Raw genomic sequence first — 57,671 nt, 5'->3', positions numbered from 1 at the left:
GCTGGTGGCGGAAGACAACCCCATCAATCAGGCGACCCTACAGCATCAGCTCGAGCAACTGGGCTGCGATGTCACGGTGGCGTCGGATGGCGCAGAGGCACTCATGTATTGGGGCCTGTCGCGTTACGACGTGGTTCTGACCGACGTCAACATGCCTAGAATGAATGGCTACGAGCTTGCGCGCGAATTGCGATCCATGAACGCAGACGTCCCCATCATCGGCGTCACGGCCAACGCCATGCGCGAGGAAGAGGAACGCTGCCTGGATGCAGGCATGACGTCCTGGCTCGTCAAGCCGATCGGTTTGAGCACACTGCGCCATCACCTCGGCGGCAGCTGCCCGCCTTCCCCGGAATTCGGCGAAGCCATGCCTGAGCCAGCAGGCGAACCCGAGCCGGCTCCTGCCGTGCCGGCCAAATATCGCGACCTGTTCGTCAGCACGATGGAGGCTGACGTCGCCGAAATGCAGCGCGCCCTGGTGACTGACGACCATCGTCTGCTTTCCAGAATCCTGCACAGAATGCGCGGCGCCTTGAGCGTCATGCAGATGACCGCGCTGACCCAGCGGCTGGAAGCGCTGGAAGCCATGCTGCGCAACGACGGCTTCGATGCCGCCGCCCAAGCGGAAGGCCAGGAAGTGGTGAAGTTGCTGCGCGACATGCTGGCTAACGTCTAGGTGCGCACCGACCGCCAGCGCGACGACAAGCCACAGGCCGGCCGCAAGTTTCCTTCACCTGACAACCAACGTAGCTTGGGATGAGCTTTGTGTAATGGTAATTATCGAAAGATTTCTATTCATGTGTCTCAGTGTCGGCGTTAGATTCAGCAGTTTCTGCTGTCGCTTACGCGCGCGGGCGCAACACCTGTTCAGCCTCCAACCCCGCCCTCACGCAGCCTTTTGGTAGAATTTGGACATAAAATGGTCAAAAAAGGAAGTAACGAGCATCCTGGCGCCCCAAGCCTGGCAGGGCCCGCCAAGGACCTACTTCCGCTGACCGGATCGGTCGCCGAGCAGCAGGATCCACCAGGCCCGATTGATTGCATACTGGATGACCCATCCATGAGCAAACCTCCGTCTGACCAGGACGTGCGCATCATCGTCGCGGACGACCATCCCGTCATTTCCCTTGCGCTCGCGGATTCGCTCAATGAAATACCGGGATTCAGCGTGGTTGGCATGGCTCGATCCGGTCTTGAACTGGTGACGGCCGTGCAGGAGCATCCCTGCCATCTGATCGTCACCGACTTTTCCATGCGTTCCAAGACCGACGACGAGGATGGCTTGCGCCTCATCCAGCGCTTGCAGCGCATGTTTCCGCAGATTCCGATCGTCGTGTTCACCATGCTGTCGAACAGCGGCATTCTCAGCCAGTTGCGGCAGATCGGCGTCGCCGGGATCGTCAGCAAGGAAGAGCCGATTGATTCCCTGGTTGAAATCTGCGTGCGCGCCCTGACCGAAAAAGGGACCATCCTGTCCGAGAGCATCAGCCAGCGGCTAAGCCACGCCGATGTGACCATGGGCCGAGCCAGCAAGTCGAAGGGCTTGTCTCCGAAAGAGCTGGAAGTGGTGCGGATGTTCGCGCTGGGGTTATCCGTTACTGAAATCGCGCGCCGCCTTCACCGGTCGGTGGCCACCATCGGCACCCAGAAGCAATCGGCCATGCGCAAGCTGAATATCGAAACCAACGCCGAACTGCTCCGGTATGCCGATGAACAGGGGTTTTCGTGACGCGCTTTACCAGCGATAGCTCAGGTTCAGCATGCCGCCGAACCCGCGCTGGCCGCCGCTGCCCGATTGGCCCGACACGTAGCCGGTAAGAGAGGTGGACTTCCCTATCCTGCCCTGCGCGCCGACCTTCAGTTCGGCGCCATTTCGGGGCGGTACTGCGCCGAATGTACCGGCGCCTGTGTTGGCCTGCGGGTTGTCTGTGCCATGCAGCCAGTTGGCCTCGACGAAGGGGCGCACCGGGGCGCCAGCGCGCGCCATGCCGAACGGATAAACGCGCACGCCCGCGCGGGTGTTCACGGCTCCCGTGCTGTCGCCCTTGTAGGTCACGCCTGGCAAGGAGACGTCCTTCGCGTCGTAATGCGTGTAGGCGATTTGGGCCTGGGGCACGACGACCATGGCAGACAATGCCGAATCGGGCGCGAACGGCGCGAAGGCATAGCCGGTTTCGACCGAAACCGTCCAGGTGTTGGACCGATAGCTGGCTGCCCCCAGTTCGCTGCTGATCTGGTTGGAATAGCGGCCGTACTGGAGCCAGGAGTCCGCGTAGGCGCCCATGCGGGTAGCCGAATCGGCATAGGCCGTGGCATAGACGCCCGCCGAATAGCCCCGGACCTTGCCTTGGGCATCCGCCCCGACCGTGTCGTTCGAGCCAGGCAGCATCAGGCGCGATCTGGAATGCGCACGGGCATCCCCGTACCCTGCCATCACGCCCGCGACAAGCTGGCCGTCCTTGCCCAGGGGCGCATGCAGGACGTCGCCGCCAATCTGCACCATGCTGCTGTCGGTGTCGACGTTGACGTCGCCTCGATTCATGCGCAGGCGATCCTGACGCGTGCCGTTTGCGCGGATCCAGACACCGTCGCGCGCCTTGCCATCGGCGTCCACGCCGGACAGCACGGACCCGTCGTCGCGGTCCTTGAGCTGATGCATGAACATCCGGGTGGCTGCCAGCTGGTTGCCCACGTAGGCGCCGCTTTCCGGCGAAACATTGGTGAATTGCGCGCCCGCGGGCGGCGCGGGTTGGGACGGCGTAACCGGCAACACGGGATCCACGGGCGGTTGGAGTGGGTCGGGATCCACGGGCACGGAAGGCGTGGGAGGGGTGCCGGGATCTGGAGCGGGAGTGACGCCAGGAAGCTCGGGAATGATGGGGCTTACGGTGCCGGGCTGGTAAGTGGAGGTCAGGTACCAGTCGGATTCCACGCCCTGGTTTCCGCCCTTGACCAGGCTGTAGTCGTATCCACGGAGCGCAACCGTGCCGGTACTGGCGCGAAAGCCGGTCGACTTGGAGTCCAGATGAAAGGCGTCTGCGGTGGTGGTTCCGCCGTTGATGGCTTGCACGAGCCTGATGCCCTGCTGGGTCTGTCCGCCCGTGCCGTTGGCATTCATGATGCGCAGGCCGGTTGTGCCGGACGTCGTGCCGCCGTCGATGACGAGCTTGTCGGTGGGCGAGGTGTCGTCGCCCAGCTGGGTATTCATGACCAGGGTTCCGCCGCCCGCATAGTTGTTGACCGTGAGGGTCTTGAAGCCGGATTGTGCATTGGGCGCCGCGAAGCGCACGGTTCCCGTGTTGGTGAGGGTGCCGAGCGCCGAATCGGCGCGGACGTTCCATGCGCTGGTATTGTCGACCGACATGCTGTCGATCTGGCCGGTGCGCGCAACCAGCGCGCCCGTCAGCACGCTGGCCTTCTTCAGCGCGATATCGATGGCGCCGCTGTCGGCGACGACGTCGCCCGTCATGAGCGAAGCATCGGCATCCAGGTTGACGCGGCCGGTTTGGATAACCGTGGTGACGCCGCCGCTGGTGACATTGACCGCACGGCTTTGCAGCAGCACGCCCGTGTTGTCGTCGCCGCCCGTGCGGGTGGCGACCGTCGTGTCGCGAAGCGCGAAGTTGTGGTCGCCGCCTGAGGCCAGCAGACCGACGCCATCGGTGGTGTCGATCCGCGAGCCGTTCTTGAGCAGCAGATTGTTGGTGACATCGGCGGCGGTGCCGTAGCTCCAGATTCCGTGGGCACCCGCGCCGCGGACCGCCAGCTGGGTGCTGTCGAGCGTGACCGCGGTGCGGTTGCTCATGGCCAGGCCCGAGGCGCCGGCGCCGCTGGTTGTAACGGCCGTGCCGGTGGCGGTGAGTTCAGAGTCGGTGCCGCTGGCGAACAGGCCGTAGGCCGTGGCGCCTTCGGTGGTCACCGAGGCGTTGGTGAGCCTGACGCTGGCGCCCGAGACCCGGGCCAGCGCGCCCACCGCCCCCGCGCCGGAGGTTTTGACGCGGGTGCCCGTGGCGTCGATCGAGGCTGCGGTGCCATATTCGCGCGAGACATAGAGCCCGTGCGCGTTGTCGCCGAACGTTTCGACCGACCCGCCCTGCAGGGTGACGCGCCCTGCCCGGTTGTCGATGCCGACCATCCAGGAGTCTATGTCCACGTTCCGGGCGACGAGGGTGGTGTCGATGGAAGGAAGCCAGACGCCGGTGCCGCGCGACCCCAGCGCCGAAATGGATACGTTTTCCAGCGTGGCCGACGAGCCTTGCCCGTTGATATTGACGCCGTAGCCGTTGCCGGCGTTGAGCGTTGCGTCGCGGATGGCGGCGGTGCCGCCGCTGGCGCCATATGTGAGCGCGAGCATGACCGCATCGCCCGACGACGTGACGGAACCGCCTTGCATGGACAACGCGGCGCTGCGCACATAAATGCCGGAGCCGGCAGCGGCACTGACGGTGGTGTTCTTGAGATCCAGCGTGGAACCGACGCCATCGGCGGACAGCGCCGTGCCGCTGGCGTTGGCGGCCACGACGTTGGTCAGTTCGGCCCGCGCGCCGTTGTTGGCGTTGACGGCAGCGCTGTTGATGCCGGTGGGCCGGATGTCGAGCGACTGCGCGGTGATGAGGGAGCCGGCGCCGTCGGCGTACAGGCCATGGCTGACGTTGCCGGTGGTGGATACGGCGCCGCCCTGGAGGAAGATCTGCCCGCCTGCCTGCGCGTAGGCGCCATAGGCATACGTGCCCACCGAACTGAGCTGCAGGTTGGCGCCGGAAATGGCGCTGCCCGCGCCGGTCGCGTACAGGGCGTGCCCGCTTTGCTGGGTGCCGATGCTGCTGACGCTGCTGTTGGTGAGTTCGACCGCCCCGCCCTGGCTGGCCATGACGCCGATCGCGCGGGAAGTGCCCACGCCGGCGGCGGTGATGCGGATGCCGTCGCCGGTAAGGCGGTTGCCGGAGGTGGAAACGTTGATGGCGGACCCGGTGCCGGTGTAGGTGACGGTGGATCCGGCTTCAAGTGCGATCTGCGAAGCCCCAAGGGGATCGGACACGTCTACCTGGCCGAGTTCGGCCGCAAGGGAAACAATGGGCAACGTGGCGGGCAGAGCAGCAGCCAACACGCCGATCATGATCGGGGTGAGGGGGAAATGCATGGCGCAATCCTTGATTCGAGCAAAGGTTGGCCATTGCGCATCGCAGTGTTGCGGCAATCAGGGATTGCCTTGCGATATACCAGCTACCCAGCAAGATGAATGAGAGGTGAGACCTCATTCTCTCGAGGGAGCAATTCCCCGAATATCATAGGATTACTAATTTTCGGCCCGGGGCTGCGCGATTTGCGCAGTTCCCAAGCCATGGCCGCCGCGGGCCGGCCGGCAGCCCGTTTGCTACGGTTTTGCGTCCCGAGCCTGGGTGGCATCCGGCGCCCGGAAGGCGCCCTGTGCCTGGCCGACGTCCTGCGTCTGGCCGACGTCCTGCGTCTGGCCGACGGCCTGCGTCTGGCCGACGGCCTGCGTCTGGCCGGAGTTTCGCGCCTGGGCGCTGTCCTGTGCCGCCAGCAGACGCCGCGCGAGGTCGTTGAACTGAATGTCCCGGGCCCTGAGCTGCGCCAGCAGTTCGTCGCACTGCGCGGCCGAGGCGGCCAGCCTTTGGGCAAGGTCGGACTCGCGCAACTGGCCAGCTTGCAGCGCCTGGGCGGCGGCGGCCGAGTCGCTGTCGCGCTGCCGGGCGTCCGACAGCGCCTGTGCGCGCAGGCCCTGCGCATCCTGCTCGGCGGCGCGCTGCTGGGCTTGCGCGGTGGCCAGGTCGCCGCGCAATTGGTCGGCTTGCCGCAGACTGGCTGCCTGGAGTTCGTCCAGCCGCGCCTGCAGGCGCTTGGCCGAGGCGCGTTCGCCGTCCAGTTCATTGAGCCAGCGGCGCTCATGCGCGGCATGGCGGGAGTCCAGCGCGGCCAGCGCCTGGGCATGCCTGTCGCGCGCCTGGTCGGCCTCGGCCAGCAGGGCCTGGCTGGCGGCGCGCGCATCCGACAGGCTGTCCTGTGCGGCGGCCAGGGCCTTGTCGCGTTGCCGCAGTTGGGCTTCTGCGGCCTGGAGCCGCTCTTCGGCAGCGGCAAGTTGAGCCGTGGCGACCTTCAGGCCTTCCTGGAGATCGCGTTCGCGGTTGAGCAACTGCGCCTCGCGCTGCTGCAACTGTTCCGCCTGCGCGGCAAAGCGCTCCCCTTCCCTGGCGAGTTCTTCCCATCGCTGCTGATATGCCTGCGCCTGTTCCGACCGGGCGGCGGCCAGGGCGGATTCCCAGAAGTGCGCGGCGGCCTGCGCGATGGGTTCCGGGATCTCGGGGGGCGCGGAAAAGGCCCCGGGATCCTTGATCCGCGCGCCCAGCGACCGGAACCACGTGTCCAGGTGCGGACTGACGGTATTGGGGGACCCCCGCCCGATCTTCTGGCGCACGCGTTCGATGGTGGGCCGGGCGCCCTCGATCAGCAGCGCGTCGGCGGCGGTCCAGACATCCGTTTCGGTGATTCCTGCTGCCATGGCTGATTTCCTGCAAGGGTCGGGGTTGTTTAGTCACGATAATGGAATCTTATCGTGACTAATATTCGTTGCGTGTTATACATCATACAGTATATGTATTGAATAATATGTAGCGCTGGATTTAAGGGTTTTTGCCTCCACGCCGCCGCTCTTTGGCTTTGATCCGCCCCGGGAAAATCATGAAGCGCCGCGTTTCGCCAGCGCTCGTATACTCGTCATACCGATGAGCGCCGTACGTTGTCGAGCAACCCATGTGGCCGCAACGGCCCCCTCAAGGCCGTGTGACTGGCTATCCATAACCTCCTTGCGAAGGAGAGTGCCGTGGCTCAATCAGACAAGCACGAAGGCAACATCAACCCGCCCGATCCGGTCTCCAATCCGAGCCGCCGCAATCTGTTGCTGGGCGCCGGCACACTGGCGGCGGCGACGGCGCTGGGCGCCACCTCCCTGCCCCATGAGGCGCGCGCGCAGCCCAAACCGGCGGGATCCGCCAAACAGCCCAATATCCTGGTGATCTGGGGCGACGACATCGGCACCTGGAACGTCAGCCACAACAGCCGCGGGATGATGGGTTACTTCACGCCCAACATCGACCGGATCGCGCGCGAAGGGGTGGCGTTCACCGACTACTATGGCCAGCAGAGCTGCACGGCCGGCCGGGCAGCCTTCCTGGGCGGCAACGTGCCGGTCCGCACGGGCATGACGAAGGTCGGCCTGCCGGGCGCGGCGCAGGGATGGCAGAAAAGCGATGTCACCATCGCGACCGTCCTGAAGTCGCTGGGGTACGCGACGGGCCATTTCGGCAAGAATCACCAGGGCGATCGCGATGAGCATCTGCCCACCCTGCACGGTTTCGACGAGTTCATGGGCAATCTCTATCACCTGAATGCCCAGGAAGAGCCGGAAAACGAGGATTACCCGAAGGATCCCGAATTTTTGAAGCGGTTTGGGCCGCGCGGGGTGATCCGCTCATGGGCCAACCCCGACGGCACGCAGCGGATCGAAGACACCGGACCGCTCAATCGCAAGCGGATGGAGACCATCGATAGCGAGACACTGGCGGCCGCCCGGGATTTCATCGAAAGGCAGGTGAAGGCGGGCAAGCCCTTCTTTACGTGGTGGAACTCCACCCGCATGCACTTTCGCACGCACGTCAAGGCGGAGAACCGCGGCAAGTCCGGGCAGGACGAATACTCGGACGGCATGGTGGAACACGATGGGCAGGTGGGCGCGCTGCTGAAGCTGCTGGACGACCTGGGCATCGCCAAAGACACGATCGTGATCTATTCCACCGACAACGGTCCGCACTACAACTCGTGGCCCGATGCAGGCACCACCCCGTTCCGCAGCGAGAAGAACTCAAACTGGGAAGGCGCCTACCGGGTGCCGGCGTTCGTGCGGTGGCCCGACCATTTTCCCGCCAACGTGACGCTCAATGGCCTGTTCGCCCACGAGGACTGGCTGCCCACCCTGGCGTCGGCCGCCGGCGCCGCCGACATCAAACAGCAATTGCTGGACGGGGTGACGCTGAACGGCAGGAAGTACCGCAACTATATCGACGGCTACGATCAGCTTGACTACCTGTCCGGCGGCGCCAAAACATCTCCGCGCAAGGAGTTTTGGTATGTCAACGACGACGGCCAGATCGTCGCCGCCCGGTACGAGGACTGGAAGGTCGTCTTCCTGGAGAACCGGGGCGAGGCCTTCGGGGTGTGGCGCGAGCCCTTCATCGAGCTGCGGGTGCCGCTGCTTTTCAACCTGAGGCGCGATCCGTTCGAGAAGGCGCAGCACAATTCCAATACCTACAACGACTGGTTCCTGGACCGGGTGTTCGTCATCGTGCCGCTGCAGGCCCTGGCCGCGAAGTTCCTGGCCACGATGAAGGAATATCCGCCCAGCCAGACACCGGGTTCGTTCAATCTTTCCAAGATCGAATCGCAGTTGAAGACCCAGGTGGGTGGAAACTAGTCTTCTGCAATAAGAGCCCGGGGCGGCCGGGCCCGATGAAGGAATCAGATGAGCAAGCGTGCAGCTGGCATCATGGACTTGCCCATGGTCTGGATCGAGGGAGGCACCTTCCTCATGGGCTCGGATGAACACTACGCCGAGGAAAAGCCCACGCACCGGGTCAGGGTGGACGGATTCTTCATCGATCCCGCGCCCGTGACCAACGCGCAGTTCCTGGCCTTCGTGCAGGCCACCGGCCACGTGACCGTCGCGGAGCTGGCGCCTGCCGCCGAAGACTATCCGGGGGCCGCGCCGCACATGCTCAAGCCCGGATCGCTGGTTTTTACCCCTCCTTCCCGGCCGGTGCCCCTGGAAGACGCGCGCCAGTGGTGGCGGTTCGAATTCCACGCCGACTGGCGGCACCCCTATGGCCCGAAATCCTCGATACGCGGCCTGGACGAACACCCGGTCGTCCACATCGCGTACGCGGACGCCCTTGCCTATTCCCAATGGGCCGGCAAGGACCTGCCGACGGAAGCCGAATGGGAGTTCGCGGCGCGGAGCGGGCTGGACCAGGCGGAGTTTGCGTGGGGAGACCAGTTGCAGCCGTCCGGCAAACACATGGCCAATCTCTGGCAAGGCGAATTTCCCCACGAGAACCTGGTCACGGACGGTTTTCGCCGGACGTCGCCGGTCGGCGCGTTTCCTGCCAACCGGTATGGGCTCTACGACATGATCGGCAATGTCTGGGAGTGGACTCAGGATTGGTGGTCCGCCAGGCATCCGGACGACGCGCCCAGGCCTTGCTGCATCCCGCGCAACCCGCGCGGCGGCGCCATGGAGCACAGCTACGCGCCGGCCCAGCACGGGGCCACGATCGCCCAGAAGGTGCTCAAGGGCGGCTCGCATCTGTGCGCCCCGAACTATTGCCGGCGCTACCGTCCCGCAGCGCGGCACGCCGAATCCATCGATACGTCGACCAGCCACGTCGGCTTCCGGTGCGTGCGCCGCCCCGACTGAGCGGCCAGGATCAACAGAGGACCGACCATGAGCTGGACCAGAATGACATGCTGAAAATCGTGGCGGCGACGCATTCCGGCATGAGCATCGACGACTTCGACGCCGAGGTGCGGGGCTGGGCCGCCACGGCCCGCCATCCCAAGACGGGCCGCCGTTACACGTCCATGGTGTTTCAGCCGATGCTGGAACTGCTGGCGTACCTGCGCGCCAACGGCTTCCGCACGTACATCGTGTCGGGCGGCGGGATCGACTTCATGCGGCCCTGGACTGAAGCGGTCTACGGCATTGCGCCGGAACAGGTGATCGGCTCGAGCGGCAAGACGCGCTACGTGTCGGACCAGGATGGCGTGCGGCTGGAGAAGCTGCCGGAGGTCGATTTCATCGACGACGGCCCCGGCAAGCCCGTGGGCATCCAGCGCCATATCGGGCGCAGGCCTATCTTCGCGGCGGGCAATTCCGACGGCGACCTGCAGATGCTGGAGTGGACCACGTCCGGCCGGCCCGCCGCCATGGCGATCATCGTGCATCACACGGACGCGGACCGCGAATGGGCCTACGACAGGAAGTCTTCCGTGGGCAAGCTGGACAAGGCGTGGGACATGGCCGCGGCGCGCGGCTGGACCGCGGTTGACATGAAGAACGACTGGGCGGCGATCTACCCCTGAGCCCCACGGCCGCTCTTGCCGCGGGGCGGTGCGCGACAGGTCCGTTCGCGCGGCGCGGGATGGCGCGCCGTTCGCCCTAAAATCGGGCGATGAACGATACCTCCCGCATGCCGTTGACATTGCTCGCTTCGCTACCGCTGCTGGATCCGCGGACGCTGGACTCGCAGGCGGACGCGGCCGTGCGGGGGCTGCTGGGCGAAGGCAGCTCCGCCAACACGGCCGCCAGCTATCGCGCGGCCATCCGTTACTGGACGGCCTGGTTCGAGTTGCGCTACGGACAGGTCTTCACCCTTCCCTTGCCCGAAGCCGCGGTCATCCAGTTCGTGGTGGACCATGCCCAGCGGTCCACCGACCATGGACTGAAGTGGGAGTTGCCGCTGGCGCTGGACCTGGAACTGGTGCGCCTGAAGGCCAAGGGCCGGCTGGGCGCTCCCAGCCTGAATACGCTGCTGCAGCGCCTGTCGGTGCTGTCCAAGGCGCACGAACTGCACGGCCATCCGAATCCCTGCCGCAGCGCCACGGTGCGGGAGCTGCTGTCCAAGACCCGGCGCGCCTATGCCCGTCGCGGCGTCGCGCCCGCCCGAAAGGAAGCCCTGACCCGTGAACCGCTGGAGGCCATGCTGGACACCTGCGATGACACGCTGCGCGGCAAGCGCGACCGCGCCCTGCTCCTGTTCGCCTGGGCCAGCGGCGGGCGACGGCGTTCCGAGGTGGTGCGGGCGACCATGGAGAACACGCGGCGCACGGCCGAGGGCTATCTCTATACGATGGCGCACTCCAAGACCAACCAGGCCGGCGCCGCCCGCGCCGAGGACCAGAAGCCGATCCTGGGCGCGGCCGCGCAGGCGCTGGACGGCTGGCTGGATGCCAGCGGAATCCGCCAGGGACCGATCTTTCGCCGGGTACGGCGCGGAGACGTGGTCGGCGAACCCCTGGCCGCGGCGGCGGTCCGCGATATCGTGCTGGAGCGCTGCGAGCTTGCCGGGCTGGACGGGAAGTTTTCCGCGCACAGCCTGCGTGCGGGCTTTGTGACGGAGGCCGGCCGGCGCAACATTCCGCTGGGCGACACGATGGCCATGACGGGCCACGCCAGCGTCGCCACGGTCATGGGCTATTTCCGCGCGGGCGCCGCCGCGCAGTCCCCCGCCGCCCGCCTGCTGGACGATCCGCCGGATCCAGACCTATAGGAATGCGCCGGATCTGCCGTAATGGCGGCAGCGACATTACAATCACCGCGCCATGCAAATCAACCTTCGCGGGCTCGTGCTTGCGCTTACCGTCTTCAGCGCCATCGCCGCTACCGCAAACGCGCTGTACGCCAGCTATCGCGTGCAACGCGAGCAATTGATCTCGAACACGCTGGAATCGAACCGGGTCTATGCCGTGAAACTGGCGGAAAGCGCGGACAGCTTCCTGAAATCGGCCCAGCAGCAACTGGGCTACAGCGCCCGCCATCTGCCGGAACTGATGGGGTCTCCCGACCGCCTGGCGGCCGAAGTGATGCGGGTGCAGCAGCAGACGGACAGCTTCAATTCCGTGGGGGTCGTGGGCCCGGACGGCACCATCCTGGCCACCACGCAGACCTTTCGCAGTTTCCTTGGCACGCAGGTGGACAGCCCCGGCAGCCGCGCCGCCCTGAAATCCCGACAACCGCTGATCAGCAAACCCTACGTGTCGATCGCGGGCAACCTGCTCATCAACCTGTCGCACCCGATCTTTTCCAACGACGGCGCCTACCAGGGATATGTCGCGGGCACGATCTATCTGCGCAACGACAGCGTGCTGCAGGACCTGCTGGGCAAGCACCATTACCAGGACGGCTCGTACCTGTACGTGGTGGACAGCGACGGCCGGCTGATTTATCACACCGATGCCGCCCGGGTGGGCGAGGTCGTGCTGGCCAATCCCGTGGTGGCGGCGGTGACCAAGGGCCAGGCCGGCGCCCTGCGGGTGGTGAACACCAAGGGCGTGGACATGCTGGCGGGCTATGCGCCAGTGCCGATGAGCGGCTGGGGCGTGATTGCGCAGCGGCCCGCCCAGGTCACGCTGGAACCCATCCATGACCTGATCTGGGCACTGGTGGGCTACGCGGCGCCGCTCGCGCTGGCGTTCCTGCTGGCGATCTGGTGGTGCGCCCGCATGATCTCCCTGCCCTTGTCCCAGCTGGCCACCAACGTGGAGCACCACGACGTGGCGGTCGCCATGCAGCGGGTGCAATCCGTCAAGGCCTGGTATTTCGAGGCGGAGCGGCTCAAGCGCGCCGTGATCTGGAGCTTCACGAGCCTGCAGGAGAAGATCGGCAAGCTCAATCTCGCCAGCATCACGGACCCGCTGACCGGCCTGCGCAACAGGCGCGGCACCCAGGATGCGGTGGACCAGATGCAGGCCTGCAGCACGCCGTTCTCGGTGGTGGCCCTGGATATCGACCATTTCAAGCAGATCAACGACACGTATGGCCACAACGTGGGCGACGAAGTGATCCGGGACATGGCGCGGGTCATGCGCGAGTGTTCGCGCCCGTCGGATGTGCTGTGCCGCAATGGCGGCGAGGAGTTCCTGATCCTGCTGCCCGGGGTGGGCGCGCGCGAAGCCACCAACGTCGCGGAACGGCTGCGCGCGCACATCGCGCAGCGTCCGATGCGCGGGGCAAGCCCTGTCACGGTGTCCGCCGGCGTCGCGCAGTGGCCGTCCAGCGGTCCGGACGTGGATGAGACATTCAAGGCGGCCGATGCGGCGCTGTATGCGGCCAAGCAGCAAGGGCGCAACCGGGTGGTGATGCACGAGGCCTGACCCGCCGGTTCATGTCAGCTGCGCAAGTTTCCGCAGGAAATTGCAATTAACCGCATTGCTGGGACATAGTATTGCCCCAGACGATCTAAATCAGGTGTTTGCTGCCAATTCGGCGTCATTCGTGCTTGCAATTACAGTATCCTGCGCAGCCTAGACGTCGCATGGACCTGCTTGCCGAGTATGTTGCGCCCCGCCTCCGCGCCGAAATCCCTGGAACGCCATTTCATGACGCTTGCCGCGGGGATGCTGTCGATGGTGGCGGTGCTGTCCGGCATTTTGCTGTTCCAGAGCTGGAAATCCCATGGCGCGGCGTCCGAGGCGCGACAGGCTTTCGGAACGGTGCGCGCGACGATCCGGGTCATGGAACTGGCGTCGGCGGAACGCGGTCCCATGAACGCCGCGCTGGGATCGGAGCTGCCCGTGCCCGAGGCCGTCCTGGCGTCGCTGGCCGCGGCCCGTGCCCGTACGGATGCCGCGATTGCCGACCTGCTGGCCCTGTATCCCCGGACGGCGGATCCCGCCCTCGATGCGGAACGCACGGAAATCGAACGCATCCGCCGGGCGCTGTCCGACGCGCGCCAGGTGGTCGACCTGCGCATCTCCACGCCGCGCGAGCGGCTGTCGGGGCAGATGCTGTGGGACGCCGTGACCGGCATGCTGCGGATCATTCCGCAGTGGCAGACCAGCATGGCGGCCAATGCCGGGCTGGTCATGCGCAACGAGGCCAATGCGCCAAGCCTGCTGTCGCTGGCCCTCCTGGCCAGCGAATTGCGCGAGCAGGCAGGCTTGCTGGGCTCCACCTATACCCCGGCGCTGACCCGCCAGCGCAAGCTCACCGCCGAAGAGCAGTTCCGCATCGAGCGCGCGCTTGGACGGATCGAAGAGCTGCGCGCGCTGATCGACGCGCGCATGGCCACCCACCCGGACGTGCGCGCCTCCGACGTGTATGCGCGCATGGAACAGCGCTACTTTGGCGACGGGCTGGACTACCTGGCGCGCGTGCGCGACCAGTCGTCGCGGCAATCGGACGAGGCCTCGGTGTCCACCCGGACGCTGGCCGAAATCTATGTGCCGCTGATGGGGTCGATCACGCAGTTCCGCGACGTGCTGCTGGACGAGATGCAGCGCCATATCGAAGGGCACCGCAGCTCGGCGGCGCGGCTGCTGTCCATCACGCTGGGCGCCACCGCCCTGCTGGTGGCGGCCCTGGCCGTGGCGCTGGTGCTGTTCCGCAAACGGGTGATCCAGCCGTTTGCGCTGGCGACGCGCATCATCGGATCGATCGCCAGCGGCGGCGCGCCGGCCCGGATCCCGCCGGGCAAGCATGCTGGCGAGGTCGAGGAAATCTTCAGCGCGTTGCGGATACTGAAAGAGAATTCAGCGGCCCGCAAGCGCCTGGAGGCCGAGCGCGTCCAGTTGATCGCCGACCTGGCGCACATGGCGGAAACGGACCACCTGACCGGCCTGCTGAACCGGCGCGCGTTCGAAAAGCGGTTTGACGAGGCCAGGGCCGAATGGGATGAAAACCAGCCGATGCTGGCCTTCATCCTGTTCGACATCGATCACTTCAAGTCGATCAACGACACGCACGGCCATGCAAGCGGCGACCTGGCGCTCAAGACCGTGGCGGAATTCTGCCGCAAGACCTGGCGCCAGTCGGATGTGGTGGCGCGCGTGGGCGGAGAAGAGTTCGCCGTGCTGTGCAGGACGCGCAATGCGCAACAGGCCATCGAGATGGCCGAACGCATGCGGGCATGTATCTGTGCGCAGCCGCTCGAGGCGGAAAGCGGCGCCGCCATCAGGCTGACCGCGAGTTTCGGCGTGGCCTGCATATCCTGGAGCCACGCCGAATCCGCGGGCGAACTGTTCCGTTGCGCGGACGAACTGCTTTATCTGGCGAAAGTGAGCGGGCGCAACCAGGTGCAGCAACGCACCCTGGGCTGAGCGCGCGTCAGGACTTGGAGCGGGAGGCTTCTGCCTTCTTGGAGGAATCAGTGTCCGCGGATGCGGCATCGCGGCGGTCGGCTTGCTTGTTGGCGTCGGGGGCTTTCCAGTTCAGCGGGGGGATCTCGAAGCTTCCCTTCTTGGCGGCCAATTGATGAGACATAAGCGTGCTCCTAGTGAGACGCATGCTTCCCCCGCCCAAGCGCAGCGCACAGGATTCAAGCGTGCCATGAATGCCCGTGGGCGCGGGGGGAGCATTCAAGAGGCGGCAACGCCAGGAAAAAAATTCACCAGATCGTTATTATGATTTTGCTGATGAATTAATGATTATAGCGCGATATTGCAAGAAATAGCCAGCAAAATCATGAATCCAATCATTGCCGCGGGCCTATACGCGAGCGCCGTGCCGGGAAAATGGGGATGCAAAAGCGTAACGGCCCCTCTTATAATTAATATCCATTCTCATTCAATTCATCGACGGCGCCGATGCGACCATGATCGAATCCCCTCCTCCCCGTCCAGCGGATTCGATGTCGGCCATGTATTCCAGCCATCACGGCTGGCTGCTCGGCTGGCTGCGCCGGCGCCTGGGCAGCGCGGCGGATGCCGCCGACCTGGCGCACGACACGTTCCTGCGCGTGTTGCAGCAGGCCCGGCCCGACATCCGGGAACCGCGGGCCTTCCTGTCGACCATCGCCGGTGGCGTGCTGGCCAATTTCTACCGCCGCCGCGAGGTGGAGCAGGCCTTTCTGCGCAGCCTGGCGGATATGCCCGAAGCGACCGCGCCGTCGCCCGAGACGCGGGCGATCGTGCTGGAGACGCTGGTCGAGATCGACCGGCGCCTGGACGGGCTGCCCGCCCCGGTGCGGCGCGCCTTCCTGATGGCGCAAGTTGATGGCATGAAGCAATCGGAGATCGCCGCGGCGCTGGGCGTGTCCCTGCCCACGGTGCAGCGGTATGTCGCGCGCGCCCTGCTGCAGTGCTTCTTCTGATGCGACCCCGGGAGGCCCGGCCGTGAGCACCATCGAACCCTCGCGTTTTGCACCCGCCGCCCCGATCGCCGAGGCGGTCGCGCGGCAGGCCGTGGACTGGTTCGTCCGCCTGCGGGCGGATACGGTGGGTCCGGAAGTGCAGCGCGGCTGGAGCGCCTGGATCGCCCAGGACCCCGAGCATGCCCGCGCCTGGGGCCACCTGCAGCTTTGCACCGGCGACGTCGCCGGATTGCCTTCGCCGCTTGCCCACGCCGCGCTGTCGGCGCCGGCGGGCGCCAGCCGCCGCCGTTTCATGAAATCCGCCGCCCTGCTTGCTGCCGGCGCCGGCGCGGCCTGGTGGGGGGTACGGACCGAACCCTGGCAGCCGCTGCTGGCCGACGCCAGCACGCGCGTGGGCGAGCAGCGCCGCATCACGCTGCCGGACGGGTCGCGCGTATTGCTGAACACGGACAGCGCCATCGATATCGGCGCGGGCGGCGAACGACGGATCCGCCTGGCGCGCGGCGAAATCCTGCTTGACGCGGTGCGTGCCGAGAGCGCGCTGGCCCTGCCCTTGCCTTTCATCGTCCAGACGCGGCACGGCGACGTGGAGACCCTGGGGTCGCGGCTGGCGTTGCGCCTGGAGGCCGCCTGCAGCGTCGCCCACGCGCTGACCGGGCCGCTGGCGATCACGCCGGCGGCGGCCCCGATGCAGCGGCGCGAACTGGCCGCGGGCCAGCACGCCGCCTTCACCGCCGACCGGGTGGATGCCCCCGCGCCCAGCCGCGCCGCCGACCTGAGCTGGAGCGACGGGGTGCTGGCCGCGCACGACATGCGGCTGGAAGAGTTCCTGGCAGAACTGGCGCGCTATCGCCCCGGCATGATCCGCTGCGATCCGCGGGTCGCCAACCTGCGGGTGTCGGGCGTGTATCCGCTGGGCAATACCGACAAGGTGCTGGACACGCTGGCGCTGACGCTTCCCGTCAGCGTGCGCTCGATGACGCGCTATTGGGTGTCTTTCGGCCCGCGCGAAGGCGCGGCTTGAGCGAGCCCCGGAATTTTTTTCGACTTTTTTTCAAAACGGGTGATGGGTTTTTCGATCTCGCGTGGCATAGGAGCTGAAGTCCTGTCGTCACTCCCAAACGAAACCGAGAACCCAATGAGTCATCCCGTCCACCCGAGCCGGCGCGTCCCGCGTCCGGCCCTGCGCGCCCTGGCGTTGGCGCTGAGCATTGCCGGCGTCGTGCCTGCTGCCCTGATGTTCCCCGCCGCGGCGCATGCCCAGGCGGCCGCCGCGAATTACCGGATCCCCGCAGGCCCCCTGGCCGATGCCCTGCTGCGTTTCGGGCGCGAATCCGGCCTGATGCTGTCCTATTCGGCAGCGGACGTCGAAGGCCGCCAGAGCCCGGGCGTCAATGGCGCCTACAAGGCGGACGAGGCGCTGGCGGCGCTGTTGTCCGGCACCGGCCTGGCGGCGCAGCGACTGCCCAATGGCAGCTATGCCCTGCGCCCCGCGGCCCCGGCGGCGGTGTCCACCCTGGCGCCGATCGAGGTGGCCGGCAATCCGCTGTCCAGCCGCGCGTGGGGGCCGGTGGATGGCTTCGTGGCCCGTTACAGCATGACCGGCACGAAGACGGACACGCCGCTGATCGAGACACCGCAATCGATTTCGGTGGTGACGCGCGACCAGATGACCTGGCAGGCCATCCAGAAAACCGAGCAGGCCTTGCGCTACGAGGCGGGCGTGCGCGCCGAGACCGCGGACGACCTGCGGCACCAGAACATTTCGGTGCGGGGCTTCAGCGTCGCCGCGTCGAACCAGGGCATCTACCTGGACGGACTGGCCCTGGCCACGCGCTACTACGGCTCGTATGACGTCAACCCCTACGCGCTGGAGCGCGTGGAAGTGCTGCGCGGGCCGGCGTCCCTGCTGTATGGCCAGAACCAGCCCGGCGGCATCGTCAACCAGGTGAGCAAGCGCCCCACCGAGACGCCGCTGCGCGAAGTGGAATTCACCACCGGCGATCCCGGCCGTGTGCAGTTGGGCTTTGACTTCAGCGGCCCCGTGACGGAAGACGGGCAATGGCTGTACCGCCTGACCGGCCAGGGCCGCAACGCCGACACCGAGGTCGACACCGTGCGCGACAAGCGTGCGTTCATCGCGCCGTCGTTCACCTGGCAGCCCAGCGCCGCCACCCATTTCACCGTGCTGACCAATTTCCAGCGCATCCGCGCCGGCTCCACGGACCAATGGCTGCCCTCGGTGGGCACGCTGACGCCCACGCCGTATGGCCGGATATCGCGCAGCTTCTTTTCGGGCGAGCCCGATTTCGACCGCTACGACAAGGACCAGGCGATGCTTGGCTACCTGCTCGAGCACAAGTTCAACGACAGCTGGACGCTGCGCCAGAACGCCCGCTACAACCAGAACCGCACGCACTACCGCGCGCTGATCTCGGAACTGGGCTGGGGCACCCTGCCCGACGGCGAACCCGACTACCAGTCGCTGCAGCGCTATGCCTTCAGCTCCGAGGAAAAGGCGCGCACCCTGGCGCTGGATACCCAGCTGCAGTACCAGGGCCGCACAGGCGCGTTCGCGCACACCGTGCTGCTGGGCCTGGACTACCAGCAGTCGACCTTCGATACCCAACTGGGCTTCGGCATGGACGGCGTGCCGCCCATCAATCCGTTCGACCCGGTGTACGGCTACAAGATCGACGCGCCGCCCATCTACAACGACACGTTCCAGCGCATGCGCCAGCTCGGGCTTTACGCGCAGGACCAGGTGAAGATCATGGACAAGGTGGTCGTGACGGCGGGCGGCCGCATGGACTGGTCCGAGGCCAGCACCCGCAACAATCTGACCGGCACCCGGACGCAGCAGAACGACAATGCGTTCACCGGCCGCATCGGCATGGTGTACCTGTCGGATACCGGCCTGGCGCCGTACGTCAGCTATTCCACGTCGTTCCGGCCGCAGGCGGGCACGACCTACGCCGGCACGCCGTTCCGGCCGACCAAGGGCGAGCAGTACGAAGGCGGCGTGAAGTTCCAGCCCAAGGGCTACGACAGCTTCGTCACGGCGTCCGTCTTCCAGATCAAGCAGCGCAATGTGCTGACGCGCGACCCGGACCATGCGAATTCGCAGGTGCAGACGGGCGCCGTGCGCTCCGAGGGCTTCGAGCTGCAAGGCAAGGCGTCGCTGGACCGCAACCTGGACATCACCGCCGCCTACACTTACACCGACATCAAGACCGTTTCCAGCAACTATCCCGAGCAGGTGGGCAAGGTGCCCTTCGCCGGCGTGCCCAAGCACATGGCTTCCCTGTGGGTGGACTACACCATCGATTCGGGACCGCTGGCCGGGCTGGGCTTTGGCGCCGGCGCACGCTACCTGGGCACGACGTACAGCGACCTGGACAATGCGGTGAAGGTGCCGGCGGTGACGCTGGCCGATGCGGCGATCCGCTATGACCTGGGCCGCGCCAGCCCGGCGATGAAGGGCGCAACCCTGAGCCTGAATGCGTCGAACCTGTTCGACAAGGAATACGTGGCCTCTTGCAACAACGTCAACCTGTGCTTCTACGGGCCGGGCCGCGTGGTGCTGGCCACCCTGCGCTATAACTGGTGATTGACGATTGAGAATGATCGTTCTACTATCTGCGCATTGCAGCTAGAACGATCATTCTCCATGCCTGACTCCCCGTCCGAAGCCATCTCCGAAGTGCAGGAAAAGCTCCTGCGCGCGACCGAACACCTGATCTATGCCGGGGGCATCCACGCCACCGGCATGGACCTGATCGTGAAGACGTCGGGAGTCGCGCGCAAGAGCATCTACAAGCACTACGGCACGAAAGAAGCCCTGGTCGCCGCGGCATTGCAGGCGCGCGACGAGCGCTGGATGCAGTGGTTCATCGCGGCCACGACCGCCGCGTCCGCGCCCCGTGCGCGCCTGATGTCCATTTTCGACGCGCTGCGGGCATGGTTCGCGTCCGAGGGATTCCGCGGCTGTGCGTTCATCAATGCCGCTGGCGAGATCGGCGACGACGCCAACCCTATCCGCCAGGTGGCCCGGTTGCACAAGGAGCGCCTGCTGGCCCACGTGCGCGCGCTGGTGCAGCAGGCCGGGCTGCCGCAGCCCGACGAACGCGCACGCCAGCTGCTAGTGCTGATCGACGGCGCCATCGCGGTCGCCATGGTGACGGGCGACCTGTCCATCACCGACAGCGCGGAACGCGCGGCCGCCGCGCTGCTGGACGCCGACGCTTGAAGGCGCGGTCCGCGCGCGCATACGCCATTCCCCGATTTTTCCCACCCTGCCGTGAGGCTCCGCCATGTCGTCCACTCCTGAAGTCCGTCCGCCCCTCCCTCCCTTCACGCACAAGAGCGCCGTGCAGAAAGTGCGCCTCGCCGAAGACGGCTGGAACAGCCGCGATCCCGACAAGGTCGCGCTGGCCTACAGCCTGGACACCCACTGGCGCAACCGCGCGGAGTTCGTGAAGAACCGCGACGAGGCACGCGCTTTCCTGGCGCGCAAATGGGCGCGTGAACTGGACTACCGGCTGATCAAGGAGCTGTGGGCGTTCACCGACAACCGCATCGCGGTGCGCTACGCCTATGAATGGCACGACGATTCCGGCAACTGGTTCCGTTCCTATGGCAACGAGAACTGGGAGTTCGGCGAAGACGGCCTGATGATCAACCGTTATGCGTGCATCAACGACCTGCCCATCAAGGAGGCGGATCGCAAATTCCGCTGGCCGTTGGGGCGGCGTCCCGACGACCATCCGGGCCTGTCGGAACTGGGCCTGTAAGGCCTTTCCGCGACCTGCGCGCACCCTGGCGGCGGCTTGCATTGCGAGCCGCCGTTGTTCTTCAAGCGCCCTAGGGATTTCCCCCGGTTTTACGGCAAATGCAGCGCGTCCGCGCAACTTTCGCTTGCCTTGAAAGGTGAACGGAAGTTTGGATTTTTAGACTCCCGCATTCATTGCAGTGTCAGCTTTTTTTCAGACGTACGTCAGTTAAGAGCACAACAACGGGAGGACAAGACCATGCAATCAAAACGCAGCGCCGTCAGGCGCGAGGCGTGGGCCGCGGGCACGATGATCGTGCTGGGCCTGGGCGCCATCGCGCAGGCGTCCACATACACACTGGGCAGCCTTGCGCGCATGGGACCGGGCATGTTCCCGGCGATCCTGGGCGTCCTGCTGGTCCTGCTGGGCCTGATGATCGCGAAGATGGCGGTTTCGCCGGCCGTGGCCGAGGAAGACGCCGAAGAAGTCCCGCCGCCCGAATGGCGCGGATGGGGCTGCATCATCGGCGGCCTGCTGGCCTTCATCCTGGTCGGTAAGTTCGGCGGCCTGGTCCCCGCGACCTTCGTGCTGGTGTTCGTATCGGCCATGGGCGACCGCCAGCACACCTGGCGCACCGCGGCCCTGCTTGCCGCCGGCGTGACGGTGCTGGGCGTGGCTGTTTTCTCCTGGGCGCTGCAGTTGCAGTTTCCGCTGTTCCGCTGGGGCTGATCCATGGAAATCTTCAATAACCTGATGCATGGGTTCTCCGTCGCGTTCGCGCTGGACAACCTGATGTGGGCCATCTTCGGCGTGTTCATGGGCAACCTGATCGGCGTGCTGCCGGGCATGGGCGTCCTGGCCGCGATCTCGATCCTGCTGCCCCTCACCTACACGATGACGCCCACGGCCGCGCTGGTGATGCTGTCCGGCATCTACTACGGTTCGCAGTATGGCGGCGGCATTACGTCGATCATGCTGAACCTGCCGGGCACGGCATCGCATGCGGTGGCCTGCCTGGACGGCAATCCGCTGGCGCGCAACGGCAAGGCCGGATCCGCGCTGTTCATGCTGATGTTCTCGTCATTCTGCGGCGCGTCGGTGGGCATCCTGGCGATGATCCTGTTCTCGCCCATGCTGGTGGACGTGGCCTTCAAGTTCGGCCCCGCCGAGTACTTCTCCATGATGATGCTCGGCCTGCTGGCCGGCGCGACGCTGGCCAAGGGCTCCGCGATCAAGGGCGTGGCGATGGTGGTGGTCGGTCTGCTGCTGGGTGTGGTCGGCACCGACGTGAACACGGGCACGATGCGTTTTCACTTCGGCATCCTCGAGCTGTCCGACGGCCTGCAGATCGTGGCGCTGGCCATGGGCCTGTTCGGCGTGGCGGACTTCCTGAAGAACATCAACCGCATCGGCGGCGACAGCAAGGTCACGTCCGCGAAGGTCAGCTTGAAGTCGATGCGGCCCGAGGCCGGCGACATCAAGCAGTCGCGCGGGGCGCTGGTCCGCGGGACCGCGATCGGAGCGGCGTTCGGCATCCTGCCCGGCACCGGCCCGACGATCGCTTCCTTCATTTCGTATGCGACGGAAAAGAAGGTCGCCCGCGAACCGCGCCGCTTCGGACGCGGCGCCATCGAAGGCATCGCCGGACCGGAAGCCGCGACCAGCGCATCGACGCAGACCAGCTTCATCCCGACCATGAGCCTGGGCATTCCCGGCGACCCGGTCATGGCGCTGATGCTGGGCGCGCTGATCATCCACGGCATCCAGCCGGGTCCGCAGATGATGATCGAACACGCCGATATGTTCTGGGGGCTGATCGCCAGCTTCTGGGTCGGCAACGTGCTGCTGCTGCTCTTGAACCTGCCGCTGATCGGCATGTGGGTCCGCCTGCTGACCGTGCCGTTCCGCTACCTGTTCCCCGCCGCGCTGTTCTTTGTCTGCGTGGGCGTGTACAGCACGAACAACAACCTGTTCGACGTCGGGATGGTGACCTTGTTCGGCGCCGCGGGCTACGCGTTGATCCGCCTGCGGTTCGAGCCGGCGCCGCTGTTGCTGGGCTTCGTGCTGGGCCCGATGGTGGAAGAGAACTTCCGCCGCGCCCTGCTGCTGTCGCGCGGCGAACTGTCGATCTTCGTCACGCGTCCGATCAGCCTGGGCTTCATCCTGGCGTGCGTGGCGCTGATCGCGCTGCTGGCGACGTCGGCGATGCGCCAGCGCAAGGCGCGCGACGCGGTGAAGCACGCGGAGTCGGCCGCATAGGCGCACTTCGAGATTTTTGGGGTAGTGCTGCTTTGGCCGGTCTCTGGGGACCGGCCTTTTTTTGCGCGGGCTTGCGGCGTCAGAGATCGGGCGCGGCGGCCGGGCCTGACGAGTGGCCATCGATGTGGCCCAGCGGACGGCCGGGGTCGAGGCGGTCGCGGACGCGCTGCTTGAGCACCTTGGCTTCGGGGAATCCGCCGTCGCGCTTGCGGTCCCAGATCAGGTCGCCGTTGTAGGTGATCTGGAACACGCCGCCCGTGCCGGGCTGCAGGACGACCTCGCCGAGGTCGGTCGAAAAGGTGGACAGCAGTTCCTGGGCCATCCAGCCGGCGCGCAGCAGCCACTGGCACTGCGTGCAATAGAGGATGACGATGCGAGGGCGCAAGGCGGGCGGATTCATGGGGAAAATATTCTACGCGAGGCCTGACCTGGTCGATCATGGATAATGTCGGGTTTTCCCGGGTTCGCAACGAGCCCAGAGCCTGCAATGAAGTCTGCCTTGACGCCCCGAGGCCAGCGCTGGCTGATCGGTCTGTTGATGGGACTGGTCACGCTGACGCCGATGGCCATCGACATCTATCTTCCTTCCCTGCCCGCCATGGCCCACGGCTTTGGCGAGCCGATCGGCGCGCTGCAGGCCAGCATCACGCTGTTCATCTTCGCAGTGGGCGTGGGTCAGGTCGTGATCGGCCCGCTGGCCGACCGCTACGGCCGCCGGCCGGTGGCGCTGTGCGGCGCCCTGGCCTACCTGCTGGGTTCCGCGCTGGGCGCGGCCGCCACGACGCTGGACATGTTCTATGCGGCGCGCGTCATCCAGGGGCTGGGCGCGTGCTCGGCGTCGCTGGTGGCGTTCGCGGCGGTGCGCGACTGCTTCAGCCCGGCGGTCGGTGCGCGCGTCTACAGCTATCTGAACGGCGCGCTGTGCTCGGTGCCCGCGCTGGCGCCGATGCTGGGCGGCGTGCTGGCGCTGCATGCGGGCTGGCGCAGCACGTTCGTGTTCATGGCCCTGTTCGCGTTCGCGCTGGCCGCGCTGCTGGCCTGGCGTTTCGAGGAAACCCGCGCGCAGCCCGCGCAGCGCCAGGGCGCGCTCTACAGCCTGCGCCGCTACGCGCCCATCGCCGCCAGCGGCCGCTTCATGTACTTCGCGCTGTTCGGCATGGCCGGCATGGCGATGATCCTGGTGTTCGTATCGGCGGCGCCCGTGGTGCTGGTGCAGCAGCTGGGCTATTCCGAGCTGGGGTTCTCGGCCTGGTTCGGCGGCAACGCGGCGATCAACATCGCGGCCTTCTTCCTGGCTCCCGCCTTCATCTCGCGCTATGGCCGCCACACCATGGTGCGTGTCGGCATGGTCGCCCTGCTGCTTGCGTCGGCCATGCATTTCGGCGCCTGGCTGTGGGCGCCCCTGTCGGCCTGGATATTCATGCTGCCGGTGGCTGTGCTGACCGTGGGGTTCTCGCTGGCGCTGGGTTCCGGATTGAGCCTGGCGCTGGAGCCCTTCGCCGAGCGCGCCGGCACCGCGGCGGCGGTCTATGGCCTTTTCCAGATGAGCGGCTCCGCGGTCATCGCGACCTTGCTGCTGGATAGCGGCATGGCGCCGCAGGTGGCCATGGCGGCGATCGGCGCGGCGATCGTGGCGCCTTTGCTGTGCCTGTCGCCGGCCATCGCCAGGCGCCTGGCGCACGGATCCTGACCGCCGCTCGCCAGGCCGCTGTGCGCTAGTATCCGGGGACATCCTTTCCTGGAGGCGACATGACCATCGAGAACAAGGCGGACCAACCGCCGCTCCTGCGCAGTGCCGAGGGCGGCCTCGTGACGCTGCGCCTGAACCGGCCTTCCCAATTCAATGCCCTGTCGGAAGCCCTGCTGGCCGCGCTGCAGCGGGAAATCGACGTGCTCGCCCGCGATCCCGGCGTGCGCTGCGTGGTGCTGGAATCCGAAGGCCGCGCATTCTGCGCCGGCCACGACCTGCGCGAGATGCGCAGCCAGCCCTCGCTGGACTACTACCGGGAACTGTTCCGCAAGTGCGGCAACGTCATGCAGGGGCTGCAGGCGCTGCCGGTTCCCGTCATCGCCAAGGTGCACGGCATTGCGACGGCCGCGGGCTGCCAGCTGGTCGCCAGCTGCGACCTGGCCGTTGCCGCGGACACGGCGAAGTTCGCGGTGTCGGGCATCAATGTGGGACTGTTCTGCGCCACGCCGGCCGTCGCGCTCAGCCGGAATGTGTCCGCCAAGCGCGCGTTCGAAATGCTGATGACCGCGCGCTTCATCGACGCTTCCCAGGCGGCCGACTGGGGACTGATCAACGACGCGGTGCCGGAGGCGGAGCTTGACGGGCGGGTGCGCTCGCTTGTCGACGACATCCTGGGCAAAAGCCCGACCGCGGTGCGGTACGGCAAACGCATGTTCTACAAACAGCGCCAGATGGCATTGGCCGACGCCTATGACTATGCCGGCGACGTGATGGCCAGGAACATGATGGAAGCCGATGCATGCGAAGGCATAGACGCGTTTCTGCAGAAGCGCCCTGCCCGCTGGAATTCGTAAGGCGCCGGCCTCGGACGCTGGCGCGCCGCTAGGTCAGCCAGCCCAGCGTCCAGCCGCCCGCGGCGGCCAGAAGCACCACCCACACGGGCGACCAGCGCCCGTAGACCAACAGCGCGAACAGCAGCAGGGCAAGGGCGAAGTCGGCCTTGCCGAGTATCGCGCTGGTCCAGACCGGGTCATACAGCGCGCCCAGCAGGATGCCGACGACGCTGGCGTTGACGCCCGCGACCATGTTGCGCACCCCCGGCCGCCGCCGCAAGGTTTCCCAGAACGGCAGCGCGGCCGTCAGCAGCAAGGCGCCCGGCAGGAAGATGACGCACAGCAGCGCCAGGCCGCCGGCCCAGCCCGACAAGGGGCCGGACGCCAGCGCGCCCAGGAATGCGGCGAATGTGAAGAGCGGGCCGGGCATGGCCTGAGCCGCGCCATAGCCCGCCAGGAAGTCGGCGCTGGACACCATGCCGGTGGAGACCGACGCCGTTTCCAGCAGCGGCAGCACGACGTGCCCGCCGCCGAACACCAGCGCGCCCGCGCGGTAGAAGCCGTCGATCCGGCTGGCCAGCGTCCCGTCCGAGAGCACGGCCCACAGTGGCAATCCTGCCAGCAGCGCGAGGAATACGCCCAGCGAAATCCAGGCTGCGGTGCGCGTCACGCCCGGCGAGGAATTGGCCAGGATCGGCCGGGGCGGCACCTGCAGGAAGGCGGCGCCCACGACGGCGCCCAGCAGCACCGCCGCCATCTGGGCCAGCGCGGTGGGCAGGACCACCGTGATCAGCGCGGCTGCCACCGCCAGCGCGGCGCGGGCACGGTCCGGACACAGCGATCGGCCCATGCCCCATACCGCCTGGGCGACGATGGCGACCGCCGCCACCTTCAGGCCGTGCACCGCCGCGGAACCCGACAGCCAGCCGTAATGGGCCAGGCCCAGCGCGAACCCGATCAGCGCAAGCGCGGACGGCAGCGTGAAGGCGATCCAGGCCGCCAGCATGCCCGCCCAGCCTGCCCGTCGCAGGCCGATCGCCATGCCGACCTGGCTGCTGGCCGGTCCGGGCAGGAACTGGCACAGGGCCACCAGGTCCGAATAGGCGTAGTCGTCCAGCCAGTGGCGCCGGTCCACGAATTCGCTGCGGAAATACCCGAGATGAGCCACCGGACCGCCGAACGACGTGAATCCCAGGCGCAGAAAGACCAGGAACACCTCAAGACAGGAGCCGTGGCCGGCCTGGGCAAGCGTGCCGGCGGCGGGCTTGCTGTCTACGTGTTCGTCTTGGGGTGATGGGTGCGGCATGGGCGTCGGCTTCTTGGCGGACGGGGCGCGGAAATGCTGGCCCCTGCACCAAGCTTATAGCCGGGCCGGGCCGTGGATTCAATCGTATTGATGACGAAACCCAGCCACCGCGCCACGCCGCTCAAGTCTGATCATGGACCAGATGAAAATCGTGTTCATGGCACTTTCTGAATAGGCCAACAAGCCCCACCATGAGCGCTCGAATTCCCCTCACCGCAACACACCAGAAAGGTATCGGCATGAGCCAGCGATTGAACTATTTCGAGGTTTCGGAAGCCCTGTCCAGGAAGTACCTGGACTTCAGCATGGCGCTCAAGAAGGTTCCCGTGGTCCAGGAACTGGGCTATCTGGTCGACATCCGCGCCTCGCAGATCAACGGCTGCGGATTCTGCCTGGACATGCACGTGAAAGAGGCCACGATCCGCGGCGAACGGGCGCTGCGCCTGCACCATGTCGCGATCTGGCGCGAGTCCCCCCTTTTCTCGGCCCGGGAGCGCGCCGCGCTGGAATGGACCGAAGCCCTGACCACGCTGCCGCCGCACGGCGTGCCGGACGCGATCTACGAATCCGTGCGCACGCAGTTTTCGGAGAGCGAATTGTCCGACCTGACTTTCCTGGTGGTCGGCATCAACGGCTGGAACCGGCTGAATGTCGGGTTCCGCACCGTGCCGGGCTCGGCGGACAAGGCCTACGGGCTGGACAAGGCCGGCCTGAGCTGAAGCGTGGCGATTTGCGGGCGGCGGATCACATCAACTGCAGGATCCGCCGCGCCAATTGCTCGGCCTGTTCGGCCGACGCGATGTTCGTGAAGCTCATCAGCAGCCCGGACTGCGCGTCCGGCGCGGCGGACCAATGGGACAAGGCGTGCGCATACAGGCCGTTTTCGACCATGCGCGCGGCCAGCGGGCGGTCGGTGTGATGCCCTTCCATGCGCGCCACCAGGTGCATGCCGCCCGGCTGGGGGTCGATGCGCAGGCGCGATCCCAGCACCGCCGACAGGCCGGCCGCGGTGGCGTTGCGGCGTTCGCCGTACAGGCGCCGCATGCGCTGTATGTGGCGCCCGAAGTGCCCTTCGTTGATGAATGAGGCCAGGATGGCCTGGGTGAGCGCGGGCGCGCCGCCCGCCAGCAGCAGGCACAGCCGTTCGAAGCGCTGCGCCTGGTCTTCGGGCACCACCAGGTAGGCCAGCCGCAACCCGGGAAACAGCACCTTGCTGAAGGTGCCCGCATAGAGCACCCGTCCCTGGCGGTCCAGGCTTTTGAGGGCCGGCAACGGACGGCCGACATAGCGGTATTCGCCGTCGTAATCGTCTTCCACGATCCACGCGTTGCTGTGCTCGGCCCAGTCCAGCAGCGCCTGGCGGCGCGGCAGCGACAGCGACAGGCACAAGGGACTCTGATGCGCGGGCGTGACGACCGCCGCGCGCGCCCGCGGCTCCGCGGCAATGCCCGCGTCCACCACCAGGCCCTCCGCGTCCACCCGTACCGGCACCGGCTGCATGCCCGCCTGCCGCAGCAGCGCGCGCGTGGGCGGATAGCCCGGATCTTCCACCCACACCGAGTCGCCGGGCTTGAATAGCGCCTGCAGGATGAGCTGCATGGTGTTGTTGTAGCCCGACGTGATGAACACCTGGGATGGCGTGCACTGGATGCCGCGGGCCACCTGCAGGTAGGCGGCGGTGGCGGTCCGGAGCGCCGCCAGGCCGCAGGGATCGGGATACGCCAGGTCGGGAGGCTGCATGGCGCGCAGGTGGCGTGCGCCCAGGCGCGCCCAGATCTTGCGCGGGAATGCGTCCAAGGCGGGAAGGCCCATCTGGAACGGCATCGGCGCGGGTGGGCGCGGCCACGCGGCGTCGGGCTTGCCTGCCGGCCTGGGCGCCGCAGCTGGCGCGGTCCTGGGCTGGGGCTGGAGGTACGGGGCGACGATGGTGCCCGCCTGGCCGCGCGACAGGATGTAGCCTTCGGCGGCGAGAAGCGAATACGCAACCTCGATGGTGCCGCGCGCCACGCCGATTTCCTTGGCCAGCGCGCGGGCCGACGGGATGCGGTCGCCGGGCTTGAGCGTGCCCTCGGCGATAGCGCCGCGGAAGCGCTCGTACACCTGGCGATACAGCGGCACGCCGCTGGCGTCGGACAGGGTCAGCAGAGCATCGGGGCGGGCGGGAATCATGGCATAGTCCAAAATGGCATTTATGACCCTTCAAATTATGGCATGGGATTTCTAAGATGCGGACTATGCAAGGGGCGGCGCATCCGACGCCGCCCCACTTTCAGGCAACCATCAATGAACACCACATCCATGACGGAACCGGCCTTGCGGCACCTGGAATCGCCCGACGAATTGCGGGCCTGCCTGCCGCTGATGCGCGAGCTGCGGCCTCATTTGGCCGGCGAAGAAGACTTCATCCAGCGCATCGGCCGCATGCGGCAGGAACGCTACCGCCTGCTTGCCGCCGTGCGCGACGACGGGCAGGCGATTGCGCTGGCGGGCTACCGCTATCAGGAGAACCTGATCTATGGGCGATTCCTGTATGTCGATGACCTGGTCGTGGCACCGACCCGGCGTGGCGATCGCTGGGGCGCCAGGCTGATCAGCGCGCTGGACGCGCAGGCGCGAGATGCCGGTTGCGAAAAGCTCGTGCTCGACACGGGACTGGGCAACGCGCTGGCGCAGCGCTTCTATTTCCGGCAAGGCCTGCTGACCAGCGCCATCCGATTCAGCAAACCTTTGGGAGCATGACCCGCATGAGCATTCTGCGTATCCGTTGCAGTCCGCGTGGACTGGACTCTGAAAGCTATCGCCTGTCGCAGCGCATCGTCGACCGCCTTGCGCGGACCGGGCCAGCCGGCGGCCTGGACCTCGTGGAACTCGATGCCACCACCCTGCTCCACGCGGACAGCGATTACGCCGCCGCGCTGGCCGCGCCGGCGGATCCGGCCGACGACGTCCTGGGCCGAGGGTCGTTGAAGGCGTCGGACAACCTGATCCGGATGCTGGACGACGCGAGCCACGTCGTGCTGGCCACGCCCATGCACAACTTCACGGTTCCCTCGTCGCTCAAGGCCTGGTTGGACCATGTGGTGCGGGTGCGCAGCACCTTCCGCATTACCGGCCAGGGCAACAAGGTCGGGGTCCTGGAGGATCGTCCTGTCTATGTCGCGATCGCGTCGGGCGGCGGTTTCAGCGGGGAGGATGCGCGGCAGCCCGACTTTCTGACGCCTTACCTGCGGCATGTCCTGGGAACCATCGGGCTGACTCAGGTGACGTTCATTTCGGTCGAGGGAACCGCCCGCGGACCCGAGTTGCTTGCAGCCGCTCGTCGACGTGCCGACGCCGCGGTCGCGCGTGTTTCATTCACCACGCCGATACCGGAAATGAGCGTCTGACCCCGTCGTTTACGCTTGCTTGCGTTTGACGCATGAGACGTTTCCTTGACCCTCCAGACAACTGCTGTTTCTGGAGGGTTTTTTGTGGTTTTTTCTGACTGATTTGGCAACCTGATAATCAATATTTCAGGAAGACATGATGGTGCTCTCAGCAATCGGCATTCCCGATAATCCATGGCTGCCTTGTTTCTCAGTGATTTCACCTTCATGTCGAGTTCAAATGTTTTTAATAAAACGCTTATAAATCAAATGACTACGGATGGCTCAAGACCTCATGTCGAATTCGCATTATTTTTTCCATCTTCGGATTTCGTCGAAATTCAGGATGAAATATTGCGGCCCGGCATTATTTTTTATAAATAATTCATAGAGCAACATCAGTAACTGACCGTATGTTTCATCCAGAGATAATCAGCATTTATTGCGAATTATATAGTTACGCTTAACGCCGATTACTAACAGCCGCGCCCCGCCATTGCCCCCAACACTGGCCCTAATTCAGCGGCAGGAACAAAACCACACCGCCGCCTGGGTCCTGAGTTGCAGCAACCGCCTTCTCCGTTTCGGAATGGTTGACGCGTGCGAAACGGGGAAGGCTCATTCTGTTCCTGGAGCTGAAATGAGACCTGGCCACCGGCATGGCTACCCCAATGTTCCCCTGTACCTGAACTACGTCTGGCGCGTGCTGGCCCTGTTGCTGGCGCCCGTGCCCGTGGCGCTGGCCTGCACCACGACCGGCACCACCATCATCTGCAACGACGCATTCAGCCTGCTGAACCCCAATACGGTCACCAGCAGCGCCAACGACGTGTCGGTGCAGGTGACCGCGACAGGACAGTCCTCGGGCCCGGCCGTCGGCCTGCCCGGCGCGGCGGCCGTCAGGCTGACGGGACGAACTACAAGCCTTACGAACCAGGGGCTGATCGATCCGACGCTGGCCCTGGCGGCATTGGGCACGTCCGGCGCGATCATGGGGAACCTGACCAACGGCGGCGCGGTGCGGGTCAACAACAGCGGCACGCTGTACGGCGCCGGCCTGTCGGTGCTGGGCCTGTCACTGCTCAATACCGTGGAGGGCAGCGCCCTCATCCTGCAAAGCAATTCCACGGGCAGCATCAACATCGACAACACCGGCACCATCAGCGCCAAGCCGGGTGTCCTGGCCGGGCTGCTGCCCGCCGCCACGCCGGTGATTGCCGCCTACGGCGGCGCGCCGGTCACGGTGAACAACGCCGCCGGCGGCGTCATCAACGGCCGGGTCGGGCTTGGCCGGTCGGCCGCCGGCAACAGCTTCGTCAACGCCGGCACCATCAACGGCAGCGTGAGCATGGGGCAGAACAGCACCAACACGTTCACCGCCGTGACGGGGTCTTCCGTCACCACGGGCGGCGGCGCCATCGGCGTGGACGCGTCGCTACTTGGGCTGGACGTCAGCATCGCACTGGGCTTTGCCATGGGCGGCACGGTGGACGGCGGCGCCAACGGCAACAACACGCTCGTGCTGCAGAACCCGGGCGCCGCCGGCGCCAGCGGCCTGGGCACGGCCAGTTCCACGGTCTACCGGAACTTCAACAACCTGCGCGTGAACGGCGGCACCTGGACGGTCAGCGGGCCGCTCGTGAGCAGCCAGGCGACGCTGAACGGCGGCCTGGTCAACTTCGACAACAACCTGGCCTTCGGCACGGGCACGCTGACCGGCAACGGCGGCGCGCTGGCGCCGTCCGTCGCCGGCCTGTCGCTGGCGAACGCCATCCAGCTCAATGCGGGCGGACTGGGCGTCCAGGGGGCGAACAACCTGACGCTGGCCGGCGTTATCGCCGGGTCGGGCGCGCTGGACAAGTCGGGCACGGGGGTGCTGACGCTCAATGGCGCGAACACGCACGTCGGCGGCGTGCGGCTGGGTGGCGGCGGCCTCGTGCTGGGCGGAAACAGCGCGCTTGGACTGGGAGACCTGGTGGTCTACGGGGCATCTGCCCTGCAGGCGGGCAGCGCGACCAGCCTGGCCAACAACATGGTGCTGAACGCTGACCTGACGCTGTCGAACCCCGCCGCCCTGACCTTGTCCGGCGCGCTGTCGGGCGGCTCGGCGCTGGTGAAAAATGGCGCCGGCGCCCTGACGCTGACAGGTGCGAATTCGCATGGCGCGACCCGCATCAACGCAGGCGGCCTGGTCGTGGGCAACGACGCGGCGCTGGGCGCCGGTCCGCTGACCGTCAATGGCGCGGCGACGCTCGCGTCGTCCACCAATGTGGCCTTGCAGAACGCCATCGTGCTGAACAGCGCGCTGACGCTCAACGGCGCCAACACGCTGACGTTGGGCGGACCGATCAGCGCGGGCGGATCGCTGGTGAAGACCGGAACGGGCGTCCTGAACCTCAACGGCACCAATACCTACTCGGGCGGCACCACGCTGGCCGGCGGCACGGTCAATGCGGGCGCCTCCGGCGCGCTGGGCTCGGGCGCGGTCAACGTCAGCGGCGCGACCACGCTGGCGGGCACCGCGGCCGGCGCGGGCGCGGTCCTGGGCAACAACTTCACGCTGGGCAACGCGTTGACCGTGAACGGCGCCAACAACCTGACACTGAACGGCACGCTGTCCGGCGCAGGCGGCACGCTGGTCAAGTCGGGCACCGGCACCCTGACGCTCAACGGCGTCAACAGCTTCGGCGGCGGCACCCTCAATGCGGGCACGGTGGTGGCGGGTGCGAGCAACGCGCTGGGCACCGGCGTGATCAACGTCGCGGGCGCAGCGACGGTGGACAGCGCCGCGCCCGTCAGCCTGGGCAACCAGTTCGTGCTGACCGACCGGCTGACGATCGGGGGGGCGCAGAACCTCACGCTGGCCGGCGCATTGTCTGGCGGCGCAACGCTGGTCAAGAACGGCAATGCCGGCCTGACCTTGTCGGCGGCGAACACGCACACGGGCGGCGTATTGCTGAACGCCGGCACCTTGACGCTGGCGAACGCACAGGGGCTGGGCACAGGCCTTCTGGACGTGCAAGGCGCATCGACGCTGGCGGCCGGCAACCTGACGGTGGCCAACGGGATCCGGCTGGGCAGCACGCTGGGCATCGCCACGGGCGGACAGGCGCTGAACCTGTCGGGCGCCCTGAGCGGCGCCGGCGCCATCGCGTTGAATGACGCGGGCGTGCTGACGCTGTCCGGCAACAACACCCACGCGGGCGGCGTGGCGCTTAACGCGGGCACGTTGATCGCCGGCAGCGACACGGCGCTGGGCAGCGGCACGCTGGCTGTCGGCGGCGACGCCTCCTTGCAAAGCACGGCGTCGCGCAACTTCGTCAACAACGTCGCGCTGAACGGCAACCTGACCGTGGCGGGCGCGAACGACATCGGGCTGGGCGGCGCGATCGCCGGCCCTGGCCGTCTGGTCATGAACGGGACCGGCACGCTGACGCTGTCAGGCGCCAACAGCCATGCCGGCACCACGATCGGCAGCGGAACCGTGCAGGCGGGCGCCGGCAGCCTCGGCGCAAGCGTCCTGAACAACTCGAAACTGGTGATCGCCCAGGGCGCCGATGCCACCTATGGCGGCGCCATCAGCGGCACCGGCAGCGTGGACGTGGCGGCCAACGCCAGCACGCTGCTGCTGAGCGGCGTGAACACGTTCACGGGCGGCTTGAACCTGCTATCGGGCACGGTGGAGGCGCGCGGCGGGCAGGCGCTTGCCGACACCCTCGCGGTCAATCTGGGCGGCGGCACGGTGCTGCGCCTGGCCGACAGCGAATCCTTCGGTTCCCTGGCGGGCACAGGCCGGCTGGACCTGGGCGCCGGCGCGACCGTGCGGATGGGCCAGGACAATGCGGACGCGATATTCGGCGGCGCCCTGTCCGGCGCGGGCAACGTCGTCAAAGGCGGTTCGGGCAGCCTTACCCTGACCGGCAACAGCACGCAGAGCGACAACCTGGACGTGGCGGGCGGCACGCTGAACGTCAACGGCAGCCTGGCCAGCTCGCAGGTGAGCGTGGGCGCGGGCGCGACGCTTGCCGGTTCGGGCGTCCTTTCGGGCCAGACGACCATCGCGTCGGGCGGCGCGCTGTCGGCAACGTCCGGCCGGACGCTGACGATGGGAGGCCTGACGCTGAACCAGGGCTCGCAATTCAACGTGGCGCTGGGCGCGCCGCAGGCCGCGCCGCAGACGCTGGTGCAGGTCAACGGCAATCTCACGCTGGATGGGGACCTGAACGTCACCGACAAGGGCGGTTTCGGCGAAGGCGTCTACCGGCTCATCACCTATACCGGGCAGCTTACCGACAACGGACTGGCGCTGGGTTCCCTGCCCCCGGGCACCGTGCCGTCCAACCTGCAGATCCAGACGGCCGTCAACCAGCAGGTGAACCTGGTCGTACAGACCAGCGACAGCAGCGTGCAGTTCTGGAATGGCGCTAAGCAGCTGGCGGACGGCACGCTGGCGGGCGGCGCCGGCACCTGGCAGGCGGGATCGACCAACTGGACCAATCAGGCCGGCCAGCTGAGCCAGACCTGGGGCGGCAATTTTGCCGTCTTCGGCGGCGCGGCAGGCGGGGCCGTCACGGTGGCCGGCGAACAGGCCGTCACCGGCATGCAGTTCTTCACCAATGGCTATGCGCTGCAGGGCGGCGCGCTGCGCCTGGCTGCGGGCGCGAACAATTTCCGCGTGGACCCGACGCTTACGGGCACGGTCAACAGCGTCATCCGCGGCACGGGCGCGCTCAACAAGCGCGACCAGGGCACGCTGGTGCTGGGCGGCGCGAACGAGTACACGGGCGGCACGCAGATCAGCGAAGGCGTGCTGCAGGTCAGCGCGGACAACAACCTGGGCGCGGCGGGCACGGGCTTGAGCTTCGGCGGCGGCACGCTGCGCGTGACGGGCACCGGCTACACGGGTACCACGCGCGCCATCGATATCGGCGCGGGCGCGGGGTTCGACATTGCCGATGCCGGCAACGTATTCAACCTGAACCAGGCGCTGACCGGCGCCGGGCGGCTCACCAAGTCGGGCGCGGGCACGCTGGCGCTGGGCGGCGACAACAGCGCCATCGGCGGCGTGACGCTCGCGGGCGGAACGATTCTGGCGGGCAGCGGCACCGCGCTGGGCGCCGGCGTCTTCGATGTGACCGGCTCCGGCGCGCTGGACGCGTCGACCGCCCTGGCGCTGGCCAACGACGTGGCGATCGGCGCGGGCGCGACGCTGACCCACGCCGGCGGCAACGACCTCACGCTGAACGGCGTGGTGTCCGGCGCCGCCGGATCCTTGGCGAAGACCGGCCCCGGCACGCTCACGCTCAACGGCGACAACACGTATGGCGGCGGCACGACGCTGTCCGGCGGCGCGATCCGCGTCGGCGGCAACGCCGCGCTGGGCACGGGCGCGCTGAACGTCGCCGCCGCGGCCAGCCTGCTGTCCGATGGTTCCTACGCGCTGGACAACGCGATCGGCCTGGACGCGAACCTGACGACTGGCGGCGCGGGCAACCTGACGCTGAACAACGCCATTGCCGGCACGGGAACGTTGATCAAGTCCGGCGCGGGCAGCCTGACCCTGAACGGCGTGAACACGCACGCCGCCACCCGCCTGGACAGCGGCCTGCTCGTCCTGGGCAACGATGCGGCGCTCGGCGCCGGCGCGTTGACCGTGGCGGGCGATGCCGCGCTCGAGGGCGCGGGGAACCTGGCGCTGGGCAACGCGGTGAACCTGGCCGCCGGCGCGGACCTGACATTGGCGCAATCGCACGACACGCAGCTGCTCGGCGTCGTCAGCGGTGCGGGCGGCCTTATCGCGGGCGCGTCGGGCACGACCTTGACGCTGGCGGGCGCCAACGCCTACCAGGGCGGCACGCAACTCAATGGCGGCAACCTGCGCCTGGGCCAGGATGGCTCGCTGGGCACGGGCGCCCTCGCCGTCAATGCGGACGCCAGCCTGTCGGGCGTGCCGGGCGGACCGGCGCTGACCGTGGCCAATGGCGTCACGCTGTCGGCGGCCTTGGACGTGACCGGCGACCGCGACATCACACTCAACGGCGTCGTCGACGGCGCCGGCGCGCTGGCCAAGAGCGGCGCATCGACGCTGACGCTGAATGGCGCCAACACCCATGCGGGCGGAACCACCCTGTCCGCGGGCGTCCTGCGGCTGGGCAACGATGCCGCGCTGGGCACGGGCGCGCTGACCGTGGATGGCGCGGCATCGCTGGTGTCGAGCCAGGCGGTGGCCTTGGCCAACAACGTCATTCTCGGCCAGGGCCTGAGCCTGGATACGACCAATGCCCTGCGCCTGAACGGCGAGGTCTCCGGCGCCGGCGGCCTGGACGCCACGGGCGCGGGCACATTAACGCTGGCGGGCGCCAACACCTATGCCGGCGGCACCCGGATCGAGGGCGGCACGCTGCGCGTGGGCACGGATACATCGCTTGGCGCCGGCGCGCTGACGGTGAACGGCGCGACAGCCCTGCAGGGACTGGATGCCGCGGTGACGCTGGGCAACGCCATTGCGCTCAATGGCGCACCGCTCGCGGTATCGGGCGCCCAGGACGTCGCCCTGGCCGGCACGGTGTCCGGATCGGGCGGCATCAGCAAGCTGGACGTCAACACGTTGACGCTCTCGGGCGACAACACCTACCAGGGCGGCACGACGCTCGCGCAAGGCCTGATCGTGGCGGGTTCGAACCAGGCGCTGGGCACGGGCGCCCTCACCGTGTCGGGGAATGCGGCGCTGGACGCCACGCAGGCCGTCTCGCTGGCGAACGACGTCGCCCTGGCGGGCGGCGACCTGACCGTGAACGGCGGCCAGGATCTCAGCCTGACCGGGGACATCAGCGGCGGCAACGGGCTGATCAAGAACGGCGGCGCCGCGCTTGCGCTGTCCGGCGACAACACGTATGCGGGCGGAACGACGCTGGCGGGCGGATCGCTGATCGCGGGCAGCAACACGGCGCTGGGCACGGGCGCGCTGGAAGTCACGGGCGGCGCGACCCTGTCCGCCGCCGATGGCGTCAGCCTGGCGAACGCGGTGCTGCTGGGCAATGCGCTGACGGTGGATGGCGCGGGCAACTGGACGCTGGGCGGCGACATATCCGGCGGCGCGGGCCTGGTCAAGACGGGTGCGGGCACGCTCACGCTGGCGGGCAACAACAGCTATGCCGGCGGCACGCAGCTGCTGGCGGGCGCGATCACCGGCGACAGCGACAGCATCACCGGGCCGGTCGCCGCCAGCGCCGGCACCACCCTCACCTTCGACCAAGGCGCGGCGGGCGCGTATTCCGGCGTCGTGTCCGGAGAGGGCAACCTGGAGAAAACCGGCGCGGGCACGCTGACGCTCAGCGGCGCCAATACGCTGACGGGCGGCATCGGCGTCGCGCAGGGCACCCTGGCCACGCAAGGCAGCAACATCATCGGATCCGCGTCCGGCGTGCGCATCGACGACGGCGCGACGCTGCAGCTTGCGGGCGCGGAATCCATCGCCGCCCTGTCCGGCGCGGGCAGGCTGCAGGTCGACGGCAGCCTGGCCGTGGGCGGGGCCGCGGACAGCGCTTTCGGCGGCGACGTCGCGGGCGCCGGAGCCGTCGCCAAGGTCGGAGCCGGCACGCTGGCGCTGGGCGGCGCAAGCAGCCACACGGGCGTTTTCGACATCAATGGCGGCACGGTGAACCTGACGGGCACGCTGGCAAGCGGCAACGTAAACGTAAACGGCACGGGGGCCACGCTGACCGGCACCGGCACGGCCAACGGCGCGGTCAACGTGAACAACGGCGGCCATCTGGCGGTGAGTTCGGCCTCGCCCAGCGCGCTGACAGTGGGTTCGCTGACGCTGGACAGCGCGTCCCGCATCGACGCGCTGCTGGGCGCGCCCAACGCCGCCAGCCTCATCAATGTGCACGGCGATGTGGATCTGAACGGCACCCTGAACATCGACGGCACGCCCGACTTCGGCGTGGGCGTGTACCGCATCATCAGCTATTCCGGCGCGGCCACCTCGATGAACCTGGCGCTGGGCGAACTGCCTCCCGGGGTCATTTCGCTGCAGACCAACGTGGCGGGCCAGGTCAATGTGCTGAACGAATCCCAGGCTGGCGAGATCCAGTTCTGGCAAGGGGGCGACGGCACCTGGGACGGCACGACCCAGAACTGGGCCAACGCGGCGGGCGCCACCAGCGCGTGGGGCAGCCGCTTTGGCGTCTTCGAAGGCGAGGCCGGCACGGTCGCCGTGACGGGCACGCAGACCTTCCAGGGACTGCAATTCTCGGCCGACGGCTACGTCCTGGCGGGCGGCGCCCTGAACGCCGTGCCCGGCAGCGACGGCGTGGCGACGCTGCGGGTCGAACCAACCATGACCGCAACGCTGGAAACCACGATCCAGGGCAATGCGACGATCGCCAAGCGCGACGCGGGGACGCTGGTCTTCACGCAGGCCAACAGCTATGTCGGCGACACGCGCCTTGAAGGCGGCGTGCTGCAAATCAGCGCGGACGACCAGCTGGGCAATGCGTCCAACCGCGTCGTGTTCGACGGCGGCACGCTGCGCTATGCGGGCGCGACGGCGGGCACGACCGCGCGCGACTTCACGCTGGAGGGCGCGGGCGTGATCGACGTGGGCGCGGGTCCGTACACCGTGGCCGGCGTGATCTCGGGCGCGGATCCGGCATCCACACTCACCAAGACGGGCACGGGCACGCTGGTGCTTGCGGGCGCAAACACTTATGCCGGCGGCACCGTGCTGCAGGCCGGCGAAATCAAGGTCGGCGCGGATACGGCGCTGGGCAGCGGCGCGCTGACCGCGGCGGGCGGCACCACGCTCTCCAACGATGTCGCGGTGGCGCTGGCGAACGACGTCGGCGTGCAGGGCGACGTCACGATCGCCAACGGCGCCGCGATGGCGCTGTCGGGAGAGGTGTCCGGCGCAGGCGGCATCATCAAGACCGGGCCCGGCACGCTGACGCTGGCCGGCGCCAACAGCTATCAGGGCGACACGCGGCTGGACGCGGGCCAGATCACGGTGGGCGCGTCCGGTGCGCTGGGCACCGGCACGCTGATTGCCGCGGACGGCACCGCGCTGGACGCGTCCACGCCCGCGGCCTTGGAGAACGATGTGGTGCTGAACGGCGCCCTCGCCTTGCCGGGCTCCGCAAGCCTGACCCTGAACGGCGACATCGGCGGAACGGGCAGCCTGGTGAAGAACGGCGCGGACACGCTCGCGCTCAACGGCGCCAACAGCTTCCAGGGCGGCGTGGCGTTGAACGGCGGCACGCTGGCGCTGGGCAGCGACACTGCATTGGGTGTCGGCCGGCTGAACGCGGCCGACGGCACCACCCTGTCGGCAAGCGTGCCTGTCAGCGCGGCCAACGACATCACCCTGGCCGGCACCACGACGATCACGGGCGCGGACCTGAGCCTGGGCGGGCAGATCGATGGCGCGGGCGGGCTGGTCAAGGACGGAGCGGGCTTGCTGACGCTGACCGGCGACAACAGTTATCAGGGCGGCACCCGGCTGTCGGCCGGCACGCTGGCGCTGGGCAGCGATACCGCGCTGGGCACGGGCGCCCTGACCGCGGCTGGCGGCACCACGCTGCTGGGCCTGGGCGCTACGCTCGACAACGCCGTGCAGCTTGAGGGCCCCGTCACGGTGGGAGGCTCGGGCGACCTGGGTCTGAACGGCGTCGTCGGCGGAAGCGGCCCCCTGACCAAGACCGGCTCGTCGACGCTGACGCTGGGCAACGCCAATACCTATGCGGGAGGCACCATCCTGGCCGATGGCGCGATCATCGCCGGCAACAATGCCGCGCTGGGCGCAGGCGGCCTGACGGTGGCCGGGCCGGGCACGCTCCAGGCCGGCGCGCCGGGCATCGCCCTGGGCAACACCATCACGCTGGACGCGGCCCTGACCGTCTCGGGCGCCAACGACCTCACGTTGGCGGGCGACATCACCGGCGGCGGGAGCCTCGTCAAGACTGACGGATCCACGCTGACGCTGACCGGGCAGAACCAGTACACGGGCGGCACCACGCTTTCCGGCGGCACCCTTGTGGGCGATACCGCCAGCCTGACCGGCAACATCGCGACGGCCGCCGGCACCACCGTGGTCTTCAACCAGAATGCGGGCGACGGCGCCTACGCGGGCGCCATGACAGGCGGCGGCGGGCTGGTCAAGAACGGCGGCGACACCGTCACGCTGACCGGCGCCAATACCTACACGGGCGGCACGGTGGTGAACGCCGGCACGCTCGCGGGCAATGCCACCAGCCTGCAAGGCAACATCACCGTGGTGGACGGCAGCGCCATCGTGTTCAACCAGAACGGCACGAACGGGACGTATGCGGGGAACATCAACACGACCGGCACCAATACCGGCACGCTGACCAAGGACGGCGATGCATCGCTCACGCTTACGGGCAACAACAACGTCGGCGGCGGCACCACGGTCAACAGCGGCACGCTGCTGGTGGACGGCACGCTGACGGGCGGAGGCGTGACGGTCAACGCGGGCGCGAACCTGGGCGGTTCGGGTTCCGTCGTGGCCGACGTCGAGCTGGAGGACAATGCGCGCCTGGTCGCGGGCACCCCGGGCAATCCGATCTCGTTCGCGCGCAGCCTTGCGCTGTCCAACGGCACGCAGCTGGACTTCACGCTGGGCACGCCCAACTCGGCGACGACGGCGGTGACCGTGGCCCAGGATCTCAGGCTGGACGGGGTGCTGAACATCGCCGACGGCGGCAACCTGGGCACGGGCGTCTACCGGCTGTTTGCCTATGGCGGCACGCTGACCGACAACGGGCTTCAATACGGCACGCTGCCCGCGGGCATGACCACCGCCCAGCTGACGCTGCAGAACCAGCCGAACCAGATCAACCTGGTGCTGCAGAGCCAGCCTGGCGAAATCCAGTTCTGGAATGGCGCGAAGACCACGCCCGACGGCATCATCGCCGGCGGTTCGGGCACGTGGGCCGCCGCGGGGAACAACTGGACGGACGCGGCGGGCGGCACGGCGGAAACCTGGGGCGGCAAGTACGCGGCCTTCTCGGGAACTGCCGGCACCGTCAGCATCGAAGGCGCCCAGGACGTGACCGGCCTGCAGTTCCTGACCGACGGCTACACGCTCCAGGCCGGCGCGGCCGGCGCCATCGCGATCGCCCAGGCGCAGACGCCCGTGCGTGTCGAAAGCGGCGCCACCGCCACGATCTCGGCGCCGATCACGGGCGCGGGCGGCATCGAGAAATCGAACGGTGGCACGCTGATCCTGGAAGGCGCCAACACCTACACCGGCAATACCGCCATCCGCAGCGGCGTCCTGCAGGTCAGCGCCGACGATCAGCTTGGCAACGGCGGCGCCGTGTCCATCGACGGCGGCACGCTGCGCATCGCGGACGGCGCCTTCACCACGACGGCGCGCAATATCTCGCTGGACGGCGCGGGCGGCGGCATCGATGTGGTGGCGGCCGACCAGACCTTCACGCTGAACCAGGCGCTGAACGGCGGCGGCGCGCTGATCAAGCAAGGCGACGGCACGCTGGTGCTGAACGGCGCCAATGGCTACGCGGGCGGAACCGTCATCGCGGGCGGCACGCTGGAAGGCAGCAGCGCCAGCATCCCGGGCGCCATCGATACCGCCTCGGGCACCACGCTGCGCGTGAACCAGGCCGCCGACGGCACCCTCGCCGGGCCAGTCAGCGGCGCGGGCCAACTGGTCAAGGAAGGCGCGGGCGCGCTGACCCTGGCGGGCGCATCCAGCTACACGGGCGGCACGCAGGTCAACGCGGGGACGCTCATCGGCGACACGTCCAGCCTGCAAGGGGCCATCGCCAACAACGCCACGCTGGTGTTCAACCAGGGCGCCGACGGCACGTTCGCGGGCACCTTGTCGGGCGCCGGCAGCCTGGTCAAGCAAGGCGGCGGCCTGCTCGCCATCAATGGAGACCACAGCTACAGCGGCACCGCCACGATCGAGGCCGGTACGGTACAGCTGGGCAGCGCGCAGTCTCCGGCCACCCTGCCCGCGGCGGTGCAGGTCAACCCCGGCGCCACCCTGGCCGGCAACGGCACCATCGCCAGCCTCAGCAATGCGGGCACGGTGCAAAGCGCGCCGGCCAGCGGCGGCGGCCTGAAGATCAGCAACAACTTCAGCAACGCCGCCGGGGCCACGCTCGCCGTCAACGTGGGGCCAGTCTCGGCCACCAACGTGCATGTCGCGGGCGCAGCGACGCTGGACGGCGCCCTGCAGGTGACCAACACCGCGCCGCTCACCGCCGGCAGCACCTACACCGTGCTGACGGCGGACCAGGGCGTGCAAGGCACGTTCGCCAGCGCCACCCTGCCCGAGCTGGCGTTCCTGGATGGCTCGGTCGCCTACGACCCCAACAACGTGACCGTCTCGTTCCAGCGCAACGACACCGGCTTCGAGTCGGTCGCCGAAACGTCGAACCAGAGCGCGGTGGCCACGGCCCTGGGGCAGACCGATCCAGGTTCCCCGCTCTACTCGTCCATCCTGGGCCTGAGCCGCGATCAGGCGTCGGCGGCCTTCCGCCAGTTGTCGGGAGACAGCCACGCCTCGCTCGCGTCGGCGATCATGCGCAGTTCGGAATCGGTGCGCACCCTGCCGCTGAACCACCTGCGCAACAGCCTGCGCAACGAAGGCCGCGGCCAGGCCTGCGGCAACCAGCAAAGCAGCGCGGGCAGCTATGCGGAGCAGTTCTCCTGCCAGCGCAACGTCTGGACCGAAGTGCTGGGCAACTGGCAGAGTCAGAACGGCGACGGCAACGCGCCCAGCTATCGCCAGCGCACGGGCGGCGTGCTGGCCGGCGGCGATATCCGGGTGGGCGACGGCTGGCGCGTGGGCATGGCGCTGGGCTACCAGGACAGCACGATCTGGCAGGACAGCCGCAATGCCAAGGCCGACGTCGACAGCTACAGCATCACGCTCTACGGCGGCAAGTCCTTCGTGCAGCCCAGTGGCAATGCGTGGAACGTCATGGCCGGCGCGGCCTACGGCTGGCAGGACATCAAGACGCGCCGCAACTTCGCCATCGGCGGAAACGGCCAGGAGCTCAAGGCGGACTACGACGGCAACACGACGCAGATCTTCGGCGAACTGGGCTATGCCGTGCCGGTCGCGCCGAACGCCACCGTAGAGCCGTTCGTCGGCGCGGCGTGGATCAAGCAGCGCACCGGCGGCTTCTCCGAAGACGGCGGATCTGCGGCGTTGTCGGGCGGCAGCCAGAGCAACGACGTCACGACCACCACGGTCGGCCTGCGCGGCAACCTCGACACGCAGATCGCCGGGGCGCCCGCCCGCCTGCGCGCGACACTGGGCTGGCGTCACGCGATGGGCGATGTGGATCCCGAACGCACGATGGCGTTCAGCACGGGCCCGTCGTTCACCGTCGCTGGCACGCCGATCGCGCGCGACGCGGCCGTGGCCGAACTGGGCGCGGAGGTCGCGGTGTCGAAGAACGCCGCCATCGGGCTGAGCTATCAGGGCCAGTTCGGCAACGGCAGCCGCGAGAACGCGGGCTTCCTGAACGTGCGCTGGAACTTCTGACGCCCACGCGGGCGCCGTCCGGATACCAACCGGATGGCGCCCGCGCCGCGCGCCGCCCGGCCCGGTCGCAGTCACTTCGGACCATCCGTTGGCGCCGCATTGACACCATGGAATTGCCCGCCTTACGCTGGTGCGCTGCCCCATAGATACGCCGACACGAAACTCGCCGGTTGCGGCCACGGCGTCGTTGCAAATCCTCGCGATACCTACGGGTATCGCTGCGGTTTGCGCCTAGCCCTGACCCCAACCGGCACGTTTCGTCATGCCGACGCATCTATGGGACAGCACACCAGGCCGCAACTTGCGGTCAAAAACATGGGCGTAGTCCTGCCCCGGCGCACCAACGTGCGGGAGGCGTGTCATGACGCGATGCGGGTCTGGATGGTTGGCGTGCGCGCTGCTGGTCGTGGGCGCCCTGGCGGGCGCCGGCGCCCAGGCGGCATGCAGCGACAAGACCCTGCGCGCCATGGCCGACGCCGGCCGCAGCGTGTCCACCATCGCCAAGCGCTGCGGCATGAGCGCGGACGCCGTGAAGGACCGCCTGGGAACCGGCGATGCGCGCCCTGCCCGCGCCCCTGCGCCAGCGTCCGAACCGCCGACGCGCGCCGCGCCATCCGGTGCGGCGCCCGCGGCATCGCCTCCCGCCGCGGCATCGTCCGCCAGCGCGGCCAAAGCGCCGCCCAAGGCCGCCGCCGAACCGCCGAAGCACCCGCCGGGCACGGTGCTGGAGCTTTGCGGCTGCTACGGCAGCATGCAGTACGGATTCACCGAAGCCAATTCCGAATGCCTCAGCGGCAAGGCCGTCGCGACGCGCTGCCCCGGTTATTGCCCGGTCAACCGGTCGCCGTGGCGGCGCATCTGCAGCTGAGGCGCGTCGCGCAGCGTGCGCCCGGCCAGCAGGATCAATCCGACTGCGCCGCGGCCTGGGGGATTGGCCGCGCATGCACCTGATCGATCCGCAGCCCGTCGCGCCGGGTGACTTCAAAGCCCCAATCGCGCAACAGGACGGTGTCGCCCGTTTCCGGAATCCGGCCGCCCGCACGCAGCAGGCAGCCGGCGAGCGTGGCGTCGGGATAGTCTTCGGCCAGGGCCTGCGCATCCAGCAGGCGCGCCGCCTCGTCCACCGACAGGCGGCCTTCCAGCAGCCACGAGCCGTCGGAAAGCTGCAAGGCCTCGGGCTGGTCCTCGCGGTGTTCGGGCAGGTCGCCCGCCACCGCCGTCAGCACGTCCATCGGCGTGACCAGGCCCTCGCACACGCCGTGCTCGTCCACGACGATCAGCATGTGGTCGCGCGAGGCGCGCAGTTCGTCCAGCACCTTCAGCACCGGCGTGGTTTCCAGCACGTAGCGCGGCTCGCGCGCCAGTTCCACCAGGTCGATCGGACCCGGGGTCTGCAACAGGGGCAACACCTCCTTGAAGTGCACCACGCCCAGCACGTTGGCCGGGTCGCCCGCGCACAGCGGCAGGCGCGAGTGGCCGCTGGCGAACTTGCGCACGATCTCGTCCGGCGTATCGGCCACGTCCAGCCAGGTGACGTCGCCGCGCGGGACCATGATGGATCGCACGTCGCGCCCGCCAATGGACAGCACGCGTTCGATCATCGAGCTTTCCTCGGGCGCGAAGGCGGGCTCGTCGCCCGCGCCGTCGACCAGCGCCACGACTTCGTCGGCCTGCGAGACCGGCTGGCCGGCGCGGCCGCCGCGCAGCAGGCGCAGCACGGCCTGCGCCGTGCGCTGGCGGCGTCCCAGGGCGTGGGTGCCGCGGGCGCGGTTGCGGCGCGCAAGCTGGTTGCACAGTTCGATCAGGATCGAGAAGCCGATCGCGGCGTACAGGTAGCCCTTGGGCACATGGAAGCCCAGGCCTTCGGCCACCAGGCTGAAGCCGATCATCAGCAGCAGGCCCAGGCACAGGATCACCACGGTGGGGTGGCGGCCCACGAAGGCCATCAGCGGTCGGCTGGCCAGCATCATGACGGCCATCGCCACCACCACGGCGATCATCATGATGCTCAGGTCCTGCACCATGCCCACGGCGGTAATGACGGAGTCCAGCGAGAACACCGCGTCCAGCACCACGATCTGCAGGATGACTTGCCAGAACACCGCATGCTGCGGCTTCTGCCCCGGCTCGTGCGCGGAGCTGCCCTCCACGCGTTCGTGCAGTTCCATGGTGCCTTTGAAGAGCAGGAACAGGCCGCCCAGGATCAGGATCAGGTCGCGGCCCGAGATCTCGGCGCCGAACACGGTGAAGAGCGGCGCGGTCAGCGTCACCACCCACGCAATGCTGGCCAGCAGGCCCAGGCGCATCACCAGCGCCAGCGTCAGGCCGATCAGGCGCGCGCGGTTGCGTTGGTCGGGCGGCAGTTTGTCCGCCAGGATGGCGATGAACACCAGGTTGTCGATACCCAGCACAATCTCAAGCACGACCAGGGTCGCCAGGCCAAGCCAGGCGGTGGGGTCGGACATCCAGTCGAAAATCATCAGGCTTCCAGGAAAAACGTGCAGGAACGCGCACCAGCGGCGCGTCGGGATGCATCAGCGGAAAAGTAGGCGCGCGGACGGCGCCGCGCAAGCGGACGGGCAAGGCCGGACAGGCCCGGCGGCGCGCGGCCGCCCAGGCGCGGCGTGGCCGCGATGGCGCTGAGGAGGTCGGCGCGCAGCAAGACTGCCGGCACCGCGGTGAGACTGGGAGGGGGCATCGGGCGCCGGCACATGCGCGGCGCCCTGCTAGGAGGAGGGTCTTCGGTCATAGATGGCGGACGGCGCGGGCTGCCTGGGCAGCGGTGGGCCGGAAAATCCGCCGGGCTCTCTTTCTTACAGGATTCTGAATAATACCTGAATCGTGAATGGACGCGATTGGGGCTGACCCGCAGTCGTGGCCGCCGCCGTTACCGAAGGCGTCCCGCGGGTAGTCCGGCGGCGTCATGCAGGTACAATGCCGTCCGCCGCGCCCGCAAGGGGCGCGCAAGGTCGCGATGCCGTCGCGATTCCAGATGGACCCGGCTTGCCGGGTGGCTCGGCCGGGCGCCTATCCCTCGGACAACCTCAAGCGAACCGCTGCGCTCGCCCCGTAACTGCCTACGCTCCCCGAGCGGCCCTCCCCGGCCGGCGCGCACCGCACTCGCTTGCTCAAATCAAGCTTAGCCAATCAATGTCAGTTCTTTCCCAGCTTCGCCGCGACTGGATGGCCAATCCACGCGCGGACATTCTTGCGGGCATCCTCGTCGCCCTGGCGCTGATCCCGGAGGCGATCGGCTTTTCCATCATCGCCGGCGTGGACCCCGGCGTGGGGCTGTACGCGTCGTTCTCCATTGCCCTGATCATCGCGTTCACGGGCGGCCGGCCCGCCATGATCTCGGCGGCGACGGCCGCCGTGGCCGTGCTGGTGGCCCCCCTGGTGCGCGACCACGGCATCGGCTACCTGTTCGCCGCGTCCGTCCTGATGGGCGTCATCCAGATCATCGCGGGCTTCCTGCGACTGGACCTGCTGATGCAGTATGTGTCCCGCTCGGTGGTGACGGGCTTCGTCAATGCGCTGGCCATCCTGATCTTCATGGCGCAACTTCCGCAACTGATCGGCGTGACGTGGATCGCCTACGCGATGATCGCGGCGTCGCTGGCCATCATCTATCTGCTGCCGCGCCTGACGACGGCGGTGCCCTCGCCGCTTGTGGCCATCATCGCGATGACGGCCGTGTCGATCTACGGCGGCCTGGACGTGAACACCGTGGGCGACATGGGCGCGCTGCCGTCGGCCCTGCCCTCGTTCGCGATCCCGGACGTGCCCTTCACGCTGGAGACGCTGCGCATCATCCTGCCCTATTCCGCGACGATGGCGGCGGTCGGCCTGCTGGAATCCATGATGACGGCGCAGATCGTCGACGATATGACCGACACGCCCAGCGACAAGCGCCGCGAATGCAAGGGCCAGGGCATCGCGAACATCGTGACGGGATTCCTGGGCGGCATGGGCGGGTGCGCCATGATCGGCCAGTCCGTCATCAACGTCCGCTCCGGCGGCCGCACCCGCCTGTCGACGTTCGTGGCCGGCACGTTCCTGCTGTTCCTGATCGTCGTCCTGGGGCCGCTGGTGGCGCGCATCCCGATGCCGGCGCTGGTGGCCGTCATGATCATGGTGTCGATCGGCACCTTCAGCTGGCGCTCGATCCGCAACCTGGGCTCGCACCCCTGGCAGTCGTCCGTGGTCATGCTGTCGACCGTGGCGGTCGTGGTCTGGACGCATGACCTGGCCCGCGGCGTGCTGGTCGGCGTGGTGCTCAGCGGCCTGTTCTTCGCCGGCAAGGTGAAGGGACTGCTGGACGTGGATTCGACCCTGTCCGAGGACGGCCGCACGCGGACGTATCGTTACGCGGGCCAGATCTTCTTCGCGTCGGCCACGCGGTTTTCCGCCGCGATCGACTTCCGCGAACCGGTCGAGCGCGTCGTGATCGACCTGTCGGCCGCGCACTTCTGGGACATTTCCGCAGTGGGGGAACTGGACAAGGCCACGCTCAAGCTGCGCCGCGCGGGCCGCCAAGTGGACGTCGTGGGCCTGAACGAGGCCAGCGCCACCCTGGTCGGGCGCTATGCGCAGCGCGCCGCGGCGGCGGGCCACTAGCCCGAACCGCCTGGGGGCCGACAAAGGACAGGATCAGGCCGCCAGCCGGGTGGCGACGGCCGCGGGATCCCAGCGCCGTCCGGGCACCGCGGCGAGCAGGGCCTGGGTGTAGGGATGGACGGGGTTGCCGAAGACCTCGGCGCACGCGCCCTCTTCCACCACGCGGCCTTCCTTCATGACGGCGATGTGGTCGCAGACCTGCGCCGCGACGCGCAGGTCGTGCGTGATGAACACGATGGACAGGCCGAGCTGTTCGCGCAGGCGGGCAAGGAGCGCCAGCACCTGGGCCTGCACCGACACATCCAGCGCGGAGACCGGCTCGTCCGCGATCAGGACCTGCGGATTCATCGCCAACGCCCGCGCCAGGCCCACCCGCTGGCGCTGGCCGCCCGAGAACTCGTGCGGATAGCGGCGCACGGCGTCGGGCGACAGGCCCACCAGTTCGAACAATTCCTGTGCCCGGGCCAGCGCGGTCCGGCGCGGCGCGCCATGCACGATAGGCCCTTGCGCCACGATGTCGCCCACGCGCTGGCGCGGGTTGAGCGATCCGTAGGGATCCTGGAACACCATCTGCACGCGGCGGGCATGGGCGCGCCGCGCGGCCGCGCCCTTGAAAGCCAGCGGCGCGCCGGCCAGCGTAATGGAGCCGCCATCGGGCGGCAGCAGGCCCAGGAGGGTGCGCGCCAGCGTGGACTTGCCCGAGCCGCTTTCCCCGACGATGCCCAGCGTGCCGCCCTGCGGCAGCGCGAGCGTCACGCCGTCCACGGCATGGGTGACCCGCCCGGGACGTCCGAACCAGCCGCGCTTGCGGTAGGTCTTGGACAGCCCCTGCGTGGTCAGGATCGCGGGCGCGCCGGGATCCAGGGCCGGACGCGCCGTCGCGGGCGCCAGCGGCGGCACCGCGGCGATCAGGGCGCGCGTGTAGGGATGGCGCGGGTGTTCCAGCACCTGGTCGGCCGTGCCGCTTTCGACGAGTTCACCGCGTTGCATGACGGCCACCCGGTCGGCGATCTCGGCCACCACGCCGAAGTCATGCGTGATGAAGAGCACGGCCGTGCCCTTGCGGCGCTGCAGGTCGTGGATCAGGTGCAGGATCTGCGCCTGCGTCGTCACGTCCAGGGCCGTGGTGGGTTCGTCGGCGATCAAGAGCGCGGGTTCCAGCGCCAACGCCATGGCGATCATCGCCCGCTGGCGCTGGCCGCCGGAGAGTTCGTGCGGGTACGCGTCCGTCGCCTGCGCCGGATCCGGTATCCGGACCGATTCCAGCAGGTCCAGCGTACGGCGCCGGATCTCGGCGCGCGACAGCCGGGTATGCGTGCGGAACACTTCCGCGATCTGGTCGCCGATGGTGCGCAACGGGTTCAGCGCGGTCATCGGCTCCTGGAAGATCATGCCGATCCGCTTGCCGCGCAGGCGCCGCAGCGCCTCGGGCGCGAGCTTGAGCAGGTCCTGTCCTTCCCACAGCACCTGGCCGCCGGTTGCGCGCACGCCCTGCGGCAGCAGGCCCAGCACGGTGCCGGCGGTCAGCGACTTGCCCGAACCGCTCTCGCCGACGACGCAGACGATCTCGCCCGCGTTCACCGTCAGCGACAGGTCCTTGAGCGCGTGCGGGCGGTCGGCGCCGGGCGGCAGGTCGACGGTAAGGTTTTCGATGCGGAGCAGTTCGGTCATGAGCGTTTCAGCCTGGGATTGAGCGCGTCGTTTCCCCCTTGCCGGCCACCGAGATCGCCAGGACGGTCAGCAGGATAGCGAGTGTGATGCGGATGGGAAGCTGCGGATCTTAGGCCCGCCTTTTCTGCCTGAGAAATGCCGATTTCTCATTTGCTCATGCGTCCCCCGAGTGTGCGGCGGGCCGATTCCCCCGCGTGCTGACGATCCGTTACGCGCCGGGCACGGCGCTTGCTCCGTGCGGCAGATCGTATCCGCGGGAGATTTCATGGCAGGCTCGCATTACATCGACGCAACGACGCTCACGGTGTTGACGGTGAACACGCACAAGGGTTTCACCAGCTTTAACCGCCGCTTCATGCTGCACGATCTGCGCGAGGCCCTGCGCACCGCGGCGCCGGACGTGGTCTTTTTGCAGGAGGTGCTGGGCGAGCATCAGGTGCACGCCGGGCGCCACGAGGCGTGGCCGGCCCAGTCGCAGTACGAATTCCTGGCCGACACCCTGTGGACGGACTACGCCTATGGCCGCAATGCCGTCTACCCGGAAGGGCACCATGGCAACGCGATCCTGTCGCGCTATCCGATCGAGCGCCACCACAATCACGACGTGAGCGTGGACGGCCATGAAGGCCGCGGCCTGCTGCACTGCGTGCTGCGCCCGCCGTCCCTGCGCGCGCCCGTGCATGCGATCTGCGTCCACCTGGGGCTGCTGGAGCATCACCGCGGCCAGCAGCTGCGTCGCCTGTGCGAACTGGTGACGCACGGCGTGCCGGCCAACGAGCCTCTGCTCATCGCGGGCGATTTCAACGACTGGCGGTTGCGCGCCGACACGCTGATGCGCGGCTGCGGGACCCGCGAAGTGTTCACGTCCCGGCTGGGCCGGCCCGCCAGGACCTTTCCGGCCCGCTGGCCGCTGCTGCGCCTGGACCGGATCTACGTGCGCAGCGTGCGCGACTGGCAGCCCGTGCCTCTGGCGTCGCGCGTGTGGTCGCGGCTGTCCGACCACGTGCCGATCTGCGCGGAGATTGCGCTATGAACCCCGGCTGGCGCGAACACAACCGCTACACCCTGCTGGAGAACGGCACCGAGTATTTCCCCGCCGTGATCAAGGCGATCGAGGCCGCGCGCAGCGAGGTGCTGGTTGAGACATTCATTCTGTTCGACGATGCCGTGGGCCGGGACATCCAGCGCGCCCTGATCGGCGCGGCGCGGCGCGGCGTGAGCGTGGACCTGATGGTGGACGGCTACGGCTCGGACGAACTGGGCGATGACTTCGTCGGCGCCATGACGGAAAGCGGCGTCCGCTTCCATGTGTTCGACCCGCGGCCGCGCTTTCTGGGCGTGCGCACGAATGTGTTCCGACGCATGCACCGCAAGATCGTGGCCGTGGACCGGGAACGGGCCTTCATCGGCGGCATCAATTTCTCGGCGGACCACCTGCCCGAGTTCGGCCCCGAGGCCAAGCAGGACTATGCCGTGGAGCTGGAGGGACCGCTGGCCGCGGACCTTGCCGACTACGCGCGCGCCGCCCTGGGCAACGGCCGGACGCGGCGGCAGCGCCGGCGGCCGGCGCGGCTGGATCCCCTGCCCGCGGGCGATGGCGGCGGCCGCCTGGTGGTGCGCGACAACGTCAGCCACCAGAGCGACATCGAACGCTACTACCGGGCGGGCGTGCGCTCGGCCCGATCGGACGTGCTGATCGCCAACGCCTATTTCTTCCCCGGCTACCACCTGCTGCGCGACCTGGCCAACGCCGCCCGCCGCGGCGTGCGCGTGCGCCTGCTGCTGCAGGGTGAACCCGACGTGCTGGTCGCCCGGCTGGCCGCGACGATGCTGTACGACTACCTGATCGATGCGGGCGTGCAGATCTACGAATACTGCAAGCGTCCGCTGCACGGCAAGGTGGCCTGCGTGGACGACGACTGGTCGACCATCGGCTCCAGCAACCTGGACCCGCTGAGCCTGGCCCTGAACCTGGAAGCCAATGTGGTGGTGCGCGACGCGTCGCTGAACGCGGCGCTGCGCCGCAGCCTGGACCGGCTGATCGAGCAGGATTGCCGTCCGGTCGAAATGGCGAAACCGTCCAGGAGCCGTTTGCGGCGCCTGTGGATCGGCGTGGTCGTGTTCCATTTCCTGCGGCGCTTTCCGGCCTGGGCCGGCAGCCTGCCCGCGCACAAGCCGCGCCTGCACTCCGTCGCGCCGGACACCGGCAGGGAGACGGCATGAGGATCCTGCGCACATCGGCGTGGCGGGCGCTGCGCCATCGCTGGCCCCGCATCAAGCGCGTCCTGCCGGTGGTGGTGTTGGTGGTGGTGGCGGGCCTGCTGTACTACTTCGGCCGCTCCGTGGACTGGCCCCAGGTCTGGATGTCCATGCGCAGGATTCCGGGGCAGACCATCGCGATCGCGGGGGCAATGGTGGTGGCGGGTTATCTGGCCTACGGCAGCCTGGACCTGCTGGGAAAGAAATACGCGCGCCATACCCTGCCCGCGCCCAAGGCGCTGGGCGTGGCGATGGTGAGCTACGCCCTGAACCTGAACCTGGGCGTGCTGGTGGGCGGCCTGGGTGCGCGCCTGCGGCTGTACACGCGGCTGGGCTGCCGCAAGTCCGTGGCCACGCGGGTGGCCCTGTTTTCGGCCGCATCGAACTGGATCGGCTACGCGTGGCTGGCCGGCGCGCTGTTCGCCTGGGGCGTGGTGCCCGTGCCCGCCGGCTGGGAGATCGGCTCAGGCATGCTGCGCCTGCTGGGCGTGGCGCTGCTGGCGCTGGGCGCCGCCTACGTCACGACGTGCGCGCGGTCGGTGCGCCGCAGCGCGACATGGATGGGCCACCACATCACCCTGCCCGGCGTCGGCATGGCCGTCGCGCAGTGCTGCGTGGCCGCGCTGTCCTGGGCCATCATGGGCGGCATCATCTACGTCCTGCTGCAGGGCAAGGCGCCCTATCCGGCCGTCCTGGGCATCCTGCTGTGCACGAGCTTTGCCGCCGTCATCACCCGAGTCCCGGGCGGCCTGGGCACGACCGAGGCGATTTTCGTGGCCGCGCTGGCGCCGCGCATCCCGGCGGCGGAGGTCCTGGGCGCCGCGCTTGCCTATCGCGCCCTGTACGCCCTGGCGCCGCTATGTCTCGCCGTGGCGGCCTATCTTCTGATCGAGCTGCGGCTGAGCCTGCGGCGGCGCAAGACACAGGCGCCGCCCGCGGGCCCGGCACGGCGATTGCTGTGAGGCCCGCCATGAACCGTCCCCCTTCCAGTGCATCCGGAACGGTCGCCGCCTACCCCAGGCGCGCCGGCGCCTCCGAACATGAGATCGCTTCGCAGGAGGCGCTGGCCCTGCGTCTGGCCGCCCTGCTGGGCCGGCGCTTCGTGCCGGATTTCCGCCCCACCCGGCATCGCGGCGAACCCGCGCCCTACTACGTGCCGGACCGCAGCATCACCAGTCTGGCGCGCGCCGCGAAGCTGGGCATCACGCGCGCCGCCGACCTGTATGGCGGCGTGACGCCGCATGCCTTCGTGGCGACCAAATCCATCACCCATGGCGTGCTGGACGCCCAGGCCAAAACGCCGCAGGGCTGGGTGCGCAGGCTGGCCGGCGAACTGCGCGAGGCCGTGCTGCGGGGCTATTCCGCCTTTACGCTTGAAGACGCCCAACGCGCCGGTGAACTCTTGCTGAAGGACGGGCCGCTGCGCATCAAGCCGGCGGACGCCAATGCCGGACGCGGCCAGATCGTGGTGCGCACGCCCCAGGAACTGCGCGCGGCGCTAGGCGCTCAGGATGCCGCCTGCCTGCGCCGCCTTGGCCTGGTGCTGGAGGAGGATCTGGCGCAAATCGTCACGTTCAGCGTCGGCTGGGTCCGGGTGGGCAAGCTGGAAGCGTCCTATGTCGGCACGCAGGGCCTGACGCCCGACAACGACGGCATCTCCGTCTATGGCGGTTCAACGCTGCGTTTCGCCCGCGGTGGCTTCGATCAGCTGCGCGCGCTGGACCTGTCGCCCGACGAACGGCGCGCGGTGGAACTGGCGTGCCGCTACGACACCGCCGTGTCCACGGCCTATCCCGAATTCTTCGCCTCGCGCCGCAACTACGACGTCGCAATCGGATCCACCGCCCGCGGCGAGGCGCGAGCGGGCGTGCTGGAGCAGTCCTGGCGCGCGGGCGGCGCCAGCATCGCGGAGTTGGCGGCCCTGCAGGCGTTCCTGCTGTCTCCGTCGCTCAAGACCGTGACGGCGGCCACCCGCGAACGCTACGGCAAGGACGAGCCCATACCAACCGCGCAGCGCTACGTCTATCGCGGCGAAGACTCCGCCGTCGGCATGATCACCAAGTCCGGCGGCGTCCTGGAGGAAAGCGATGGCCGCCTATAGCGATCCGATCGACATCGAGGTGGCCGACCAGCGCCTTGCCGGCACCTTCCTCACGCCGGAGAACAAGGTGCCCGGCGTGCTGTTCATCCACGGCTGGGGCGGCGACCAGGCGTTTGACCTGTCCCGCGCCAAGGGCATCGCCGCGCTGGGCTGCGTCTGCCTGACTTTCGACCTGCGCGGCCATGCGGCGACGCAGGCGCAGCAGATGCAGGTGTCGCGCGACGACAACCTGCGCGACGTCATGGCGGCGTACGACCGGCTGGCCGCGCATCCGTCGCTCGACAGCGGTTCGGTGGCGGTGGTGGGCAGCAGCTATGGCGGCTACCTGGCCGCCATCCTGAGCGGACTGCGGCGCGTGCGCTGGCTGGCGCTGCACGTGCCCGCGCTGTACCGCGACGACGAATGGATGCTGCCCAAGAACCAGCTCAACCGCGAGACCCTGCGGGCCTACCGCAACAGCCACGTCGAGCCGGAAAGCAACCGGGCGCTGTCGGCCTGCGCCGCGTTTCCCGGCGACGTGCTGATCGTCGAGGCCGAGCACGACATCTACATTCCGCATTCCACGATCATGAGCTACCGGTCGGCGTTTCGACGCTCCCATTCGTTGACGCACCGCATCCTGGACGGCGCGGACCACGCGCTGAGCGACAAGGCGTCTCAGCGCGCGTACACGTCCATCCTGGTGAACTGGGTGACCGAGATGGTCATGGGCGCCCGCGTGGGCCGGGCCCGGCCCACCCCATGAGCCGGCCGGGTCGGCTCAGGGCTTGGGGCTCAGCAGGTCCGACAGCGCATTGCCCAGTTCCTTGACCGCGCCCGAGACGCCTTCGGCGGCGCCCTCGGCGCCGACACCGATCGCCTTCCCAAAGCCTTGCGCGACCTGCGCGGAAAAGCCGCGCGTGACCGAAAACTTCGGATTGTCCAGCTTGCCGGCCAGCGCGAATTCAAAACGGACGACGCCGCGCTTGTCTTCCAGCGCCGCCAGCACGGCCTTGCGCGGCAGCGAGAACAGGCTCCCTTCCCCGCCGAACTTCAGGCCGCGCAGCGCGACCGTTCCCGACGCGCGCAATTCGCGCTTCTCGATGGTGGTCTTCATGTCCAGGTCCATCGCCCCGCCCGTCAGGGATCCCGCGCCGTTCTCGGCCAGGTAAGGGGCGGCATAGCGGATGTCCATATTGCGCACGGCGACCGTCATGTCGGCGTCGGTGCCGCCCACCACCACCTTGCCGTGGGCGCGCACGGTCGATTCGCCGTTGCGGTTGTCTTCGACCTTGCCGCTGAACTCCATGTCGCTGGCCACGCCGTCGCTGGGCAGGGTCAGGGGACTCAGGTGAGCCTGCACGCCGGTGAACGGGATGCGGTGCGGCGGCTTTGCGATCTGGCCGTCCAGGTAGTCCAGTCGACCATCGCGCAGGATCAGGTCCGCCACGCGGATGGGGCCAGTGCGGCGCGACTTGCCATCCCCGCCATCGCCGGCGCGCAGCGCGGCCTGGACGGCGGGCGCGATCTGCATGCCGCCGTCCGCGCCGCGTACCACCGCGAAGTCGAAGCCTTCGATGGTGACCCGCTTGAAGACGGCCTCGTGCCGCAGGAACGCGGACCACTCCGGTTCGAGTTCGATGCGGCTGGCCCGCGCGCCGGCCTGGCCCGACGCGCCCGGCACGACCACGTCGGTCAGCACCACCTGCCTGAAGCCGACCTGTACATCGCCCACCTGGCCGCGCGGGCCCAGCATGCTGGCGATGCGCTGTTCCGCGATGCGGGTCGCAGCCAGCGCCAGGACCGCCAGCAGCGCCCCGATCAGAAGCAGGATGGCCAGGGCGTTGCCCCAGCGCGACCGGCCGCGCACAGCGGCTGCGTTCGAACTCATTGTTTTTCCCGTGCGTTGGAATGGCGGCGGCGTCGCGCGCCAGGTCCTTCCACCATAGCGACCCGCGGCGCCCGGCGCAACCCGAGCATCGTCCGGCATGCGCAGCCGTTCATCAATGGTCGAAAAGGATGAGGGCGCGCTTGCGGCGGCTGTCGTCGGATGGGTCCGCAAGCCGCATGCCCGGCGCCGCCATCCGCTTCAGGCGACCTTGTCTTGCTTCCATGACAGCCGCCAGTAGCGCTCCGGGTGCCGGGCCGGCGCGGCAGCCGACCCCGCGCAGTCCTGATCTTCCAGGCTGGCCCATGCGGCCATGGCGCGCCTTCTGGCGCCGTCCGCGTGGGCGTCCTGAGCCAGACCGAAGGGGCTGGCCGTGATCCGCTGGCGCAGCAGGAACGCCAGGCGCTCCTGCACCGCGCCCGGCGGCGCGCCGTCGACAGCCTCTTCGTAGGCAATCCAGACCACGCGCGGAAACAACGCGCGGATGGTCATCCCGGCGTCGCAGACCCGGATGTGCCCCGGACTGAACAGCCCCAGGGGGATGAGGATGATGCGTGGCCGCAGCGCGGAAAGCGCCGCGGCCAGCGCGCCGGTCAGGCGCCCGCCCTCGCCGCTTTCCAGGTGCCGTTCGTCCAGCAGATCCATCTGCGCGCCCTGGACGCCCAGCAGCGACAATGCGCGGTCGCTTTGCGCATGGCGCGCCAGCAGCGCTTCGCGCGCATCCTTGAAACCGCTCCTGCGGTCGCGGTCGGACAATTGCGCCGCGCCCAGCGGCATGCCCGTGAACACCGTGAGGACGGCGCTGCCCGGGCGAGCGGCGAGCAAACACCCGCAGCTGACGACCGCGTCGTTGAAATAGGAAGACACCGCGACCAGTCTGCCGTCTTCGTGCATGCCGTCCTCGCTGCCTCTTTACCAGTACGGAGGCTGGTTGTAGTACTGATGGATGCCGCGCGCCCAGGTCTCGTCGGCCATGCTCGGCCAGTTGTCCTTGTCGAAGCCTTCGGCGTTCTTGAGGACCTCCTTGTCCACATTGAGCACGAAGCACTTGCGGTCGGTATCCAGCGTCAGCGCGCTCCACGGAATGGCGTACAGCTTGTCGCCGATGCCCAGGATGCCGCCGCGCGACAGCACGGCGTAGGCAACGCGGCCACGAGGCACGTCCAGCATGATGTCCTGGATGCTGCCCAGCGATTCGCCCGCGGGGTTGTAGACGTCATTGCCTTCCAGCGTGCCGGCGGCCATGACCTGGGGGCCCGGGCCGCCGGGATCGCTCTTCGGGCCGCCAACGATGTTGGTCTGGCCCTGCGCCTGTCCGGCGCCTGTGTAGGGTTGGTTCATAGTTTGTCTCCATGGAAGTATCGACCCGCGAGGCGAAATGACCGCTTCGCCACCTGCCCTACGCAAGCGGTGTGCCAGGCGGTGAACGGGGCCGGGCAACCGCGCCGCCGGCCCGCTCGGGGCATTTTTTACATGCGTGGCCCATAAAGACGGAGCCGGCCCGGCGCGG

The 57,671-nt window shown here is 68.1% G+C and carries 40 protein-coding genes and 1 other annotated feature (1 of these 41 running past the window's edge); of the genes, 28 read left to right on the top strand and 12 right to left on the bottom strand.

Features of this window, described 5'->3' with window-relative positions:
* Together ABE485_RS09800 and ABE485_RS09795 are read left to right on the top strand one after the other, a co-directional pair.
* Positions 1-676: the 3' end of a hybrid sensor histidine kinase/response regulator gene (locus ABE485_RS09800; protein WP_346515100.1), read on the top strand. Its footprint begins 2,588 nt before the window's first position; the window shows 676 of its 3,264 coding nt (coding positions 2,589-3,264); its start codon lies off the left edge, out of view; the stop codon is at positions 674-676.
* A 243-nt stretch (positions 677-919) separates the two neighbouring features.
* On the top strand, positions 920-1,729 hold the full coding sequence (locus ABE485_RS09795; protein WP_346515099.1) for a response regulator transcription factor: 810 nt from the start codon (positions 920-922) through the stop codon (positions 1,727-1,729).
* Positions 1,730-1,735: 6 nt separating this feature from the next.
* Here the strand turns inward: ABE485_RS09795 and ABE485_RS09790 are convergent, their stop codons facing one another.
* The gene (locus tag ABE485_RS09790) at positions 1,736-5,140 is read right to left on the bottom strand and encodes an autotransporter outer membrane beta-barrel domain-containing protein (RefSeq protein ID WP_346515098.1); all 3,405 of its coding nucleotides are present in this window, start codon (positions 5,138-5,140) and stop codon (positions 1,736-1,738) included.
* Positions 5,141-5,374: 234 nt separating this feature from the next.
* Positions 5,375-6,520: a DNA-binding protein gene (locus ABE485_RS09785; RefSeq protein WP_346515097.1), complete on the bottom strand. Its 1,146-nt coding sequence runs from the start codon at positions 6,518-6,520 to the stop codon at positions 5,375-5,377.
* A 432-nt stretch (positions 6,521-6,952) separates the two neighbouring features.
* On the opposite strand from ABE485_RS09785, the gene ABE485_RS09780 reads away from it, so the two are divergent.
* The 6 genes from ABE485_RS09780 (at position 6,953) to ABE485_RS09755 (ending at position 14,886) form a co-directional block, all read left to right on the top strand.
* Entirely contained in the window at positions 6,953-8,488 is a 1,536-nt protein-coding gene (locus tag ABE485_RS09780) for an arylsulfatase (protein ID WP_430795411.1), read from the top strand.
* Between the two features lie 48 nt (positions 8,489-8,536).
* Positions 8,537-9,487, top strand: a complete 951-nt coding sequence (locus ABE485_RS09775) for a formylglycine-generating enzyme family protein (RefSeq protein WP_346515095.1) — start codon at positions 8,537-8,539, stop codon at positions 9,485-9,487.
* On the top strand, positions 9,379-10,152 hold the full coding sequence (locus ABE485_RS09770) for an HAD family hydrolase (protein ID WP_346515094.1): 774 nt from the start codon (positions 9,379-9,381) through the stop codon (positions 10,150-10,152). Before ABE485_RS09775 ends, ABE485_RS09770 begins: the two co-directional genes overlap by 109 nt.
* Positions 10,153-10,259: 107 nt before the next feature.
* Entirely contained in the window at positions 10,260-11,339 is a 1,080-nt protein-coding gene (locus tag ABE485_RS09765; RefSeq protein ID WP_346515204.1) for a tyrosine-type recombinase/integrase, read from the top strand.
* 52 nt (positions 11,340-11,391) lie between these two features.
* Complete coding sequence (locus ABE485_RS09760; protein ID WP_346515093.1) at positions 11,392-12,942, top strand: sensor domain-containing diguanylate cyclase; 1,551 nt, start codon at positions 11,392-11,394, stop codon at positions 12,940-12,942.
* A gap of 225 nt (positions 12,943-13,167) precedes the next feature.
* Positions 13,168-14,886 carry a GGDEF domain-containing protein gene (locus ABE485_RS09755; RefSeq protein ID WP_346515092.1) on the top strand — a complete coding sequence of 573 codons (1,719 nt, stop codon included), beginning with the start codon at positions 13,168-13,170 and terminating at the stop codon, positions 14,884-14,886.
* A gap of 7 nt (positions 14,887-14,893) precedes the next feature.
* On the opposite strand, the gene ABE485_RS09750 is transcribed toward ABE485_RS09755, so the two are convergent.
* Complete coding sequence (locus ABE485_RS09750) at positions 14,894-15,049, bottom strand: hypothetical protein (protein WP_346515091.1); 156 nt, start codon at positions 15,047-15,049, stop codon at positions 14,894-14,896.
* Between the two features lie 331 nt (positions 15,050-15,380).
* On the opposite strand from ABE485_RS09750, the gene ABE485_RS09745 reads away from it, so the two are divergent.
* The 7 genes from ABE485_RS09745 (at position 15,381) to ABE485_RS09715 (ending at position 22,909) form a co-directional block, all read left to right on the top strand.
* The gene (locus tag ABE485_RS09745; protein ID WP_346515090.1) at positions 15,381-15,878 is read left to right on the top strand and encodes a sigma-70 family RNA polymerase sigma factor; all 498 of its coding nucleotides are present in this window, start codon (positions 15,381-15,383) and stop codon (positions 15,876-15,878) included.
* A gap of 22 nt (positions 15,879-15,900) precedes the next feature.
* Positions 15,901-16,902: a DUF4880 domain-containing protein gene (locus ABE485_RS09740; RefSeq protein ID WP_346515089.1), complete on the top strand. Its 1,002-nt coding sequence runs from the start codon at positions 15,901-15,903 to the stop codon at positions 16,900-16,902.
* Positions 16,903-17,016: 114 nt separating this feature from the next.
* On the top strand, positions 17,017-19,488 hold the full coding sequence (locus tag ABE485_RS09735) for a TonB-dependent siderophore receptor (protein ID WP_346515088.1): 2,472 nt from the start codon (positions 17,017-17,019) through the stop codon (positions 19,486-19,488).
* A 60-nt stretch (positions 19,489-19,548) separates the two neighbouring features.
* Positions 19,549-20,127 carry a TetR/AcrR family transcriptional regulator gene (locus tag ABE485_RS09730; protein WP_346515087.1) on the top strand — a complete coding sequence of 193 codons (579 nt, stop codon included), beginning with the start codon at positions 19,549-19,551 and terminating at the stop codon, positions 20,125-20,127.
* Between the two features lie 64 nt (positions 20,128-20,191).
* Complete coding sequence (locus ABE485_RS09725; protein ID WP_346515086.1) at positions 20,192-20,671, top strand: DUF1348 family protein; 480 nt, start codon at positions 20,192-20,194, stop codon at positions 20,669-20,671.
* 237 nt (positions 20,672-20,908) lie between these two features.
* Positions 20,909-21,379, top strand: a complete 471-nt coding sequence (locus ABE485_RS09720; protein WP_346515085.1) for a tripartite tricarboxylate transporter TctB family protein — start codon at positions 20,909-20,911, stop codon at positions 21,377-21,379.
* Positions 21,380-21,382: 3 nt separating this feature from the next.
* Positions 21,383-22,909 (top strand): tripartite tricarboxylate transporter permease, encoded by a 1,527-nt coding sequence (locus ABE485_RS09715; protein WP_346515084.1) that lies wholly within the window; start codon positions 21,383-21,385, stop codon positions 22,907-22,909.
* A 79-nt stretch (positions 22,910-22,988) separates the two neighbouring features.
* On the opposite strand, the gene ABE485_RS09710 is transcribed toward ABE485_RS09715, so the two are convergent.
* A complete protein-coding gene (locus tag ABE485_RS09710; RefSeq protein ID WP_346515083.1) occupies positions 22,989-23,309 on the bottom strand; it encodes a SelT/SelW/SelH family protein in 321 nt (106 codons plus the stop codon).
* A gap of 87 nt (positions 23,310-23,396) precedes the next feature.
* On the opposite strand from ABE485_RS09710, the gene ABE485_RS09705 reads away from it, so the two are divergent.
* Together ABE485_RS09705 and ABE485_RS09700 are read left to right on the top strand one after the other, a co-directional pair.
* Positions 23,397-24,599 (top strand): multidrug effflux MFS transporter, encoded by a 1,203-nt coding sequence (locus ABE485_RS09705; protein WP_346515082.1) that lies wholly within the window; start codon positions 23,397-23,399, stop codon positions 24,597-24,599.
* 59 nt (positions 24,600-24,658) lie between these two features.
* The gene (locus ABE485_RS09700) at positions 24,659-25,453 is read left to right on the top strand and encodes an enoyl-CoA hydratase (protein ID WP_346515081.1); all 795 of its coding nucleotides are present in this window, start codon (positions 24,659-24,661) and stop codon (positions 25,451-25,453) included.
* A 28-nt stretch (positions 25,454-25,481) separates the two neighbouring features.
* On the opposite strand, the gene chrA is transcribed toward ABE485_RS09700, so the two are convergent.
* The gene (gene chrA / locus ABE485_RS09695; protein ID WP_346515080.1) at positions 25,482-26,738 is read right to left on the bottom strand and encodes a chromate efflux transporter; all 1,257 of its coding nucleotides are present in this window, start codon (positions 26,736-26,738) and stop codon (positions 25,482-25,484) included.
* A 239-nt stretch (positions 26,739-26,977) separates the two neighbouring features.
* Here chrA and ABE485_RS09690 point away from each other — a divergent pair, with 239 nt between their 5' ends.
* Complete coding sequence (locus tag ABE485_RS09690) at positions 26,978-27,457, top strand: carboxymuconolactone decarboxylase family protein (protein WP_346515079.1); 480 nt, start codon at positions 26,978-26,980, stop codon at positions 27,455-27,457.
* A gap of 25 nt (positions 27,458-27,482) precedes the next feature.
* Here the strand turns inward: ABE485_RS09690 and ABE485_RS09685 are convergent, their stop codons facing one another.
* Positions 27,483-28,907 carry a PLP-dependent aminotransferase family protein gene (locus ABE485_RS09685; protein ID WP_346515078.1) on the bottom strand — a complete coding sequence of 475 codons (1,425 nt, stop codon included), beginning with the start codon at positions 28,905-28,907 and terminating at the stop codon, positions 27,483-27,485.
* Between the two features lie 114 nt (positions 28,908-29,021).
* Between ABE485_RS09685 and ABE485_RS09680 the strand changes: the two genes are divergently transcribed.
* The 4 genes from ABE485_RS09680 to ABE485_RS09665 all read left to right on the top strand — a co-directional run bounded on the left by ABE485_RS09680 (position 29,022) and on the right by ABE485_RS09665 (position 44,514).
* Positions 29,022-29,477, top strand: a complete 456-nt coding sequence (locus tag ABE485_RS09680) for a GNAT family N-acetyltransferase (protein WP_346515077.1) — start codon at positions 29,022-29,024, stop codon at positions 29,475-29,477.
* 5 nt (positions 29,478-29,482) lie between these two features.
* Positions 29,483-30,124 (top strand): FMN-dependent NADH-azoreductase, encoded by a 642-nt coding sequence (locus ABE485_RS09675; protein WP_346515076.1) that lies wholly within the window; start codon positions 29,483-29,485, stop codon positions 30,122-30,124.
* 619 nt (positions 30,125-30,743) lie between these two features.
* Positions 30,744-43,646: an autotransporter-associated beta strand repeat-containing protein gene (locus tag ABE485_RS09670; RefSeq protein ID WP_346515075.1), complete on the top strand. Its 12,903-nt coding sequence runs from the start codon at positions 30,744-30,746 to the stop codon at positions 43,644-43,646.
* A 361-nt stretch (positions 43,647-44,007) separates the two neighbouring features.
* Positions 44,008-44,514 carry a hypothetical protein gene (locus ABE485_RS09665; RefSeq protein ID WP_346515074.1) on the top strand — a complete coding sequence of 169 codons (507 nt, stop codon included), beginning with the start codon at positions 44,008-44,010 and terminating at the stop codon, positions 44,512-44,514.
* A gap of 34 nt (positions 44,515-44,548) precedes the next feature.
* On the opposite strand, the gene ABE485_RS09660 is transcribed toward ABE485_RS09665, so the two are convergent.
* Together ABE485_RS09660 and ABE485_RS09655 are read right to left on the bottom strand one after the other, a co-directional pair.
* Positions 44,549-46,126, bottom strand: coding sequence for a TerC family protein (locus tag ABE485_RS09660; protein ID WP_346515073.1), 1,578 nt, complete (start codon positions 46,124-46,126; stop codon positions 44,549-44,551).
* Positions 46,126-46,344 (bottom strand): hypothetical protein, encoded by a 219-nt coding sequence (locus ABE485_RS09655; RefSeq protein ID WP_346515072.1) that lies wholly within the window; start codon positions 46,342-46,344, stop codon positions 46,126-46,128. Before ABE485_RS09655 ends, ABE485_RS09660 begins: the two co-directional genes overlap by 1 nt.
* A 293-nt stretch (positions 46,345-46,637) precedes the next feature.
* Positions 46,638-46,690 (top strand) — a sequence feature (sul1 is cis-regulatory element that is thought to sense ions involved in sulfur or methionine metabolism; They are found in Alphaproteobacteria).
* 106 nt (positions 46,691-46,796) lie between these two features.
* Here ABE485_RS09655 and ABE485_RS09650 point away from each other — a divergent pair.
* Positions 46,797-48,263, top strand: a complete 1,467-nt coding sequence (locus ABE485_RS09650; RefSeq protein ID WP_346515071.1) for a SulP family inorganic anion transporter — start codon at positions 46,797-46,799, stop codon at positions 48,261-48,263.
* Positions 48,264-48,296: 33 nt separating this feature from the next.
* Here ABE485_RS09650 and ABE485_RS09645 read toward each other — a convergent pair whose 3' ends face one another.
* Positions 48,297-49,934, bottom strand: coding sequence for an ABC transporter ATP-binding protein (locus tag ABE485_RS09645; RefSeq protein ID WP_346515070.1), 1,638 nt, complete (start codon positions 49,932-49,934; stop codon positions 48,297-48,299).
* A 265-nt stretch (positions 49,935-50,199) separates the two neighbouring features.
* Here ABE485_RS09645 and ABE485_RS09640 point away from each other — a divergent pair, with 265 nt between their 5' ends.
* Genes ABE485_RS09640 through ABE485_RS09620 form a run of 5 tightly spaced genes read left to right on the top strand, consistent with a single transcriptional unit; the run spans position 50,200 to position 55,039 of the window.
* Positions 50,200-50,967 carry an endonuclease/exonuclease/phosphatase family protein gene (locus ABE485_RS09640; RefSeq protein WP_346515069.1) on the top strand — a complete coding sequence of 256 codons (768 nt, stop codon included), beginning with the start codon at positions 50,200-50,202 and terminating at the stop codon, positions 50,965-50,967.
* Positions 50,964-52,157 carry a cardiolipin synthase ClsB gene (gene clsB, locus ABE485_RS09635; RefSeq protein ID WP_346515068.1) on the top strand — a complete coding sequence of 398 codons (1,194 nt, stop codon included), beginning with the start codon at positions 50,964-50,966 and terminating at the stop codon, positions 52,155-52,157. Before ABE485_RS09640 ends, clsB begins: the two co-directional genes overlap by 4 nt.
* Entirely contained in the window at positions 52,154-53,155 is a 1,002-nt protein-coding gene (locus ABE485_RS09630; protein WP_346515067.1) for a lysylphosphatidylglycerol synthase domain-containing protein, read from the top strand. The genes clsB and ABE485_RS09630 overlap by 4 nt, the downstream gene beginning before the upstream one ends.
* An 8-nt stretch (positions 53,156-53,163) precedes the next feature.
* Positions 53,164-54,294 (top strand): DUF3182 family protein, encoded by a 1,131-nt coding sequence (locus ABE485_RS09625; RefSeq protein ID WP_346515066.1) that lies wholly within the window; start codon positions 53,164-53,166, stop codon positions 54,292-54,294.
* Positions 54,281-55,039 (top strand): alpha/beta hydrolase family protein, encoded by a 759-nt coding sequence (locus ABE485_RS09620; RefSeq protein ID WP_346515065.1) that lies wholly within the window; start codon positions 54,281-54,283, stop codon positions 55,037-55,039. Before ABE485_RS09625 ends, ABE485_RS09620 begins: the two co-directional genes overlap by 14 nt.
* Positions 55,040-55,054: 15 nt before the next feature.
* Here the strand turns inward: ABE485_RS09620 and ABE485_RS09615 are convergent, their stop codons facing one another.
* The 3 genes from ABE485_RS09615 to ABE485_RS09605 form a co-directional block, all read right to left on the bottom strand.
* Complete coding sequence (locus ABE485_RS09615; RefSeq protein WP_346515064.1) at positions 55,055-56,164, bottom strand: DUF748 domain-containing protein; 1,110 nt, start codon at positions 56,162-56,164, stop codon at positions 55,055-55,057.
* Between the two features lie 198 nt (positions 56,165-56,362).
* Positions 56,363-57,055 (bottom strand): PIG-L family deacetylase, encoded by a 693-nt coding sequence (locus ABE485_RS09610; protein ID WP_346515063.1) that lies wholly within the window; start codon positions 57,053-57,055, stop codon positions 56,363-56,365.
* An 18-nt stretch (positions 57,056-57,073) separates the two neighbouring features.
* Positions 57,074-57,502: a PRC-barrel domain-containing protein gene (locus ABE485_RS09605; RefSeq protein WP_346515062.1), complete on the bottom strand. Its 429-nt coding sequence runs from the start codon at positions 57,500-57,502 to the stop codon at positions 57,074-57,076.
* Between the last annotated feature and the right edge of the window lie 169 nt (positions 57,503-57,671).

The organism is Achromobacter spanius (genome assembly GCF_039673305.1).
GTDB lineage: Bacteria > Pseudomonadota > Gammaproteobacteria > Burkholderiales > Burkholderiaceae_B > Achromobacter > Achromobacter spanius_F.
Note: the sequence above shows the minus strand (reverse complement) of the source record. Positions and strands in the feature narration are given on the sequence as shown.

Excerpts from the sequence above, each read along its gene's own strand:
- ABE485_RS09795 (WP_346515099.1), top strand. The coding sequence starts at position 920 with ATGGTCAAAAAAGGAAGTAACGAGCATCCTGGCGCCCCAAGCCTGGCA.
- ABE485_RS09790 (WP_346515098.1), bottom strand. The coding sequence starts at position 5,140 with ATGCATTTCCCCCTCACCCCGATCATGATCGGCGTGTTGGCTGCTGCT.
- ABE485_RS09785 (WP_346515097.1), bottom strand. The coding sequence starts at position 6,520 with ATGGCAGCAGGAATCACCGAAACGGATGTCTGGACCGCCGCCGACGCG.
- ABE485_RS09775 (WP_346515095.1), top strand. The coding sequence starts at position 8,537 with ATGAGCAAGCGTGCAGCTGGCATCATGGACTTGCCCATGGTCTGGATC.
- ABE485_RS09765 (WP_346515204.1), top strand. The coding sequence starts at position 10,260 with ATGCCGTTGACATTGCTCGCTTCGCTACCGCTGCTGGATCCGCGGACG.
- ABE485_RS09760 (WP_346515093.1), top strand. The coding sequence starts at position 11,392 with ATGCAAATCAACCTTCGCGGGCTCGTGCTTGCGCTTACCGTCTTCAGC.
- ABE485_RS09755 (WP_346515092.1), top strand. The coding sequence starts at position 13,168 with ATGACGCTTGCCGCGGGGATGCTGTCGATGGTGGCGGTGCTGTCCGGC.
- ABE485_RS09750 (WP_346515091.1), bottom strand. The coding sequence starts at position 15,049 with ATGTCTCATCAATTGGCCGCCAAGAAGGGAAGCTTCGAGATCCCCCCG.
- ABE485_RS09745 (WP_346515090.1), top strand. The coding sequence starts at position 15,381 with ATGATCGAATCCCCTCCTCCCCGTCCAGCGGATTCGATGTCGGCCATG.
- ABE485_RS09735 (WP_346515088.1), top strand. The coding sequence starts at position 17,017 with ATGAGTCATCCCGTCCACCCGAGCCGGCGCGTCCCGCGTCCGGCCCTG.
- ABE485_RS09730 (WP_346515087.1), top strand. The coding sequence starts at position 19,549 with ATGCCTGACTCCCCGTCCGAAGCCATCTCCGAAGTGCAGGAAAAGCTC.
- ABE485_RS09725 (WP_346515086.1), top strand. The coding sequence starts at position 20,192 with ATGTCGTCCACTCCTGAAGTCCGTCCGCCCCTCCCTCCCTTCACGCAC.
- ABE485_RS09720 (WP_346515085.1), top strand. The coding sequence starts at position 20,909 with ATGCAATCAAAACGCAGCGCCGTCAGGCGCGAGGCGTGGGCCGCGGGC.
- ABE485_RS09715 (WP_346515084.1), top strand. The coding sequence starts at position 21,383 with ATGGAAATCTTCAATAACCTGATGCATGGGTTCTCCGTCGCGTTCGCG.
- ABE485_RS09710 (WP_346515083.1), bottom strand. The coding sequence starts at position 23,309 with ATGAATCCGCCCGCCTTGCGCCCTCGCATCGTCATCCTCTATTGCACG.
- ABE485_RS09705 (WP_346515082.1), top strand. The coding sequence starts at position 23,397 with ATGAAGTCTGCCTTGACGCCCCGAGGCCAGCGCTGGCTGATCGGTCTG.
- ABE485_RS09700 (WP_346515081.1), top strand. The coding sequence starts at position 24,659 with ATGACCATCGAGAACAAGGCGGACCAACCGCCGCTCCTGCGCAGTGCC.
- chrA (WP_346515080.1), bottom strand. The coding sequence starts at position 26,738 with ATGCCGCACCCATCACCCCAAGACGAACACGTAGACAGCAAGCCCGCC.
- ABE485_RS09690 (WP_346515079.1), top strand. The coding sequence starts at position 26,978 with ATGAGCCAGCGATTGAACTATTTCGAGGTTTCGGAAGCCCTGTCCAGG.
- ABE485_RS09685 (WP_346515078.1), bottom strand. The coding sequence starts at position 28,907 with ATGATTCCCGCCCGCCCCGATGCTCTGCTGACCCTGTCCGACGCCAGC.
- ABE485_RS09680 (WP_346515077.1), top strand. The coding sequence starts at position 29,022 with ATGAACACCACATCCATGACGGAACCGGCCTTGCGGCACCTGGAATCG.
- ABE485_RS09675 (WP_346515076.1), top strand. The coding sequence starts at position 29,483 with ATGAGCATTCTGCGTATCCGTTGCAGTCCGCGTGGACTGGACTCTGAA.
- ABE485_RS09670 (WP_346515075.1), top strand. The coding sequence starts at position 30,744 with ATGAGACCTGGCCACCGGCATGGCTACCCCAATGTTCCCCTGTACCTG.
- ABE485_RS09665 (WP_346515074.1), top strand. The coding sequence starts at position 44,008 with ATGACGCGATGCGGGTCTGGATGGTTGGCGTGCGCGCTGCTGGTCGTG.
- ABE485_RS09660 (WP_346515073.1), bottom strand. The coding sequence starts at position 46,126 with ATGATTTTCGACTGGATGTCCGACCCCACCGCCTGGCTTGGCCTGGCG.
- ABE485_RS09655 (WP_346515072.1), bottom strand. The coding sequence starts at position 46,344 with ATGCCCCCTCCCAGTCTCACCGCGGTGCCGGCAGTCTTGCTGCGCGCC.
- ABE485_RS09650 (WP_346515071.1), top strand. The coding sequence starts at position 46,797 with ATGTCAGTTCTTTCCCAGCTTCGCCGCGACTGGATGGCCAATCCACGC.
- ABE485_RS09645 (WP_346515070.1), bottom strand. The coding sequence starts at position 49,934 with ATGACCGAACTGCTCCGCATCGAAAACCTTACCGTCGACCTGCCGCCC.
- ABE485_RS09640 (WP_346515069.1), top strand. The coding sequence starts at position 50,200 with ATGGCAGGCTCGCATTACATCGACGCAACGACGCTCACGGTGTTGACG.
- clsB (WP_346515068.1), top strand. The coding sequence starts at position 50,964 with ATGAACCCCGGCTGGCGCGAACACAACCGCTACACCCTGCTGGAGAAC.
- ABE485_RS09630 (WP_346515067.1), top strand. The coding sequence starts at position 52,154 with ATGAGGATCCTGCGCACATCGGCGTGGCGGGCGCTGCGCCATCGCTGG.
- ABE485_RS09625 (WP_346515066.1), top strand. The coding sequence starts at position 53,164 with ATGAACCGTCCCCCTTCCAGTGCATCCGGAACGGTCGCCGCCTACCCC.
- ABE485_RS09620 (WP_346515065.1), top strand. The coding sequence starts at position 54,281 with ATGGCCGCCTATAGCGATCCGATCGACATCGAGGTGGCCGACCAGCGC.
- ABE485_RS09615 (WP_346515064.1), bottom strand. The coding sequence starts at position 56,164 with ATGAGTTCGAACGCAGCCGCTGTGCGCGGCCGGTCGCGCTGGGGCAAC.
- ABE485_RS09610 (WP_346515063.1), bottom strand. The coding sequence starts at position 57,055 with ATGCACGAAGACGGCAGACTGGTCGCGGTGTCTTCCTATTTCAACGAC.
- ABE485_RS09605 (WP_346515062.1), bottom strand. The coding sequence starts at position 57,502 with ATGAACCAACCCTACACAGGCGCCGGACAGGCGCAGGGCCAGACCAAC.